General features: G+C 43.0%; 57 protein-coding genes (2 of these 57 running past the window's edge). 47 read left to right on the plus strand and 10 right to left on the minus strand.

The features are described from left to right. Positions 1 to 473, minus strand: partial view of an alkyl hydroperoxide reductase subunit C gene (ahpC, locus tag QPK24_RS08645; RefSeq protein ID WP_285747887.1) — the 5' portion only. The gene continues 91 nt to the left of window position 1, outside the view; only the first 473 of its 564 coding nucleotides appear in the window; it begins with the start codon at positions 471 to 473; its stop codon lies beyond the left edge, outside the window. A 798-nt stretch (positions 474 to 1,271) separates the two neighbouring features. Here ahpC and rsmD point away from each other — a divergent pair. Continuing rightward, positions 1,272 to 1,892 (plus strand): 16S rRNA (guanine(966)-N(2))-methyltransferase RsmD, encoded by a 621-nt coding sequence (gene rsmD / locus QPK24_RS08650; protein WP_285747888.1) that lies wholly within the window; start codon positions 1,272 to 1,274, stop codon positions 1,890 to 1,892. Next, the gene (gene coaD / locus QPK24_RS08655; RefSeq protein WP_160036480.1) at positions 1,885 to 2,403 is read left to right on the plus strand and encodes a pantetheine-phosphate adenylyltransferase; all 519 of its coding nucleotides are present in this window, start codon (positions 1,885 to 1,887) and stop codon (positions 2,401 to 2,403) included. The genes rsmD and coaD overlap by 8 nt, the downstream gene beginning before the upstream one ends. Here the strand turns inward: coaD and QPK24_RS08660 are convergent. Further along, on the minus strand, positions 2,378 to 3,628 hold the full coding sequence (locus tag QPK24_RS08660; RefSeq protein WP_285747891.1) for a nucleoside recognition domain-containing protein: 1,251 nt from the start codon (positions 3,626 to 3,628) through the stop codon (positions 2,378 to 2,380). The two genes, coaD and QPK24_RS08660, sit on opposite strands and share 26 nt — an antisense overlap. A gap of 213 nt (positions 3,629 to 3,841) precedes the next feature. Here QPK24_RS08660 and QPK24_RS08665 point away from each other — a divergent pair, with 213 nt between their 5' ends. Further along, positions 3,842 to 4,879 (plus strand): SepM family pheromone-processing serine protease, encoded by a 1,038-nt coding sequence (locus tag QPK24_RS08665; protein WP_285747893.1) that lies wholly within the window; start codon positions 3,842 to 3,844, stop codon positions 4,877 to 4,879. A 153-nt stretch (positions 4,880 to 5,032) separates the two neighbouring features. On the opposite strand, the gene QPK24_RS08670 is transcribed toward QPK24_RS08665, so the two are convergent. Beyond that, a complete protein-coding gene (locus QPK24_RS08670; RefSeq protein WP_407082965.1) occupies positions 5,033 to 6,289 on the minus strand; it encodes a nucleotidyltransferase in 1,257 nt (418 codons plus the stop codon). Positions 6,290 to 6,688: 399 nt separating this feature from the next. On the opposite strand from QPK24_RS08670, the gene QPK24_RS08675 reads away from it, so the two are divergent. From QPK24_RS08675 to ftsY, 12 genes are all read left to right on the plus strand, one after another. Then, entirely contained in the window at positions 6,689 to 7,195 is a 507-nt protein-coding gene (locus QPK24_RS08675; protein ID WP_285747895.1) for a YceD family protein, read from the plus strand. A gap of 364 nt (positions 7,196 to 7,559) precedes the next feature. Next, complete coding sequence (gene rpmF / locus QPK24_RS08680; protein WP_160036476.1) at positions 7,560 to 7,733, plus strand: 50S ribosomal protein L32; 174 nt, start codon at positions 7,560 to 7,562, stop codon at positions 7,731 to 7,733. Positions 7,734 to 8,077: 344 nt separating this feature from the next. After that, positions 8,078 to 8,674: a transcription factor FapR gene (fapR, locus tag QPK24_RS08685; RefSeq protein WP_201450751.1), complete on the plus strand. Its 597-nt coding sequence runs from the start codon at positions 8,078 to 8,080 to the stop codon at positions 8,672 to 8,674. Further along, positions 8,658 to 9,647 (plus strand): phosphate acyltransferase PlsX, encoded by a 990-nt coding sequence (gene plsX, locus QPK24_RS08690; RefSeq protein WP_285747898.1) that lies wholly within the window; start codon positions 8,658 to 8,660, stop codon positions 9,645 to 9,647. The genes fapR and plsX overlap by 17 nt, the downstream gene beginning before the upstream one ends. A 5-nt stretch (positions 9,648 to 9,652) precedes the next feature. After that, positions 9,653 to 10,648: a beta-ketoacyl-ACP synthase III gene (locus tag QPK24_RS08695; RefSeq protein ID WP_407082966.1), complete on the plus strand. Its 996-nt coding sequence runs from the start codon at positions 9,653 to 9,655 to the stop codon at positions 10,646 to 10,648. A gap of 84 nt (positions 10,649 to 10,732) precedes the next feature. Then, positions 10,733 to 11,674, plus strand: a complete 942-nt coding sequence (fabD, locus tag QPK24_RS08700; RefSeq protein WP_285747900.1) for an ACP S-malonyltransferase — start codon at positions 10,733 to 10,735, stop codon at positions 11,672 to 11,674. 44 nt (positions 11,675 to 11,718) lie between these two features. Further along, complete coding sequence (gene fabG, locus QPK24_RS08705; RefSeq protein ID WP_285747902.1) at positions 11,719 to 12,468, plus strand: 3-oxoacyl-[acyl-carrier-protein] reductase; 750 nt, start codon at positions 11,719 to 11,721, stop codon at positions 12,466 to 12,468. Between the two features lie 120 nt (positions 12,469 to 12,588). Next, positions 12,589 to 12,822 carry an acyl carrier protein gene (gene acpP, locus QPK24_RS08710; protein ID WP_160036471.1) on the plus strand — a complete coding sequence of 78 codons (234 nt, stop codon included), beginning with the start codon at positions 12,589 to 12,591 and terminating at the stop codon, positions 12,820 to 12,822. Between the two features lie 204 nt (positions 12,823 to 13,026). Further along, positions 13,027 to 14,265, plus strand: a complete 1,239-nt coding sequence (gene fabF / locus QPK24_RS08715) for a beta-ketoacyl-ACP synthase II (RefSeq protein WP_285747905.1) — start codon at positions 13,027 to 13,029, stop codon at positions 14,263 to 14,265. A 13-nt stretch (positions 14,266 to 14,278) separates the two neighbouring features. Next, positions 14,279 to 14,971 (plus strand): ribonuclease III, encoded by a 693-nt coding sequence (rnc, locus tag QPK24_RS08720; RefSeq protein ID WP_160036469.1) that lies wholly within the window; start codon positions 14,279 to 14,281, stop codon positions 14,969 to 14,971. Positions 14,972 to 15,250: 279 nt separating this feature from the next. After that, positions 15,251 to 18,820 carry a chromosome segregation protein SMC gene (gene smc / locus QPK24_RS08725; RefSeq protein WP_285747908.1) on the plus strand — a complete coding sequence of 1,190 codons (3,570 nt, stop codon included), beginning with the start codon at positions 15,251 to 15,253 and terminating at the stop codon, positions 18,818 to 18,820. Between the two features lie 33 nt (positions 18,821 to 18,853). Then, positions 18,854 to 19,858 (plus strand): signal recognition particle-docking protein FtsY, encoded by a 1,005-nt coding sequence (ftsY, locus tag QPK24_RS08730; RefSeq protein WP_285747910.1) that lies wholly within the window; start codon positions 18,854 to 18,856, stop codon positions 19,856 to 19,858. A 245-nt stretch (positions 19,859 to 20,103) separates the two neighbouring features. On the opposite strand, the gene QPK24_RS08735 is transcribed toward ftsY, so the two are convergent. The 5 genes from QPK24_RS08735 to QPK24_RS08755 all read right to left on the minus strand — a co-directional run bounded on the left by QPK24_RS08735 (position 20,104) and on the right by QPK24_RS08755 (position 24,007). Next, positions 20,104 to 20,307, minus strand: coding sequence for a hypothetical protein (locus tag QPK24_RS08735; RefSeq protein ID WP_160036466.1), 204 nt, complete (start codon positions 20,305 to 20,307; stop codon positions 20,104 to 20,106). Positions 20,308 to 20,371: 64 nt separating this feature from the next. Further along, entirely contained in the window at positions 20,372 to 20,695 is a 324-nt protein-coding gene (locus QPK24_RS08740; RefSeq protein ID WP_285747912.1) for a hypothetical protein, read from the minus strand. Positions 20,696 to 20,719: 24 nt separating this feature from the next. Continuing rightward, a complete protein-coding gene (locus QPK24_RS08745; RefSeq protein ID WP_285747914.1) occupies positions 20,720 to 21,730 on the minus strand; it encodes a polysaccharide pyruvyl transferase family protein in 1,011 nt (336 codons plus the stop codon). Next, complete coding sequence (locus QPK24_RS08750; protein WP_285747916.1) at positions 21,727 to 23,025, minus strand: glycosyltransferase family 2 protein; 1,299 nt, start codon at positions 23,023 to 23,025, stop codon at positions 21,727 to 21,729. Before QPK24_RS08750 ends, QPK24_RS08745 begins: the two co-directional genes overlap by 4 nt. Further along, complete coding sequence (locus QPK24_RS08755) at positions 22,982 to 24,007, minus strand: glycosyltransferase (protein ID WP_285747918.1); 1,026 nt, start codon at positions 24,005 to 24,007, stop codon at positions 22,982 to 22,984. Before QPK24_RS08755 ends, QPK24_RS08750 begins: the two co-directional genes overlap by 44 nt. 329 nt (positions 24,008 to 24,336) lie before the next feature. Between QPK24_RS08755 and wecB the strand changes: the two genes are divergently transcribed. The 8 genes from wecB (at position 24,337) to trmD (ending at position 30,105) form a co-directional block, all read left to right on the plus strand. Then, positions 24,337 to 25,452, plus strand: a complete 1,116-nt coding sequence (gene wecB / locus QPK24_RS08760; RefSeq protein ID WP_285747920.1) for a non-hydrolyzing UDP-N-acetylglucosamine 2-epimerase — start codon at positions 24,337 to 24,339, stop codon at positions 25,450 to 25,452. Between the two features lie 77 nt (positions 25,453 to 25,529). Further along, positions 25,530 to 26,177, plus strand: a complete 648-nt coding sequence (gene trhA, locus QPK24_RS08765; protein WP_285747921.1) for a PAQR family membrane homeostasis protein TrhA — start codon at positions 25,530 to 25,532, stop codon at positions 26,175 to 26,177. Positions 26,178 to 26,375: 198 nt separating this feature from the next. Further along, positions 26,376 to 26,732, plus strand: a complete 357-nt coding sequence (locus QPK24_RS08770; protein WP_285747923.1) for a putative DNA-binding protein — start codon at positions 26,376 to 26,378, stop codon at positions 26,730 to 26,732. 41 nt (positions 26,733 to 26,773) lie between these two features. Next, positions 26,774 to 28,153 carry a signal recognition particle protein gene (gene ffh / locus QPK24_RS08775; RefSeq protein ID WP_160036458.1) on the plus strand — a complete coding sequence of 460 codons (1,380 nt, stop codon included), beginning with the start codon at positions 26,774 to 26,776 and terminating at the stop codon, positions 28,151 to 28,153. A 46-nt stretch (positions 28,154 to 28,199) separates the two neighbouring features. After that, on the plus strand, positions 28,200 to 28,472 hold the full coding sequence (gene rpsP, locus QPK24_RS08780; protein WP_160036457.1) for a 30S ribosomal protein S16: 273 nt from the start codon (positions 28,200 to 28,202) through the stop codon (positions 28,470 to 28,472). 23 nt (positions 28,473 to 28,495) lie between these two features. Continuing rightward, complete coding sequence (locus QPK24_RS08785; protein ID WP_047909748.1) at positions 28,496 to 28,726, plus strand: KH domain-containing protein; 231 nt, start codon at positions 28,496 to 28,498, stop codon at positions 28,724 to 28,726. A gap of 87 nt (positions 28,727 to 28,813) precedes the next feature. Continuing rightward, positions 28,814 to 29,323 carry a ribosome maturation factor RimM gene (gene rimM / locus QPK24_RS08790; protein ID WP_285747930.1) on the plus strand — a complete coding sequence of 170 codons (510 nt, stop codon included), beginning with the start codon at positions 28,814 to 28,816 and terminating at the stop codon, positions 29,321 to 29,323. After that, positions 29,323 to 30,105 (plus strand): tRNA (guanosine(37)-N1)-methyltransferase TrmD, encoded by a 783-nt coding sequence (gene trmD / locus QPK24_RS08795; RefSeq protein ID WP_285747932.1) that lies wholly within the window; start codon positions 29,323 to 29,325, stop codon positions 30,103 to 30,105. The genes rimM and trmD overlap by 1 nt, the downstream gene beginning before the upstream one ends. Positions 30,106 to 30,254: 149 nt before the next feature. On the opposite strand, the gene QPK24_RS08800 is transcribed toward trmD, so the two are convergent. After that, positions 30,255 to 31,199 (minus strand): polysaccharide deacetylase family protein, encoded by a 945-nt coding sequence (locus QPK24_RS08800; RefSeq protein ID WP_285747934.1) that lies wholly within the window; start codon positions 31,197 to 31,199, stop codon positions 30,255 to 30,257. A 278-nt stretch (positions 31,200 to 31,477) separates the two neighbouring features. Here QPK24_RS08800 and rplS point away from each other — a divergent pair, with 278 nt between their 5' ends. The 10 genes from rplS to QPK24_RS08850 all read left to right on the plus strand — a co-directional run bounded on the left by rplS (position 31,478) and on the right by QPK24_RS08850 (position 40,049). Beyond that, positions 31,478 to 31,819 carry a 50S ribosomal protein L19 gene (gene rplS / locus QPK24_RS08805; RefSeq protein ID WP_211745967.1) on the plus strand — a complete coding sequence of 114 codons (342 nt, stop codon included), beginning with the start codon at positions 31,478 to 31,480 and terminating at the stop codon, positions 31,817 to 31,819. A 232-nt stretch (positions 31,820 to 32,051) separates the two neighbouring features. Further along, positions 32,052 to 32,672: a signal peptidase I gene (lepB, locus tag QPK24_RS08810; protein WP_285747939.1), complete on the plus strand. Its 621-nt coding sequence runs from the start codon at positions 32,052 to 32,054 to the stop codon at positions 32,670 to 32,672. Positions 32,673 to 32,733: 61 nt separating this feature from the next. Next, positions 32,734 to 33,600, plus strand: coding sequence for a ribosome biogenesis GTPase YlqF (gene ylqF / locus QPK24_RS08815; protein WP_160036451.1), 867 nt, complete (start codon positions 32,734 to 32,736; stop codon positions 33,598 to 33,600). A 179-nt stretch (positions 33,601 to 33,779) separates the two neighbouring features. Beyond that, positions 33,780 to 34,457: a ribonuclease HII gene (locus QPK24_RS08820; protein WP_407082967.1), complete on the plus strand. Its 678-nt coding sequence runs from the start codon at positions 33,780 to 33,782 to the stop codon at positions 34,455 to 34,457. Positions 34,458 to 34,625: 168 nt separating this feature from the next. Next, a complete protein-coding gene (locus QPK24_RS08825) occupies positions 34,626 to 36,722 on the plus strand; it encodes a hypothetical protein (protein WP_285747941.1) in 2,097 nt (698 codons plus the stop codon). Beyond that, positions 36,719 to 37,036 (plus strand): EscU/YscU/HrcU family type III secretion system export apparatus switch protein, encoded by a 318-nt coding sequence (locus tag QPK24_RS08830; RefSeq protein WP_285747943.1) that lies wholly within the window; start codon positions 36,719 to 36,721, stop codon positions 37,034 to 37,036. The genes QPK24_RS08825 and QPK24_RS08830 overlap by 4 nt, the downstream gene beginning before the upstream one ends. After that, on the plus strand, positions 37,033 to 37,455 hold the full coding sequence (locus tag QPK24_RS08835; RefSeq protein ID WP_285747945.1) for a YraN family protein: 423 nt from the start codon (positions 37,033 to 37,035) through the stop codon (positions 37,453 to 37,455). The genes QPK24_RS08830 and QPK24_RS08835 overlap by 4 nt, the downstream gene beginning before the upstream one ends. A 352-nt stretch (positions 37,456 to 37,807) precedes the next feature. Continuing rightward, on the plus strand, positions 37,808 to 38,371 hold the full coding sequence (locus tag QPK24_RS08840) for a nitroreductase family protein (RefSeq protein WP_285747947.1): 564 nt from the start codon (positions 37,808 to 37,810) through the stop codon (positions 38,369 to 38,371). A 358-nt stretch (positions 38,372 to 38,729) separates the two neighbouring features. Beyond that, positions 38,730 to 39,617: a hypothetical protein gene (locus tag QPK24_RS08845; protein WP_285747949.1), complete on the plus strand. Its 888-nt coding sequence runs from the start codon at positions 38,730 to 38,732 to the stop codon at positions 39,615 to 39,617. Between the two features lie 180 nt (positions 39,618 to 39,797). Further along, positions 39,798 to 40,049, plus strand: a complete 252-nt coding sequence (locus QPK24_RS08850; protein WP_160036445.1) for a YolD-like family protein — start codon at positions 39,798 to 39,800, stop codon at positions 40,047 to 40,049. Between the two features lie 129 nt (positions 40,050 to 40,178). On the opposite strand, the gene QPK24_RS08855 is transcribed toward QPK24_RS08850, so the two are convergent. Beyond that, a complete protein-coding gene (locus tag QPK24_RS08855; protein ID WP_285747952.1) occupies positions 40,179 to 41,792 on the minus strand; it encodes a YifB family Mg chelatase-like AAA ATPase in 1,614 nt (537 codons plus the stop codon). 829 nt (positions 41,793 to 42,621) lie between these two features. Here QPK24_RS08855 and QPK24_RS08860 point away from each other — a divergent pair. The 14 genes from QPK24_RS08860 to QPK24_RS08925 form a co-directional block, all read left to right on the plus strand. After that, the gene (locus tag QPK24_RS08860; protein WP_285747954.1) at positions 42,622 to 43,086 is read left to right on the plus strand and encodes a MarR family winged helix-turn-helix transcriptional regulator; all 465 of its coding nucleotides are present in this window, start codon (positions 42,622 to 42,624) and stop codon (positions 43,084 to 43,086) included. A 268-nt stretch (positions 43,087 to 43,354) separates the two neighbouring features. Then, entirely contained in the window at positions 43,355 to 44,515 is a 1,161-nt protein-coding gene (sucC, locus tag QPK24_RS08865) for an ADP-forming succinate--CoA ligase subunit beta (protein WP_285747955.1), read from the plus strand. 60 nt (positions 44,516 to 44,575) lie between these two features. Continuing rightward, the gene (gene sucD, locus QPK24_RS08870; RefSeq protein ID WP_285747957.1) at positions 44,576 to 45,505 is read left to right on the plus strand and encodes a succinate--CoA ligase subunit alpha; all 930 of its coding nucleotides are present in this window, start codon (positions 44,576 to 44,578) and stop codon (positions 45,503 to 45,505) included. A gap of 210 nt (positions 45,506 to 45,715) precedes the next feature. Next, positions 45,716 to 46,846, plus strand: coding sequence for a DNA-processing protein DprA (dprA, locus tag QPK24_RS08875; protein WP_285747959.1), 1,131 nt, complete (start codon positions 45,716 to 45,718; stop codon positions 46,844 to 46,846). A 75-nt stretch (positions 46,847 to 46,921) separates the two neighbouring features. Continuing rightward, positions 46,922 to 49,024, plus strand: a complete 2,103-nt coding sequence (gene topA / locus QPK24_RS08880; RefSeq protein ID WP_285747961.1) for a type I DNA topoisomerase — start codon at positions 46,922 to 46,924, stop codon at positions 49,022 to 49,024. Positions 49,025 to 49,121: 97 nt separating this feature from the next. Next, positions 49,122 to 50,456, plus strand: coding sequence for an FADH(2)-oxidizing methylenetetrahydrofolate--tRNA-(uracil(54)-C(5))-methyltransferase TrmFO (trmFO, locus tag QPK24_RS08885; protein WP_285749209.1), 1,335 nt, complete (start codon positions 49,122 to 49,124; stop codon positions 50,454 to 50,456). An 82-nt stretch (positions 50,457 to 50,538) separates the two neighbouring features. Beyond that, positions 50,539 to 51,081, plus strand: coding sequence for an ATP-dependent protease subunit HslV (hslV, locus tag QPK24_RS08890; protein WP_213532546.1), 543 nt, complete (start codon positions 50,539 to 50,541; stop codon positions 51,079 to 51,081). Positions 51,082 to 51,165: 84 nt separating this feature from the next. Continuing rightward, complete coding sequence (gene hslU / locus QPK24_RS08895) at positions 51,166 to 52,563, plus strand: ATP-dependent protease ATPase subunit HslU (RefSeq protein WP_285747963.1); 1,398 nt, start codon at positions 51,166 to 51,168, stop codon at positions 52,561 to 52,563. Positions 52,564 to 53,060: 497 nt separating this feature from the next. Then, on the plus strand, positions 53,061 to 53,471 hold the full coding sequence (gene flgB / locus QPK24_RS08900; protein ID WP_285749212.1) for a flagellar basal body rod protein FlgB: 411 nt from the start codon (positions 53,061 to 53,063) through the stop codon (positions 53,469 to 53,471). Next, the gene (gene flgC, locus QPK24_RS08905; RefSeq protein ID WP_285747965.1) at positions 53,471 to 53,920 is read left to right on the plus strand and encodes a flagellar basal body rod protein FlgC; all 450 of its coding nucleotides are present in this window, start codon (positions 53,471 to 53,473) and stop codon (positions 53,918 to 53,920) included. The genes flgB and flgC overlap by 1 nt, the downstream gene beginning before the upstream one ends. Before the next feature lie 44 nt (positions 53,921 to 53,964). Beyond that, positions 53,965 to 54,270: a flagellar hook-basal body complex protein FliE gene (gene fliE, locus QPK24_RS08910; protein WP_285747967.1), complete on the plus strand. Its 306-nt coding sequence runs from the start codon at positions 53,965 to 53,967 to the stop codon at positions 54,268 to 54,270. A 39-nt stretch (positions 54,271 to 54,309) separates the two neighbouring features. Next, complete coding sequence (gene fliF, locus QPK24_RS08915) at positions 54,310 to 55,887, plus strand: flagellar basal-body MS-ring/collar protein FliF (RefSeq protein WP_285747969.1); 1,578 nt, start codon at positions 54,310 to 54,312, stop codon at positions 55,885 to 55,887. A gap of 2 nt (positions 55,888 to 55,889) precedes the next feature. Then, positions 55,890 to 56,915, plus strand: a complete 1,026-nt coding sequence (gene fliG, locus QPK24_RS08920) for a flagellar motor switch protein FliG (RefSeq protein WP_407082968.1) — start codon at positions 55,890 to 55,892, stop codon at positions 56,913 to 56,915. Further along, positions 56,908 to 57,671, plus strand: the 5' portion of a protein-coding gene (locus QPK24_RS08925; RefSeq protein ID WP_285747973.1) for a FliH/SctL family protein. Its footprint extends 91 nt past the window's final position; 764 of the gene's 855 nt are visible here — the first part of the coding sequence; the start codon lies at positions 56,908 to 56,910; its stop codon lies beyond the right edge, outside the window. Before fliG ends, QPK24_RS08925 begins: the two co-directional genes overlap by 8 nt.

Here is a 57,671-nt window from a genome sequence, read left to right on the forward strand (position 1 = left end):
ACATATTGTGCTGCTTTGATTTTGTTAACAAGTGTACTTGCGTCACGGCCAATACCGCCAGCATTAATTTCTACGGTTTGGATAACACCATCTGGATCGATGATGAAAGTACCGCGGTCAGCAAGACCAGCTTCTTCGTCTAGTACATCAAAGATACGGGAGATTTTTTGGGAAGGGTCACCGATCATGATGTATTCGATTTTACCGATAGTTTCGGAATGATCGTGCCAAGCTTTATGTGTAAAGTGAGTATCAGTAGATACAGAGTATACTTCTACGCCAAGATCTTTCAGTGTAGCATATTGATTTTGAAGATCTTCAAGTTCAGTTGGGCATACGAAAGTGAAGTCAGCAGGGTAGAAGCATACAACGCTCCATTGACCTTTAAAGTTTTGTTCAGTTACTTCGATAAATTCACCTTTTTGAAAAGCGTTAGCTTTAAATTCTTGGACTTCTTTTCCGATTAGAGACATATTCATGTTCCTCCTAATAGTGGTATGTTTGTTATTGCAGAATTCATATTTAATTAGTATGGAGATAAAACTCAAAACTAATTAAATAATAATAATTCTAATCTGATAATTATTATCATATAACCTTATCATTCTGTCAAGAATAATTCTCAATTAGATTTAAACTTTTATCTCATAGACGTTTTATTTTAATAAACTCTACTCTGCCCAGTGAAGTGTTGTTTCATTAAAGGGACATCTGCGAAGAAAAGAGGAGTATCTTCAGTATCTTCATCTATAAGCTTACAGAGAATAGAATCAATATTCAAATGCACGGTGCTTTGTTGTGTACAGTTTTTATATGGGGAATTCCTTTGAAGTCAGGCTAATACTTGCAATCCAATTGTTAAATTTAGAGTGGAAATGATGAGTGAGAAGAATCTATTTAAAGGAGCAGAGAATATCAGAGAAGAAACTAGTAATTTTCCTTCTTCTATTATAGAGGTCAGAAAAGTATATTTAAAGTGATTGTTTTCCTTTACAAAATAATTTTGGGCGCCTCTTTCGAGACGCCCAAATCATGGGAGAGGAGAAACCGGATGAAGAGCTTATGGGGAAACGTAAGTCTTCTCCGCGGTTGTCTACGGCACTTGTGATGCCGATAATTACATCATGACCGCTCTCACGTAAGTTTATACATGACCGGGCCAATTCTTTTTGCAAAATTGATTTAGGCATTTTCACATCTATTATAGATTGTGGTACGATATCGGTATAATAAAGGCACATATTAAGACAGAAACAGGGTGACATAAAAAGGTGAGAGTGATATCAGGCACAGCAAAAGGAAGACCGCTTAAAGCAGTTCCCGGAACAGGGACACGCCCGACAACCGATAAGGTGAAGGAAGCGGTCTTTAGTATGATTGGACCTTATTTTGAAGGTGGAAATGTGCTCGATCTGTTCGCTGGCAGCGGCGGACTTGGCATAGAGGCACTTAGCAGAGGGATGGAAAAGGGGATATTTATCGACCTTGAACCCAAAAGTATTGAAGTTATTCGAGCTAACTTGAAGGCTACCAAGCTTGAGAGTAAGGCAGAAGTGTATCGTAATGAGGCTGGCAGAGCTTTGAAACTGCTCGCAAAACGTGCTTACAAGTTTGATGTTGTTTTTCTAGATCCGCCTTACCGGATGAAAAATGCAGATGAACTCATGCTGGCGATGCAGGAGAACGATATGTTATCTGAAGATGCAATTGTAGTTGTTGAATATGATGCAGATCATGAGTATGAAGAAAACTTTGGACATTTTGCCCAAACTCGAAAAACTACCTATGGTGATACAGCTATATCGGTATACCATTATTCTCCCAGCACTGAAGCAGTGGAGGAAGATACAAGTCATAATGAAACAAGTCAGGAGATACAAGTCGATGAATAAAGAAGTACACTCAGGCGAGAGAGTAGCCGTCTATCCGGGTAGTTTTGATCCCGTAACGATGGGGCATCTCGATATCATTACAAGAGCTTCCAAACAGTTTGATCGTCTGGTGGTTGCTGTTTTGAACAATAAAAGCAAGAATCCTCTATTTTCGGTAGAGGAGCGTGTTGAATTACTGGAGATGGTTACGAAGGATCTGCCCAATGTAGAAGTGGATAGTTTTCGTGATCTTACTGCGAGCTATGTACGCGTTAAAGGGGCCGATGTTATTGTGCGCGGAATTCGGTCGGTAACGGATTTTGAATACGAATTGCAGCTCGCGTCCTTGAATAAGAAATTGAATAAGGACGCCGAGACTATTTTTATGATGACCGATCCGATTTATTCCTATCTTAGTTCCAGTGTGGTTAAGGAAATTGCAAGCTTTAATGGAGATGTAACAGACCTAGTGTCCAAAGAAGTGGAAGAAGCGCTTAGACGTAAAGTTAATGAGAAAAAGGCCCTCGAGTAGACTTCCATCCGGCAATCCATTTGGATAACAAAATGAACGTTGTTAGCAGCAAAATGAGAAGTAGCCCGAACCATCCTGCATACTGAAAACCGTTTATTACAGGTTCTGAGATGCTGTTTACTGCGGTGGAAGCGTCATTGAACACGGTTTTAGTGGAGACAAGCCACATTTTAATGGGTGTCCACAGGATCAGGACAAGAATATAGGAAATACATGCATGTAATATTCGTCCAAAAGTAAAGATAGATGTGCTGATTCCGTATGGCTTCAAGAGAGCTGAGACTTGCCAGTGTGAACTGAGCCCTCCCCAGCCGATCGCCGCTGCAAGTAGCCCGAACTGGATTGGCTGCGAGATGATATCAGTGGAACGAAGAGCATAAGCCCCAAGGTGTATTTCGAAAAAAGAAGACCAGAGATAATCCGGCAAAAATGGAGTGATGTATTTTCCAATCAACCTTATTAGGACAGAAAATACGATCATTGAGCCGCCTGTCATCATTAATACTTGAACGGCATGACTTACTGTATCTCCGAGCAGTTTCCCAAAACTTCGGCCGTCTTTTTTTCTAGTCATAGCAGCGGTTTGATACATGGAGTAGAGAAGACCTTTTTTTGGAACGGCTGATTCGTGTAAGTGCGGGTTCGTATTACTTACCGATACGGCATCATTCTTGTCAGCAAATCTCGCGAGAATGAATCCGGAAAGGATACCAGCTGCCCAGTGAACCAGGATGAGCACGTAACCGACAACGGGATTTTGATAAAAAGCGGCACCAATGACAACGAGAAGTGTCATAGGATTGGTAAAATGCGTGAGCGCAGCAAGCCGGGAGGCTTCTTTTGACGTGATTAACTTTTGTTCATACAGCTGTACTGCAGTATCGGCTCCGGAAGGGAAACCAGCACTCATGCCCATGGCTAGTCCCATACCGGTTGCTCCCGGCATTCGGAAACCTTTTTTCATTAAGGGGTCGATAAGTACACCCAGTCCGTGGGTAAAACCGTAAGCAGTCAGCATCTGGGACAGCATTAGGAAGGGCAGCAAGGCAGGAAACACCATTTTCCACCAGATATCAAGTCCTTGTATAGAGGCTTCAAACGCCTCTTCGGGTGTAGAAATAATAGCGACTACGAGGAAAAGAGCACCTATACCCAGCAGTACTGTGATGAGATAGGGAGGAATCAAGGAGCGCATACCTGCACTTGTTTTCTTATTAAGGTTCAATGAACGATCACCTCTATAGGTAAGATAAAGACCGACCCTGTAAAAAAAGGCGCGGTTTTTTTTAAGGTTTTAAGGTTGAATGGTAGTGGTGCAACATGTTCTTGTTAGCTTCTGCTTGATGTTCTGTGGATGAATATGTTGTCCTATACATGTATATGTAGAATACAAAGAACAAGAACAAGCTGTCTGTAAGTAAGGAGGAGGTGAACGTTCATGAGTGATATGCGTAGAAAAAGCGGAATGCGAACGACGCTATATATCGCCCTACTTGCCATTGTGGTTTATGTTTTGGTGTATATGCCTACGCCGTATATCATTACTCAGCCGGGTTCGGCAGAGGCAGTAAAACCCATGGTCGAAGTAAAAAATGGGGATGAACAAGAAGAGGGCGAATTTCTCATGACCACCGTATCGGCGAGTTACGCGAATTTGTCACTCCTCTTTTTATCTGTGTTTAATAATCATGCGGAGATTGGAAAGAAAGCAGAGCGTCTCCACGGAAAATCAAAAGATGAATATTCGGCGGAGCAGGTTTTCTATATGAGTGATTCTCAATCTTCTGCTATGGAAGCTGCATATGAGCAGGCTGGCATTCAGTATAGTATTGTACCTGAGCATATATTTGTGTTTGGTCTGTCCAAAGATCCTGCGCCTCAAGGGGATATTGAGGCCGGAGATAAAATACTGTCTGTAAATGGGGTGCCTACTCCTGATCATACGGTTCTGTCAAAGGAACTGGAGGGTAAAAAAGCGGGAGACTCCATTGAAATGCAGTTAAATCGGAATGGAGAGACCATCACGAGAGAAGTTACGCTAGTACCGATTAAAGATACGAATACGGGGAAGACAAGAGCCGGTCTTGGCGTGATGATCGGAACCATTCAGAAGGTAAAGTCCGAAGATCCGGCCCACCAGATCGTATTTAAGGATACCCGGGTAGGCGGTCCTTCTGCAGGACTTATGTTTACGCTGGAAATTTATAATCAGCTTACTCCAGGGGATTTGACTAAAGGCCACATTATTGCGGGAACAGGAACGATCACGAAAGAAGGCATCGTTGGACCCATCGGCGGTGTAGTTCATAAAATTGTAGCTGCGGACCGAGAAAACGCGGAAATTTTCTTTGTACCTAGAGATAATTATGAGGATGCAAAGAAAAAGGCAGATTCCATCAAAACAGAAATGAAACTCGTTCCTGTGGACACGGTAGAGGATGCCCTTGAATATATCGATACGCTTTCCGAAAAATAAAACTTTTTTCATCACATCTCAGGATGGTGATGAAAATTACACGTAAAAAAATAGGGCACATAACTTGAGGTCGGAGACTTCACGTTATATGCCTTATTTTTATTGAATGATCAATTATAGATGATCATATGTTTTAGCTGCATAGATTTCATATCATTTTTCTACAATCCGTACAGGGGATTCGTAAAAATCACGATACAATAGCCTTGGGTCCGGCTTAGGCATGCCCATTCCATAGACAGCTGTAGCCTGCTGATCCCATGTTAATTGATCATGCTCGAAGGCAGACGTTTTAATAACGATCGGCAGTGTTGCTTTTTTGCGCATTTCTTTTAACAAGGCTTGTCCTTTATCCGTAAAACCAAGAACCCGAATATAATGAGGTCCTTGGCGAAGAATATCCGGTGTCATTTTCTCCTTCTCATGATGTAGAAGAATATGAGTCAGCATGCGCTGAAGTTTTGTTTTTGTATACCTTTTCGTTTTGACCGCTTCTAGGAGAGCATGGATGGAGAGCTCCGGAAGCTGAGGGAGCATTTTCAGTAAACGATGCTCGAGGCCCTCAGTGACCTCGCCAAAGCGCGCTAGTTCCTTCGGGCTCTTCGTCACGAGCTGGGTAAAAAGCGCGTCACGGTAGCGCTCCAGATCCACAGGAGCGCGTCCATTCTGCCATTCGCGCTGCAGAATGGCTAGTACCTCCGCCGGCACATAAGGTGCCGCGGCGGCAAGGCCGTCCTCGCCGAGCAGAAGCCGGCGCACGGCTGTTGCACTTGCGATGCTGCCGGTGCTCGGCATCGCATCGTGGTACCCGGCGCCGGTACGCTGCGCCGTGAAGGGCCTGATCGCGCTGCCTAAACGGCGCAGCGCGATAAGATAGTGCAGCCCAAGTGTATTATTGGGCTGCTTCAGCAAGGCCAGTGCCCCCGCAGGATCACTGCCGGGGGCAAGAGCTGCCGCAGCCGCTGCATAGGCTGCGGGATAGCTTGCACCGCTGGCAAGCTGCTGCTGGAGGAGGGAAGCCAGAGCCTGCGGCTCACTGGCTAAGAGGTCCGCCAGCTCCACCAGCGGTGCAAGCTCACCTGATTCGCTGCCAAAGCAGAGCGAATCAACAACGCCTGTATGGTGCAAGGTGGCCACCGCACCATAGGCAAACCATTCCGCCGGCTGTACTGCATAGGCAGCCGGCAGTTCAAGCACGAGATCGACGCCGAGCGTAAGCGCCATCTCCGTTCGTGCCCATTTGCTGACGATCGCGGGTTCGCCGCGCTGCAAAAAATGCCCGCTCATGACGGCAACCACTGCGCTCGACTGTGTGAGCTTTTTCGATTCCTCTAGATGATATACGTGACCGTTATGCATGGGGTTATATTCTACAATCAGTCCTACCGCGGAATTCACGATATTGTTCAACCTCCCGGATTTGCTTAAGACCTGCTTTATTTGTTATCTTAGTTAAATCAATTTCATAATACCTTTCGTTGCTTTAATCGGGAGTATATATGGATCAAAATGGATCTATTTTTCTATATATAGTCCCAATTTTATCGTTTTGAATGAGTTATGAAATGGATTATAGCAGGATATTATTTTGAATTAGCCGTTACGGTAACTGTTTTTATACGAACAGCTTATTCTCCAATACAGGGTGTAAAGTTTAAAGTGTTGACAAACCTCTTTGAAAATCGTTATAATGATTTTTGTTTGTTAGACCCTTTTCTCAACATACTTATGTCTGTATTGCAACACACTAAGATAGTATACAGTAATAGGGCTGATTGAAAAAATGGTTTATCGTCTGGAGTGATTATAATGCAAATGTCATTTCGCAAGATGGCAGCAAGTACGGAACCTGTAAAGGTATCGGAACAACTTGATCTTAGTCATCTTATTCGAAACAACAAGGAAATCACAGCCGTTTCTCCTTTGCAGGCAGAACTAACACTAACTGCATTACCGGGAGACGTTGTGGATGTTCAAGGTCCGTTAACGGCCGAAGTGGATATGCTCTGCTCTCGTTGTCTAGGTAACGTACATGAACATTTAGATATGAAATTCGCCGAACAGTTCAAACAAGGAACAGAGCCGGAAGATGCGGATGAAGAAGATGATACCTTGTATGTGGACGAGGATATCGTGAATCTTGATCCATTTATGGAAGAATATTTCTTGCTGCATCTACCGTTTGCGCCGCTGTGTAAGCCCGATTGCAAAGGGCTGTGTCCTACATGCGGTACCGACTTGAACCAAAGCAGTTGTGACTGCGACAATACTGTTGTGGATCCACGGCTTGCTGGGCTTAAGGATTTCTTTAAATGATATTAATTATTTGATGCACCGCTTAGCGTGCATGAGTAATTGATAGTAGATATTAATCATTTGGTGCATCGCATTGCGTGCATGAATGATTGATAGTAGATATTAATCATTCGGTGTACCGCTTAGCGCGCATGAATGATTGATAGTAGATATTAATTATTTGGTGCATCACTTAGTGTGCGTGAATAATTAATAGTAACATTAATTGTTTGGTGTATCGCTTAGCGTACATAAATAATTAATGGTTGATATCAATAACTAGTTGCATCACAATAGGAATGCATGGATTATTGAATTTTTTTTGCTGAATACATGACATCTGTGCTATTATGCAACAGTTGATTTTGATAAGGAGGTGGGAATTGTGGCAGTACCTCAACGGAGAACATCCAAAACTCGTCGTGACAAACGTCGTACTCACTTTAAATTGGCAGTGCCAGGTATGGTGAAATGTGAACAATGCGGAGAAATGAAGCTTGCTCATCACGTATGCAAAGTGTGCGGAACGTACAAATCTAGAGAGATCATCTCTCAATAATAGCTTTGCTGCGAAATAGTACTCTATCCCAGGATAGAGTACTATTTTTTTGTTAGTAATAAAGCAGTACTTTCTTTTTGCGCCAGCTTCCTTTATACTAAGCTTTAGTACCAGGTTCTAACCTTGGTTAGATTGTGATCTAGAAATGGTTTTTAATCATTGCCTTTAGGTAGGAGATACCTGATTGACGAATGAATAACAGAGAATATAATGTTTTGAATATATAGATGGTTTGGCTATGCTTTACATAGACTAGACGCGGATTAGTTTCACATATACAAGGTGATGATTTAGCCTTGAGATTATAAATTTCGGAAGTAAGGGGGAGCTTGGTCATAGAACGCATACCGAAAAGACAGAGGCAACAGCAACTTGCACAGATGATTGAGGACAATCCTTTTATCACGGATCAAGAGTTAACCAGACTGCTGAAGGTAAGTATTCAAACGATTCGTCTTGATCGTATGGAACTTGGCATTCCAGAACTGCGTGAGCGGATGAAGCTGATGGCTGAAAGGTCATATGATCAAGTTCGCTCCCTTCCGTTACATGAAGTCATCGGAGATATTGTTGATCTTCAGCTTGATAAAAGTGGTATTTCCATTTTTGAAATTAAAGATGAACATGTATTCTCTAGAACGGGGATTGCGCGTGGACACTATGTGTTTGCGCAGGCCAATTCACTTGCTGTAGCGGTCATTAACGATGAGATTGCACTCACTGCCTCCGCAGATATTCGGTTTGTAAGACCGGTTCATTTAGGAGAAAAGTGTATTGCTAAAGCATATGTTCGTTCGATGCCTGAACAGAAGGGAAAGGCAAAAGTAGAAGTGTTCGCTTATGTCGGAGAGGAAATGGTGTTTCAAGGAAACTTCGTCATTTACCGATCTGCAAGACAAGATAGCGAAGAGGGAGGTAATCATCATGAGGATCGTCATTGATGCAATGGGAGGCGACAATGCACCGGCTGCAAGTGTAGAAGGTGCCCTTCTTGCCGCTAAGGAATGGAAAGATACCGAGATTGTACTTGTCGGAGACGAAACAGCAATTGCGCCTTATCTTGGGAATGAACGACCGCAGAACTTGACTGTTCAGCATGCATCGGAAGTGATTACATCCGATGACGAACCTGTTAGAGCTGTTCGCCGCAAGAAAGACGCCTCGATGGTCGTTGCAGGACGCATGCTTCGTGAAGGCAGTGCAGATGCGATGATCTCAGCTGGAAATACAGGTGCACTGATGACAACAGGGCTGCTCGTAGTAGGCAGAATGCATGGGATTGAGAGACCTGCCCTTGCTCCTATGATTCCAACCATCGATGATAAGGGAATGCTTGCGCTTGATCTCGGTGCGAATATGGATGCGAAACCAGAGCATCTTGCGCAGTACGCACTTATGGGAAGCATCTACCGTCAGAAAGTTCAAGGCATTGAGCGCCCGAGAGTGGGCCTTCTGAATGTCGGTACTGAACCGGGAAAAGGGAATGAACTGACGAAAGTTGCCTATCCTCTTTTGGAGAAGCTGCCGATTCATTTTATTGGAAATGTAGAAGCAAGAGATATTCTTATGGGAACATGTGATGTACTCGTCTGTGACGGTTTTGCAGGTAATATACTGCTGAAATCAGTAGAAGGCGCAGCGGGTGCTATTTTTGCTCTCTTGAAAGAACAGTTTACTTCTTCACTGAAGACAAAACTGGCAGCAGCCATGCTTATGCCGGAACTGCGCAGTCTAAAAGGAAAACTCGATTACAAAGAACATGGCGGTGCTCCTTTACTTGGACTTAGCCGTCTTGTTGTCAAGAGTCATGGATCAGCAGATGCAAATGCGATTAAGAATGCGGTTCGGCAGGCTAGAATCGCCATTGAGAATCAGCTGGTTGAAAGTATATCTAAGGAAATTACAGGGAAGTGAGTGACATGATGAATACACATTTACGTCCAGTCGGTGTCATCGGTACAGGTAAATATGTACCTGAACGTATTTTGACAAATCAGGATATGGAAAAAATGATGGATACCAATGACGAATGGATCGTTTCTCGTACTGGGATTCGGGAACGTCATATTGCAGCGCCTGAGCAAGCTACGTCTGATCTAGCTTTTGAAGCCGCGAAAGCAGCAGCTGCATCTGCAGGCATTAAGCATGAAGACATCGAACTTATCATTGTTGCAACGGTAACACCAGACAGTGCATTTCCATCCACGGCTTGTATTCTGCAAGATAAACTTGGTGCAAAAGGAGCGGCAGCTTTTGATCTGTCCGCTGCGTGTTCCGGATTTGTATATGGTCTCGCAACAGCAACAAGTATGATCCAAACGGGAATGTACAACAATGCACTCATAATAGGTGCGGATTGCCTTTCGAGAATTACAGATTATACAGACCGTAACACAAGTGTTCTTTTTGGAGACGGTGCTGGTGCTGTCATCCTGGGCGAAGTACCGGAAGGCCGCGGATTTAAGTCGTTTGACCTGGGAGCTGAAGGAGCAGGCGGTCCGCTTCTGAACTTGCAAGCAGGTGGTTCTAGGTTGCCAGCTTCAGAAGAGACGGTTGCGAATAAACAGCATTATATCTACATGAACGGAAGAGAAGTCTTCAAATTTGCGGTTCGTGTTATGGGAACAGCTACAATTGATGTACTAGCAAAAGCAGGACTTGGAAAAGAAGATGTAGATCTCTTCATTCCACATCAAGCTAATATCCGTATTATTCAATCTGCCATGCAGCGTCTTGAGCTTCCAGAGGAGAAGGTAGTTATTAATGTGGACAAGTATGCGAATACTTCTGCAGCATCCATACCTCTCGCACTCGTTGAAGCAGCGGAAGAAGGCCGAATGAAACCGGGCGATAAAGTGCTGATGGTTGGTTTTGGCGGCGGATTGACATGGGGAGCTTCGGTTCTCGTTTGGTAATCTAGTGACATAATTTCGTAATTATCATTTATTTATATTATTCTTTAACTCTAGTAATTGGTCGAAAGGAGTTTTGAATCTAGTATGGGCAAAATTGCTTTTGTATTTCCAGGACAAGGTTCTCAGTCTGTAGGAATGGCAAAAGATGCATACGATCAGGTAGAAGCATCCCAAGCTATTTTTAAACAAGCAGATGAAGCACTTGGATTTTCACTGAGCACGTTAGTGTTCGAAGGTCCAGATACGGATTTGAAACAAACAAAAAACACCCAGCCTGCACTATTGACAGCAAGTATTGCTCTTTTTGAAGCATTAAGGGAAAAAGACATTACCGCCGATTATATGGCAGGTCACAGTCTTGGTGAATATAGCGCGCTTGTTGCATCAGGCGTTATTTCGTTTCAAGATGCAGTATCCATTGTTCGTGCAAGAGGAACATTTATGGAGGAAGCAGTACCTGGAGGCCGTGGTGCCATGGCAGCGGTCCTTGGTGCAGAAAGAGAAGCTCTGGCTGAGCTCTGTGCTGCAATTTCTTCACAAGGGGAGGACTACTTGGTTGAACTGGCGAATCTTAATTCACCAGGACAAATTGTGGTCTCCGGCTTACAGGATGGTGTAAATGAAGTTGTTCAGCGTGTAAAAGAAGCAGGAGGAAAAAGAGCAATTCCTCTTGTTGTCAGCGGACCTTTCCACACCTCTCTAATGAAAGGTGCGGCCGAGAAGCTGCAAGAACGCTTAGCTCAAGTTACACTGCATGATGCAGCTGTTCCTGTTATTGCGAATGTCACTGCTGAACCGGTGACAGACGCAGAGAAGATTAAGAATCTTTTAGTTGAACAAGTCTATTCCTCTGTTAAATGGGAAGATACGGTCTTATACCTCGTAGAACAAGGCGTGGATACATTTATCGAGATTGGCCCTGGTAATGTGTTAACAGGTCTAATTAAGAAAGTAGACAAGTCCTTGAAGCTTTATAATGTGAACAATTTGGAAAGCCTGAATGTATTGGCTGCTGAACTTTCTTAAACATCTAACTTCGATGATACTTGAGGAAAGGAGGTACACAAGAGATGTCTATATCACTCAAAGGTCAAGTTGCTCTTGTTACAGGTGCGTCTAGAGGGATTGGACGCAGTATCGCCCTTGCCTTAGCTGATGCGGGCTGTCATGTTGCTGTGAATTATGCAGGTAACGAGGCTGCTGCTGCAGAAGTGGTGAAGCTGATTGAAGCAAAAGGGGTTCAGGCGTTCGCGGTGAAAGCGAATGTCGGAATTACCGCAGAAGCTGACCAAATGGTGAAGCAGGTCATCGAACAATGGGGAAAAATTGATATTCTGGTTAACAATGCGGGAATAACAAGGGATAACCTCATTATGCGAATGAAAGAGGAAGAATTCGACCAAGTTATTGAGACGAATCTGAAAGGCGTGTTCAATTGTCTAAAAGCGGTAACTCGCCCGATGATGAAACAACGATATGGCCGAATTATTAATATATCTTCTGTTGTCGGCGTGTTAGGGAATGCAGGTCAGGCCAATTATGTGGCTGCGAAAGCAGGGGTTATTGGTCTTACCAAATCTTCAAGCAGAGAATTAGCTTCTCGTGGAATTACGGTAAACTGTGTTGCACCTGGTTTTATTCAAACCGAAATGACACAGGAGTTATCTTCTGATATTGTAGAGGGCATGATGACAAATATTCCGCTTGGCAGATTGGGTCAGCCAGAGGAAATTGCTGGGGTAGTTACATTCCTTGCATCCGAGGCGGCTTCCTATATGACAGGGCAAACACTGCATGTTGATGGCGGAATGTATATGTAACCTGCCTAATCCTTCTAGTCATAGAAATCTATCTATAAGAAGCTATGAAGAGAGACATGTAGGGTCTATGGCATTTTACTAGTTATTCTCGTATAATACGAAAGAGGAGGTGAACCGGAAATGTCCGACGTATTGGAACGCGTAAAACGCATCGTAATTGATCGTTTAGGCGCTGATGAAGCTGAAGTAACGTTAGAAGCATCATTCAAAGATGATTTGGGTGCTGACTCTCTAGACGTTGTTGAATTGGTTATGGAACTCGAAGATGAGTTTGATATGGAGATCTCTGATGAAGATGCAGAGAAAATTACGACCGTAGGTGAAGTTGTAAACTACATACAATCACATACCTAAGTCACCCTGGAAGTCCCGCGCTTGCGCCTATCGCATAGGCGGGACTTCTTCTCCTAATTGCACCATAAGGCTTAAGGCCAACAAGAAGCCCATTTTATAGGTGTTTGTTATTAGACACATGTATAAAATGGGTTTCATTACATTAAAATCTGTTAACTAGCGTAACGCTCGCCGTTATGCAGTCGATATAGAGGTGAATTTGATTTGAGTCGTAGAGTTGTAGTGACAGGTATGGGTGTCATGACCCCAATCGGGAAAAATCTTGATGAATTATGGAACAGCTTGATGGAAGGCAAATCAGGAGTTTCCCTAGTAGAAGCTTTTGACGTGACCGACTATAACACCAAGATTGCTGCATCCATTAAAGATTTTAATCCCGAAGATTATATGGAGCGGAAAGATGCTCGTAAAATGGACCGTTTTGTCCAGTTCGCAGTTGCTGCCGGCTCGATGGCTTTGAATGATAGCGGACTTCAAATTGGTGAGAATATTGATGCTGAGGCTATTGGAGTTTCTGTAGGCTCCGGTATTGGCGGTCTTGGAACTTGGGAAGATCAGCATAACATTCTTCTTGAAAAAGGACCCAAGCGAGTGAGCCCTTTCTTCATTCCGATGATGATCGCAAATATGGCTTCTGGACAATTGTCTATTTCACTCGGTGCAAAAGGACCGAATACAACACAAGTAACGGCATGTGCAACAGGAAGTCATTCCATTGGCGATTCAATGCGCATGATTCAGCGTGGTGACGCAGAAGCGATGATCTGCGGCGGTGCAGAAGCAACCATTCGTCCAACAGGGATGGCAGGGTTTAACTCGATGCGTGCGATGTCTACACGCAATGATGAGCCGGAAAAAGCAAGCCGTCCATTTGATATCGATCGTGATGGTTTTGTAATGGGTGAAGGAGCCGGAATTCTTATTTTGGAATCACTGGATCATGCTCTTGCTCGCGGTGCTCACATTTATGGTGAAGTGGTAGGATACGGTTTGTCAGCTGACGCAAAACATATGACAGATCCCGATCCAGACGGCGGTGCACGCAGCATGAAGATGGCGATGAAGGATGCTGGAATTCAGCCAGATCAGGTCGATTACATTAATGCACACGGAACATCAACACCAGTTGGTGATAAATCCGAGACACAGGGAATTAAGATTGCGCTGGGAGACCATGCCTATAAAGTCGCAGTGAGTTCCACAAAATCAATGACAGGTCATATGCTTGGCGCTGCTGGCGGTGTAGAAGCGATCATTTGTGCCCTAGCCCTGAAGAACCAAACAATTCCTCCAACGATTAACTTGGACAACCCGGATCCGGAATGTGATCTTGATTATGTACCAAATCATCCGCGTGAGGCGAAACTTAATTATGTGCTTTCCAACTCCTTTGGATTTGGCGGTCACAACGCAACTGTAATTCTTAAAAAATATGAATCATAAGGGGTCAGTTCGATTGAATGCAGATCTGAAACAATTAGAGCGCAAACTTCAAATCGAGTTTAACAACCGTCCGTTGTTAAAACAGGCCTTTACCCATGCTTCGTATGTGAATGAACATAGATTCAGTCACAGTCAGGATAACGAAAGACTCGAATTCCTGGGAGATGCTGTACTGGAACTTACGGTATCGGAGTTTTTGTATAATGAACATCCGAACCGTCCAGAAGGCGAATTGACAAAGATGAGGGCAGCTCTTGTAAGAGAGCCCTCACTCGTCAAATTTGCTGAAGCATTGGATTTTGGCAAGTACGTTTTTTTGGGTAAAGGAGAAGAACTTACAGGGGGAAGAACCCGTCCAGCACTTTTAGCCGATGTATTTGAATCGTTTATTGGTGCCCTGTATCTTGATCAAGGTTTAGAGACGGTCAAGAAGTTTTTAGATAAACATATATTTGCCGGTCTTGTAATTGAAGGAGAACTCGCTCTTACCGATTTCAAGACAGAGCTTCAAGAACTTACGCAACATCATAATATGGGTGTACTTGAATATCGGATTGTGGAAGAGAGAGGACCTGCTCATGAGCGGGAGTTTGTCTCAGAGGTATATATGGGTAGCCAGAGACTCGGCCGAGGTTCGGGCCGATCGAAAAAGGAAGCAGAGCAAAAAGCAGCTCAGCTTGCACTAAACACATTGAAACTTCCTTAAAGATGGTTTGCTTATACGTGAACCTGAATTTTGACAAACGAAGAGCAAAGAGCAGCCCGCTTAAGTATGGAGTATCTTGCTGAACATGGGGGATGGACTGCTTTTTGCTCTTCTTTTTGTTGAATGAAGTTTGGATCAGCTTATAGAGGGATGGATGCAGCTTAATATGTGTTCCTTCTTAGGGAAGGCATGGACTTCATAGGATGTTTCACCTAAAATAAAGAACGGATGTACATACCCGTTTATGGACCGTGGTAAGGCATGGAGGTGTCAAGATAGATGTATTTAAAACGTATAGAGCTATCCGGCTTTAAATCGTTTGCTGATCGTACGGAGATGGAGTTTGTTCAGGGTATAACCTCAGTAGTTGGCCCGAACGGAAGCGGGAAGAGTAATATTTCTGACGGCATTCGCTGGGTACTGGGTGAACAGAGCGCTAAGTCCCTCCGCGGGGGCAAGATGGAAGATATTATATTTGCCGGAAGTGATACGCGAAAAGCAGTTAATTTTGCTGAAGTTTCTTTAACATTGGATAATGAAGATCAGGCACTCGCACTCGATTTTGGTGAAGTTACGGTAACTCGCCGTGTTCATCGAAGCGGGGACAGTGAGTATTTTATAAACAAACAACCATGCAGGTTGAAAGATATAACAGAGCTGTTCATGGATACAGGGATCGGGAAAGAAGCCTATTCCATTATCGGCCAAGGTCGTATCGAGGAAATTCTGAGTACACGTTCTGAAGACCGCCGTGGAATTTTTGAAGAGGCTTCAGGTATTGTGAAATACAAGTCTCGCAAAAAAGATGCAGTCCGCAAGCTGGATGATACGGAGCAGAATTTACTGCGTATTCACGACCTTGTGACAGAACTTGAAGATCAGATTGGTCCCCTCAGGGAACAGTCACAAAAAGCACTTCATTATAAAGAATTGAAAAATGAACTAAAGGAAAAAGAACTTTCCTTGTACGTATATCAAATTGAGCAAATTCATTCCTCATGGAGTGAGGCTAATGAACGTCTAGTTTCACTCAAAGAAAAACAGATGGAATTATCGGCGATTGTATCAAATCACGATGCCATTCTTGAACAGGACCGTACAGAGCTTCGTGAGGTCGAAGAGGCGGTTGAACGGCTTCAAGGAGAATTGCTTCACTATAGTGAAGCTACAGAGAAAAGTGAAGGATATCGTGAACTGCTAAAAGAGAGATTAAAAAACCTGTTAGCTAATAAAGAACAGTTGCTAAGCTCTCTGAGTGGAAGTGAAGAGCGTTATGTGGAACGTGAACAGGAGCTTGACAACTTCAGAGCCAAACTATCAACGCTTGAGCAAGAACTTGCTGAACTGCGGGAGACGTTATCTGCAGAGGAAGCGAAGCTTGTTGGTGTAACGGGCGGAATCAGTCAGGAACAAGAAGAAAACCTAAAAGGTAACCTTCTCGAACTGATGAATCAGATGGCGCAGGCCCGTAATGAGATTCGTTATGCGGATCAGCAGAAAGAATCAATTGAGCGTCGTTTAAACCGCGCTGATGAAGAATCAGATAAGTGGGAAGAAAAAAGAGATGAACTGCAAAAACGGAAGAGCCTGCTTGAGCAGAACATCCAAAAGTTACAGAAGGAAATCACTTCACTACGTACAGGATATATTTCAGAGAGTGAACGATATCATTCTCTTCAAAAACAGTATTCTGAAAGCCAGTCGACCATAAGAAAATGGGAACAAAAACGTGAAGCGCAGGTCTCAAGACGCGATACGATGAAGGAAATGCAGGATGATTTTGATGGCTTTATGACCGGTGTCAAAGAGGTGCTTAAAGCTTCTCGTAAAAACGTCTTGCAAGGGGTTCACGGCGCGGTCGCAGAACTCATCAAAGTACCGGAAAAAATCGAACTTGCTGTTGAAACGGCGATGGGAGCTTCACTGCAGCATGTGGTCATGGAAAATGAAGCTGTATCCCGCCAAGCGATTGCTTTCCTAAAACAGCGTCAGCTTGGTAGAGCTACCTTCTTGCCGCTGGATGTGATACGTCCGAGAACGATTGGCGCAGCTGATCGTGCAGTCATAGAGGCGTTAGATGGGTTTGTCGGGATCGGTGCAAATCTTGTTGAATATCATGCCAAGTATGAAGCCATTGTGGGCAGTTTACTCGGTAATGTCATCATTGCAGAACGCTTGGAAGATGCAAACCGTATTGCGGCGAAATGCCAGTATCGTTACCGTGTGGTTACTTTAGATGGAGACGTGGTGAATGCAGGCGGTTCGATGACGGGAGGAAGTCAGCACCGCAAAAATAGCAGCCTGCTGTCTCGTAAACGCCAGCTCGAACAGCTGGACCTAGATATTCAGGAAACGGAGAATCAAATCAGCAAACTCCTGCGTAATCTGGAAGAGATTAAAGAACAAACGGAACAATGTCAGGTTAGCCTCGACACCCTCCGTCAAAATGGAGATGATAAGCGGTCTGAGGAACAACAAGCATCACTGGAGTTAAAACAGCTCGAGCATGAACTGGGTCATGTTCTTACTCAGGTTGAGGCTGCGGGCCAAGAGAAAACAGGGTTTGCAGATGAAATAAAAGAACTAGAGCAGACACGCGCTAAGGCAGCTGAGAACTTATCTAGGCTGGAAGATGAGGAGAAAGCAACGCATCAGGCGATTCATGCGGCAGAATTCGCTCGTAAGGCGAATGAATCTGCCAAGGAAGAACTTCAAAACTCGCTTACCATCTTAAAAGTGAAGGAAGGTAAGCTGGACCAGGAAAGATTCTCCCTTGAAGAGCAGGTACGCCGTCTTGAACGGGAGTATCAAAATGTGGATAAAGAACGGTATCGGAATCGTACGCTGCTAGCTTCGGTAGAAGCTGACCTCAAAACGAACGAAGAGGAAAGTATTAAGCAGACAGAAGCACTCAATCAGTACAAACTGAAAAAAGAGGAAGCTTCAAAAGAACTTGATTTCAAACGTGCTTCTCGCAGTCAGCTTATCAAAAAGCTGGAAGAGGAAGAGAATGAGACAAGAGAACAGCGCCAGAGGCTCAAGACTTGCGAAGATGAGCTGAGAACAACCGAAATTAGTGTCAATCGTTTGGATGTTGAGCTGGACAATATTTTGAAAAAGCTGAATGATGATTACGAGCTTACGTATGAGCTGGCTAAACAGAGCTATGATATTCCTGAAGATATTGAAGGAAGCAAGGCTGATGTACAGCAGCTGAAACGAAATATCCAGGCGCTTGGTGAAGTGAATCTTGGTGCCATTGAGGAATATGAACGTGTGAATGAACGTTATACTTTCCTTAGTGAACAGAAAGAGGATCTAACACAGGCGAAGACGACACTCTATCAAGTCATTAAAGAGATGGATGATGAGATGTCGAGACGATTTAAAACAACGTTTGATGCGATTAAACGGGAATTTGGAACGGTATTCTCCAAGCTGTTTGGCGGGGGACGTGCAGATCTCGTCTTGATTGATCCGGATAAACTGCTGACGACTGGGATTGATATTGTTGCTCAGCCTCCGGGTAAAAAACTTCAAAATCTTCAGCTTCTATCTGGAGGAGAGCGAGCACTGACCGCGATGGCTTTATTGTTTGCTATTTTGCATGTGCGTCCTGTTCCTTTCTGTGTACTGGATGAAGTAGAAGCTGCACTAGACGAAGCAAACGTGGTTCGTTTTGCTCAGTACCTGCGTGAATTCTCTGAACAGACGCAGTTTATCGTCGTCACTCACCGGAAAGGTACGATGGAAGAAGCCGATGTCCTGTACGGGGTAACGATGGAAGAAGGCGGAGTATCTAAGCTTGTCTCTGTCAAATTAGAAGATGAAGAAGCGGTTATCGCATAACTACAGCACGTATTTTTGAGGTGGAGGGAACGTATGAGTTTCTTTAAAAAATTAAAAGAGAGTATTTCAACCAAAACAGAAACGGTCACGAATAAATTTAAAGACGGCCTGGAGAAAACACGAAAAGGCTTTGTTGAAAAGGTATCAGACCTTGTGATCCGCCGCAAAAAAATCGATGAAGAATTTTATGAAGAACTGGAAGAGATTCTAATCGGTGCGGATGTAGGAGTTAACACGGTGATGGACCTGATCGATGATCTGAGAGTAGAAGTGAAGAAACGCAAGATCGAAGATGCTGCGGAACTTCAACCTGTTCTTTCTGAGAAACTGACAGCTCTGCTTCGGTCTGAACAAGACAATGCGCTGAACATGAACAAAGATGGAATTACCGTTATTCTCTTTGTAGGGGTTAATGGTGTTGGTAAAACAACGACGATTGGTAAACTTGCACACCGTTTCAAACAGGAAGGCAAAAAAGTAATGCTCGCTGCAGGGGATACGTTCCGTGCAGGTGCGATTGAACAGCTGGAAGTTTGGGGAGAACGTGCCGGAGTAGAAGTGGTCAAACAACAAGCCGGATCAGACCCTGCTGCAGTTATGTACGACGCAGTTAAAGCAGCAAAACAGCGGAATGTGGATGTACTCTTGTGTGATACTGCGGGACGTCTTCAGAATAAATCAAACCTGATGGAAGAGCTCAACAAAATCTTCCGTGTCATTCAGCGCGAAATCCCAGGTGCTCCGCATGAAGTACTTATGGTGCTTGATGCAACAACGGGGCAAAATGCGCTGAGTCAGGCTAAATTGTTTGGAGAGAAGAGCGGGGTAACCGGACTTGTCCTAACGAAGCTGGATGGTACAGCAAAAGGCGGTATCGTTATTGCTATTCGCCAGGAGATGGATATTCCTGTGAAACTGGTCGGTCTTGGAGAGAAAGCGGATGATCTGCAGCCATTTGATTCGGATCAGTTTGTTCACGCCCTATTTGCAGGACTTATTCAAGAAGAGAATGAAAATGATAAAGAAAAAGAAGAGTAGAATCTGTATATAGCAAAATTCTACTTCTCATACCAAAAAAGATCGGACTCTAATGAAGGAGCCGATCTGGAGACTGCAGACAAACTAGCTTAAACTAGTTTGCCTGCAGTCTTTTTATTTTATATAGCTGCGGTAGCTGCGGAACTGCAATCCCTTATCAATCTGAACAGCAATTCCATTATGATCTCGGTCTTATTAGTCATATCTATCTTTCATCGTTTGATTAGATAACTTGTACGAGTAAGCTAGGCAGCAAGAATGCGGATGAGTTCCACCGATGAGAGGGGTACAAATGCAAGATCTCCGGGAGGTCCATAAATAATAGGAGGAACGCGGAGGATCAGCGTCGTTTCATCGACAGATACCAAGATACCATCTAAATAATCATTCGATGTTAGGATTTCAACTTCACTCCCTAAGAAGCCGCGAACCATATCTCTGAAATTCATTAATCATTCTCCTTTACAATTACAATTTTGAATTGCTTCTTTGTATCTCATTCGATATTCATGCTTATTGGGCTACAGATATGTTGTTATAAGGAATAATAACGATATCCCCCGTGTTTTCACGGATTTCGACGGCATCGACTCCTGCGGCAAGCACGGTACCGATCACCGTAATGCTTGTCGTACTAATACTGATATTGCGACCTGTCTGGGATTCAAAAAAAGTTTGCAATTCTAGATTTACGGTAAGCCCGGAGCGAACCTCAGATTCGAGCTGAGATAACCGGTCCTGGAGTAAATCGGCTTTTGCTGTTAATTCCTCTACTCGTTTATTGAGTCGCTGGATCTGTGCCGCAAACCGGCGGCAATTACAAAATAAAAAACACATGAATTTAGCCTCCTTGATTCATTATTAACTTTTTATGGTTTGCTCAAGATCTTGAACAAGCTGCTTCAGTTCTGCTGTGCTTTCTTGTTCTGCCCTGCGGATCAGCGGTAAATTGTCCTGTACTTCGGCGGGACCCTCTTTAAGAAAACGCTCGATCAAAGGATCTAGCGAAGTGAACGGCACAGAATAATCACAATAATAATGTTCCAAATGAAAACGGCTCAGCAAATGTTTGACTTTGCCCATTTTGCTCATAGAGAGAACCGGTACACCTGCCCGCAGGGCAACTAATGCAGGATGAAGTTTATAACTAATTAAATAATCCATAGACTGGATGATGTTGTAGGTGAGGTCAATTTCAAGCAGAAGAGATATCGTCTGGATGGATGCTTTGGGATCGGATTCTTTGATCGTTTGTTCAAGTCTTTTACATGTGTCGTAATCAGAAAAGCGGTTATTGGGGTGGTTGACCACAGGGATAAGAACAATATGATAATTTTGGCGACTTAGTCTGAGAAGCAGACGGGTCATTTCTTCAAAAGGAAATGCAGGGTAAGAGAAGAGGCAAACTCCGATGGTTTTTTTAGATGAAAAACGCTGTATTGGAAATGGATGCTCCTGGTATGCAAATACGATATCCTGGGCTACCTCTGGACGATCATGAAATCTCCCAATTCCGGCAAGCTCTGCTGATTTGTTATCCCGAAAAACAGCTCTTTTTGCATGTCGAATATATTCGCGGTGTCTATCGATCTCTTCCTGAGGCCATGTTTCGGGCGGATACGTATCGACAATACCTACTCCATAGAGCCACATTGGATGTTGCTGCAACACTTTAGGGAAATAATAATTACTGAATTTATAGGGGGTAATGAGGTCTCCACCGCCAATGATGACAGCATCCACCTCACGAGGGTCAATATAACCATTCCAAGGAAATAGATGGTGTCTGTAAAAGGCTTGTTGTAACGTTCTTAAAAATAGATCATCACCGAAATTACCCATACCGTAGTAACCGCTCGCTGCGATTCTCATGTGGTTTCACCTCCTTTATCATGAAGAGAACGGTTTTGTCTCCATGCTTTATAGTGGTGCAGATGCTGCTGACTGACGCTACTTGTATGAACCAATCTGTGGTAAACAACCTCTTCTGTTTTAGCAAATTCATATTTAGTAAGCAGCTTTCTACAGACTTCTATATCTTCAAAGACTCTGCCATAAAGTCCGCCGTATTCCGTCCATCCTCTTACGGATCTCAGATGTTCAGTGCGATAGATTCTAGGTACGGGTGGGTAAGCATGGGTATCTGTCTCGAGTATTCCTTCAAAGGTAGATTGTCCTCGCAAGCTAATATGGCCATCTCTGCTTCTTCTCCATACAAGGCTTGTACCCGTACCAAGGGCAGCGCAGGGATTCTGTTCCATCAGAAGAACGAGCGAATGAAGAGCATCAGGAGGGAGCCAGTCATCTGCATCAAGTTCTAGAACATACGTACCGGCACTTTCACGAAGCAGGTCATTGAGTACAAAGGCTTTTCCTCGGTTTGCAGCATAGCGAAGTATCCGGATCCGAGGATCGTGATCCATTGCAGATGCTTTCTCAGCCGTTTTATCTGTGGAACCATCGTCACCGATCAAGAGTTCGAAGTTAGGACAACTCTGTGCTAGGACGGAGCGAATGGACCAGCTGATAGTAGATTCCATGTTGTGTACACTAAGCAGAATGCTCACAAGTGGAAAAGAGGATTGATAATTGTTTTTATGAACATGACGCTGCTCAACAGATATTGGGACAGTCCGCTGTATAACCGGAAGTATGGAGTCATGAGAGGGGTCTATTTTATATGCAGGGGACAGAGGCATGTTCGTAAACGTATGATGTTGATTTTGCAGATTTAGGTATAGACATGCGGATTTTGTGTGACATAACTGTTGCAGTTCCCAGGCTAACCAGTGGGCAGAAGGCAGGGGGGCGAGTGTTAGATTAAAGGACGGAGTAAATAGATCTTTTCGAAAGAAGAAATATTCAGGTCTGCCTGGTACAACAGTATAAACGAAACACTGAACCTTACTGGGGAGGTGTATAAGTTGATGACGCAGCTGAAACTCTTCCGTAGTGGAGAGATGGAATCCTTGATTAGACCATAACAGCCATTCTGCACAGGGATGATGTTCAAGTTCTTTACGGAGCTCTAGGAATAACTTGTCAGCACGGTATTCGGACTGTGACATGAGTGTAAAGTAATGAAGTCCCGTCATTTTGTAGAAAAAGCTAGATGCTGCACGCTTACTCATATATTCCTTTGGCAGCGAGGGTTTGACGGATGACAAGATCAGCTGCTTCCCCTCTTTGTGTCCAGCGGTTGTCTCTGGCATATGCAATCCGGGCTAATCTCGCGGCAGGGTCTTCTCGTTCGTTCAGCATCTTGCCTAATTTAGTGATGAAATCTTCATGTGTGGTCGCGGTCTTGACATGAGGTTCCATGTGAATACACTCTGGGAGTGCGGTAGACAACACTTTTACGCCAGTTGCCATATATTCGTAAGCTTTTACAGGATTCGTTGCGAGAGTAATGGGATGATATAGGAAAGGGATCACTGCAACGTCGATATGCTGCAAATACCCCTTTAATTCATGATGGGGTTTTTCACCTAAAATGTGTACGTTGGGGAGAGACTTATATCCTGGTATATCTCCATAAGGAGCACCAATGGATACAAACTGTACATCAGGATACCTCTCTGCGGACTTAGCAAAAAGTTCATGATCCACCCAATAAGCCCATGCTCCTATATAAGCAACAACAGGTCCGCTCGGAAGATCATGGGGTCTAGGGGCGGAGTCTGCATCAAACATGCTTGAATCGGCACCATTCGGGATAAGGGTAATGGGCTTTTCCGGGTATGCAAGTGACAAGCGCGTTTTAATAGTTTCCGCAGTAGCCACTAAATGATCTGATGATTCTACCATGCGATGCTCGTACCTCGCCCAGTGTGGAAATTCATCACAGCAATCATAAATGACCGCATCCGGATCATATAAAGCAATCAGCCTTGTTCTTTGTTTCGCCCAGGTGGTCCATACGACAACAGGGTGATCTTTTCGCAGCTTGGCTAAATGTCTTTTTACAAAAGCGTGATGATCCGTAAACAGATGAACACCGGGTTCGATCTCGGTGAGCCTGCTTGTCATCGGAGCCAAGTTTTCAAAAAACACATGATGTCCTCTTGCCCCAAGTTCTGTCATCAGCTGTTGAGGACGCTGTTTCATAAAAGTCCAGTTCATCGTTTTGGGATAAATAATAATCGCCATGTAATCGCAATACCTCCTTTGCAAACTCTATATCAGCTTATTCATCACTAGTTTAATAGAAACGGCAGATGACCCAGATTTAAGCGCGGAAAATTTGATATAACGGATAATCTATTAGATGATCTGTCCGTTTCGCTAGATTGCTGACTTACATATAAAAGGATAAGGGACGGGGATACGGTGTTCTTCTGGTTGAGATTTTAGGATGCCAGTTTGCTATTCCTGTACGTTCTAAAATGAATATGAAGCATCCTGAAAATTTCACAACGAAATTTTCTTCCCTTATCTGGGGTATAGCAGATCATCATTTTATAGGGGGATTTGATTACATGGAACAGAGTTCAGTGCGTGTTCTCATTGTTTTTGGAACTAGACCTGAGGCGATTAAGATGGCACCACTTATTAAAACCTTACAGAAAACATCCGGGATTAACCCGGTGGTTTGTGTTACTGGGCAACACCAAGAAATGCTGGACCAAGTACTGAATGATTTTGATATAAAGCCAGACATTATACTCAACGTGATGAGAAATGCGCAAACGCTGGCTTCCCTTACTGCACATTTAGTACAAGTCCTAGAACCGGTTATGAAGGAAGCTTATGATCTGGTGCTTGTTCACGGCGATACATCAACCGCCTTTGCAGCGGCTCTAACCGCCTACTATGCAAAAATACCGATAGGTCATGTGGAAGCAGGGCTGCGTACGTATGACAAATATGCCCCCTATCCTGAAGAGATGAACCGGGAATGGATAGGAAGGATGACAGATATTCATTTTGCCCCGACTCCTTTGTCTGCACGGCAGCTGGCCCGCGAGAATCGAAAACAGCATGTCTATGTAACCGGTAATACGTCTATTGATGCGCTGAGATGGACGCTTAAAAAAAATTACCATCATCCGCTTTTGGATCAGATTCAGCCGGGAAGCCGAATGATATTCATGACCATGCACCGACGCGAGAACTGGGGCTTGCCGATGGAACAAGTATTTAGAGCACTTAGGGAAATCGTAAGCAGTGATAAGACGATCGAGCTTGTATTCCCAGTCCATCCGAACCCGCTTGTTAAGAATCTGGCTTATGAAATGTTAGGAGGGGAGGAGAGAATCCATCTTACGAACCCCTTGGATGTAATAGATATGCATAATCTGATGAGCCGTTCTTATCTCATACTCACAGACTCAGGAGGAATTCAGGAAGAAGCTCCCACTTTAGGAAAGCCGGTATTAGTGCTGCGAGAGAAAACAGAAAGACCAGAGGGGGTCAAAGCAGGGACACTGCGGTGTATTGGAACGGATTATGAAGGAGTAAAGAAAGAGACGCAAGTTTTGCTCCGTAATGAAAAGAAATATAAGAAAATGGCAGCAGCGAGAAACCCATATGGCGATGGTTATGCCTCAGACCGGATAGCGGAGATTATTCTTAAGTATTTTATGAAACAATAAATGGGAAAGATGAACGGTGCGGGAAATCGTAGTATACTATAAGGATAGGTAACACGGTTTTGGAAAGGAATGATGGAATGGCTAACACTTACACTTATACCCGCCGGGAAGAGGTAGTAAATGCCGTAACACACGGAATTGGGGCTGTACTCAGCGTGGCAGCACTCGTGCTGCTTATTGCGGCAGCAAGCATAAACGGAACAACATGGCATGTCGTCAGTTTTACGATTTATGGAATTTCGATGCTGCTTTTGTATTTTAATTCAACAATGGTACATGCATTAAAAGAGGGAAAAGCCAAAGATCTATTTGAGATTTTTGACCATTCTTCTATTTACTTGTTTATTGCGGGGACGTATACTCCGTTTTTGCTGGTTGCGATACGCGGTACACTGGGCTGGACGCTTTTTGGGATCATCTGGGGAGTTGCTCTTTTCGGTGTCGCATTTAAAGCCTTTTTCACAAAAAAATTTCTCTTTATGTCCACTTTGTTTTATCTCGCAATGGGGTGGCTGATTGTACTTGCCTGGGGGCCGCTTGTAGCAACAGTCCCTTATAACGGTATTGTGTTACTGGTTGCAGGCGGGCTGATGTACACGCTCGGAACCCTGTTTTATGTATGGAGGGGATTTCCTTTTCATCATGCGATCTGGCATTTGTTTGTTCTTGCAGGAAGTGTTCTTCATTTCTTTGCTATTTTTCTCTATCTGACACCGCTTAGATAATCAGCTTCAAATAGTAATAAAAGAATAATTTTCTGTAAATGAACAACTGGAATGGAAGATAATTTACAGCGATTTGCATGAAAAAAGATTTATTAGAAGATGACAAGGATTTTTGCTTGACATCTTCTTTTCTTTTATGTAAGATAAAGAACGTTAATGAGTGTAAAGTGTTTTTCCTTGACGAAGGGAGTGTCCCGTATGAGTCAGGAGAATCGGCTCGAGAAGACGAACCGAATCAACTTGCTGTTTGCTTTTTATGAAACATTGCTTACCGAGAAACAACAAACTTTTCTCAAATATTATTTTCACGATGATTTCTCATTAGGAGAGATTGCAGCTGAATTTGAGATTAGCAGGCAAGCAGTATATGAGCATATTAAACGAGCAGAACAAGTACTGGAAATGTATGAGAACAAGCTCGGGTTACTTGATAAGCACGAACGGCGTCTATCGGATTTGGTAGAGCTGAAAGGACTTATTGCTTCAAGTGATCTCGACAGTGAACAGAAGGATCGAATGAATACAATTGTGAACCACCTAGAGGTTCTGGAATAGGGAAGTTTCCCATAAGTAATGGACTTGAAGGAGGTGTGTTTATGGCATTTGAAGGATTAACAGCGAGATTACAGAACGTGTTCGGCAAGCTTCGAGGAAAAGGTAAGGTGTCCGAAGAAGATGTGAATGATGCAATGCGCGAGGTGCGCCTTGCTTTGCTTGAAGCGGACGTTAACTTTAAGGTCGTGAAGCAGTTTATTACGAAGGTCAAAGAAAAAGCAGTCGGTAAAGAAGTGATGGATAGCTTCACACCCGGCATGGTAATCATTGATATCGTGAATAAAGAGCTGACTGAGCTGATGGGCGGAAGCCAATCCAAGCTTGCCAAAGCAAATAAACCACCAACTGTTATTATGATGGTGGGTTTGCAGGGTGCCGGTAAGACAACGACTTCCGGTAAACTGGCCAAACTGCTTCAGAAGCAGAATGCAAAACCTTTGCTCGTTGCTGCTGATATCTATCGTCCTGCTGCCATTAAGCAGTTACAAGTACTTGGAGAACAGATTAAGGCTCCTGTATTCACACTCGGCGATCAGACAAGCCCAGTGGAAATTGCGAAGCAAGGTTTACAGCATGCGAAAGATAACAATCATGACTATGTCATTATTGATACAGCCGGTCGTCTTCATGTTGATGAAGAACTGATGGCAGAACTGCATCAGATCCACAGTCATGTTAATCCAGACGAGGTACTCCTCGTTGTCGATGCAATGACAGGTCAGGATGCAGTGAACGTAGCAGAACATTTTAATACTCAGCTTTCCCTCAGCGGGGTTGTTCTGACTAAGCTTGATGGCGATACTCGTGGTGGTGCTGCGCTGTCTGTTAAAGCAGTAACAGGTTGCCCGATCAAGTTCATCACGCTTGGTGAGAAACTTGATGCCTTGGAGCCGTTCCATCCAGAACGGATGTCTTCCCGAATTCTTGGTATGGGCGACATGCTCTCTCTAATTGAGAAAGCACAGTCTAACATTGATGCTGAGAAGGCAAAAGAGATGGAACAAAAGATGCGTACCGCATCCTTCACATTTGAAGACTTCTTGGAACAGATGGATCAGATTAAGAAGCTGGGACCTATTGATCAGCTCATGGATATGATTCCTGGGATGGGCAAGATGAAACAGACCAAAGATCTGAAAGTCGACGACAAGCAAATGGGAAGAATTGAAGCCATTGTGTTCTCGATGACCAAGGAAGAGAAACAAAATCCGGAAATCATTAATCAAAGCAGACGCAAGCGGATTGCAGCTGGCAGTGGAACAACCGTAGCCGAAGTAAACCGACTCATTAAGCAGTTTGATGAGATGCGCCGTGTAATGAAGCAGTTTAGTGACATGATGGGTCCTAAAGGCAACAAAAAAGCGATGAAGCAACTCAAGAGCCTTACAGGTGGTAAAGGAATGAAATTTCCTTTCCGGTAAGTTCTCATGATGATAAATTAAATTTCATTGAAGGAGGTGAATTTTCATGGCAGTACGTATTCGTCTGAAACGCATGGGTGCTCATAAAGCTCCTTTCTACCGTATCGTGGTATCGGATTCCCGTTCCCCGCGTGATGGTCGTTTTATCGAAGAAATCGGTTATTACAATCCGATTGAACAACCAGCAGTGGTTAAAATCGATGAAGATAAAGCTTTGGCATGGCTTCAAAACGGTGCACAAGCATCTGATACAGTTCGCAACTTGCTTAGCAAAGCGGGTGTAATGAAGAAATTCCATGAGTCTAAACTACAGAAATAAGGTGCTGATAACGGAGGGTATCTATGGAACAATTAGTCGGCGTTATTGCGAAGGCTTTGGTAGATCATCCGGAAGATGTGTCGGTCCGGACGCTTGAAAAGGATCGCCTGGTAGTCTATGAACTGACCGTACATCCTGAAGATGTTGGGAAAGTGATTGGTAAACAGGGGAGGATTGCGAAAGCACTCCGTACGGTCGTCACATCGGCAGCAGTTAAGATGGATAAACGGGTTACCGTTGATATCATATCTTAAAGATATACGAAAGGGGGTTAGGATGCATTTCCTAGCCCTTTTTCGTACATGCTTATAGAATCGTATAATCGATATACAGGAGGAATTATGGCACAATTTTTTAATGTAGGTAAGATCGTAAACACACATGGAATTAAAGGTGAACTAAAAGTATTGCCGTTAACAGACTTTCCAGAAGAACGTTTTGCAAAAGGCAGTAAACTTGTTATAGATACGACGAAACAGATCATTCCTGTTGTTGTGGAATCAGCAAGATTCCATAAAAATATGTATGTCGTTCAATTTGAAGGATTCAATAATATTAATGAAGTTGAGCAATATAAAGGATCCATGCTCAAGGTTTCTGAAGAATATCAAACAGAACTTTCGGATGACGAATTTTATTTCCATCAAATTGTCGGCTGTACTGTCATCACAGATGAAGGTGAAGAACTTGGGACGGTGAAAGAAATTCTTACACCCGGTGCCAATGACGTATGGGTCGTCAAAATGAATAACGGAAAAGAAGTTCTGCTTCCATATATTGATGATGTTGTACTTCATGTAGATATCACAAACAAAAAGATCACGGTTCATTTGATGGAAGGGCTTATTTAATGAAGGTAGATGTATTAACACTGTTCCCTGAGATGTTTCCTGGTGTGTTTGAGACGAGTATTCTCGGAAAAGCACAAGAAAAAGGCATTGTATCTTTACAAGCGATCAATTTTCGTGAGTATTCAGGCAATAAACATGGACAGGTAGATGATACGCCCTATGGCGGCGGTGGGGGAATGGTTCTTAAACCAGAACCTATTTTTAATGCAGTCGAAAGTATCACAGGTACAGATTTAGAGAATGGCGCGATAGACCCTTCTAAGAAACCTCCTCGCATTATTCTGATGTGCCCGCAAGGCGAGACATTCACTCAGAAAAAAGCAGAGGAACTCTCCAAAGAAGATCACTTGATCTTTATTTGTGGTCATTATGAAGGTTATGATGAACGAATCCGTGAGCATCTCGTTACAGACGAGATCTCTACAGGAGATTATGTACTTACTGGCGGAGAACTTCCGGCCATGGTGGTAATCGATAGTGTGGTTAGACTCCTTCCTGGGGTTCTGGGTAACGAAACGAGTGCGATCACGGACTCATTTAGCACAGGCCTCTTAGAATATCCTCACTACACGAGACCAGCGGAGTACAGAGGTCATAAAGTGCCGGACGTCCTCTTATCTGGTCATCATCGTAATATTGACCTATGGCGTAGACAGCAGTCGCTTTGGCGGACATATACGCGCCGTCCAGACCTGCTTGAACATACTGAGATGACGAAGAAAGAAAAGATCTGGCTCGAGCAGCAGATTCGTGAGCATGAACGAAATAACGAAGCTGAATAAGCGGGTACTGCGGAGAACTATGATTACGATAAACTAACATACCAGTTTATGGATCGATAGAGATATGTCCTTAGTTCGAGCATTATCTACTAAAATACAAAAAGAAAGGCTGCACCCATGCGTATGTGCTGGGGGCAGCCTTCTTTATGTCATTCTAAACTTTCATCCGGTGGATGGAGAAGGACAGATAAATCGGTACCTGTGGTTACAGTTAATCGATTCAGCTTCATTGGATTATCTCCGGGTTTAACAAAACCTTGTCTTACCGAGAATGCCATACGGTAACCTTCTTCACGCAAATAATACATCATTTGTGTACTTTTATTCCCATAAGGATATGCAAAATAAGGGGTATCAATGCCGAATTCTTTCATTTGCTTCATATCTTGTTTCAGCAGTTTGGTGTCAAGACCTGCCGCGTACGTGGAACCGCATTTTTCAAAGCCTTTATAGTGGAGATTATAGGTGTGACTGTGGAACTCAAATACATCCTTGCTTTCTTCCATTTGTGCTTTTGTTAAAAAACTTTTGCGAGCAGGATCAAATGGTTCATTATTTTCTTGTGTTTTACTTCCAATGACAAAGATGGCAGCGTTGAAATTATATTTTTTCAAAATAGGATAGGCATAAATTAGATTATTCTCATATCCATCATCAAAAGTAATGACAACTGATTTTTTAGGCAGTGTTATTTCACCATTAACGTATTGTTCGAGCTCTTGCAGAGTAGGAGTATAATATCCTTCTTGGTGAAGATAATCCATTCCCTTTTCAAAATCTTCTACATTCATAACTGATTTATTGCCTGGTTCTTTATTTAGCGACTTAGGAACAAGATAATGATACATAAGTACAGGGACTTGTTCAGCCTGCTGCTCCGTTATATTGTCTGCGTAGGCCGTATTTATAATATTCTCAGATAACGGACGGTGGGACAATATAAATGACTTGTTCTTAACCATTTGCCATGAGGTACATACCTTGTGACTAAATGCATTCGTTGGATTCGCAACAAGTGCTGCATACACTATAATCATGGCGACCAGGACAATAGCGAGCCGGGGGCTCCATTTTTTCAAAAACTTGCGGTTCATACAGTTCTCCTTTTAAAATCAGTAAAGGAATGAAGATTCCTTTTGATTATCATATCATCTTCTCTCTATCCTAAACGAGAAGGAACGTTAGAAAGTTACAAGGTTCTTACAATATAATATTATTAAAATAATAGAGCAGGACACTTGCAATATATTAGTAGTGCATGTTATAATTATTCTGTTGTGTGGAATACGGTGGTCCTCTGTGGATGATGATGGATAACGTTGAGAGTATCCGGAAGATACATGAACACCTGTACGGAAGGAGGGAGTCATAGATGAATATCGTCCAAGCGATTACACAAGAACAACTTCGTACTGATTTGCCAAACTTTCGTCCTGGTGACACTGTAAAAGTGCACGTTAAGGTTATCGAGGGAACACGCGAACGTATCCAGTTGTTTGAAGGTGTAGTAATCAAACGCCGTGGTGGTGGAATCAGTGAGACTTTTACAGTTCGTAAAATTTCTTACGGTGTAGGTGTGGAAAGAACTTTCCCGCTTCATTCCCCAAAAATCGATAAACTCGAAGTGGCTCGCCGTGGTAAAGTGCGTCGTGCGAAGCTTTATTATCTTCGTGAACTTCGCGGTAAAGCAGCGAGAATTAAAGAAATTCGTTAATATAACGAATAACGGAAAGGGCTTGGAAACAAGCCCTTTTTGCTTTTTTTACTTTATCTTTGTTGAAATAGAAAGTTGTAACCTGTACTTATTTCTCTTACAATAGCTTGAGGGACTCTTAAGTAGATGATGTTTCCTTGGTCAGAATAGGCAACCTATTGATAAGGAAAAGGAATCATACATAAATTCGTTAAATGCGTCATTTGATGACATGGAAGGATGAGAACGAGCTATGGAGCAGGATGTACAAAATGGACGAGTGAATCCACCACAAGATGGAGATTCTAAATCAAAGAAAGTGAAAAATGAAGTATGGGAATGGACCAAAGCGATTGCGATTGCTTTAGTACTGGTTTTCATTATTCGCTTCTTCTTGTTTAAACCATTTATTGTGGATGGCCCTTCAATGAAACCTAATTTTCATACGGGTGAAAGAGTCATTGTGAATCAGATCTTGTATGATATTAGAGAGCCGAAACGTGGAGAAGTGGTAGTATTTCACGTTCCTTCCGAAAACCGTGATTTTATTAAACGGGTTATTGCGGTAGGCGGGGATACGGTTGAAGTTAATGGAGATGAAGTAAAAGTAAATGGGCAAGTGATCGATGAGCCTTATTTAAAAGAAGCGATTGAAGAAGCTCAGGCAGATGGCGGTCAGTATAATACGTATAACTTCCCAAATGAATTTTTCCCGGATGGAAAAGTGCCTGAAGGCATGATTTTTGCGATGGGTGATAACCGTAGTAACAGTACGGATAGCCGTATGATTGGTTATGTTCCGCTCGAAGATGTGGTAGGTAGAGCAGATGTAATCTTCTGGCCGATAAAAGATATTGAGTGGATTAACCACTAAAAATGATTCTGATTGATGTATAGGTTTATCAGAAATGCTGTGTAAAAGAAGGTGAATGAACTTGACTATACAATGGTTTCCCGGACATATGACAAGAGCACGTCGTCAAATTCAGGATAAACTGAAACTGATTGACGTAGTAATTGAGCTGATTGATGCACGTTTGCCGATCTCCAGCCGAAATCCCATGATTGATGAGATTTTGCAAGGCAAACCTCGGATGATTTTGCTGAATAAAGCAGATCTGGCCGATCCGGAAGTAACAGAAGAGTGGATTAAGTATTTCAAAGAGGAAGGGCATACGACCCTTGCGATTGATGCGAATACAGGTACGGGTGTAAAAGACATTCCGGCAACTGCCAAGCTTTTGTTCAAAGATAAGATCGACAGACAGATTGCAAAAGGGATCAATCCTCGTCCTATACGGGCTTTAATTGTAGGTATTCCTAACGTTGGAAAATCGACACTGATTAACCGAATGGCAGGCCGTAACATTGCAGCAACCGGAGACAAACCTGGTGTGACGAAGGCGCAGCAATGGATTAAGGTAGCGAACAGAGAGATCGAATTGCTTGATACCCCAGGTATTCTGTGGCCTAAATTTGAGGATCAAAATGTTGGATATCGTCTTGCCGTAACGGGAGCGATTAAAGAAGAAATTCTGAATATCGAAGATATCGCATTTTTTGCTATCAAATATCTCGTTCAGTTCTACTGGCCGGCAATGAAGGAACGCTACGGACTCGAAGAACCGCCTAAGGATATCGATAACCCGGATGAGATTGTTGCCATTATGGAAGCAATTGGACGTAAACGCGGTGCGATTATCAGTGGTGGACGAGTAGATCTTGAGAAAGCTTCCTCTATCTTGTTAAGAGAACTGAGAGCGGGCAAGCTTGGACGTTTCAGTCTGGAAGCTCCATACTAAGCCATTTTACGAAATCAGCTGTGAATATAGTAGGTAGGAAAGGTCTCTGCTTTTAGGCAGGGACTTTTTTTATGCCAGATTTTCAATAACAGATCGCTGCATTAGAGAAGGTTCTCGTATAAGGTTACATATGCTATGATAATAAATACGGAGTAACACCGCGAAGGGGAAGATATGTTTTGAAGAATCAGGAGATTGACATGTTAGATTATGAGCAAGAAGAGAATAAAACGATAGATATGCTGCGCTATGAACGAGAAGCATGGGAAAGTGGAGCCGAATATATTGCAGGAATTGATGAAGTAGGAAGAGGCTGTTTGTTTGGAGATGTAGTTGCTGCTGCAGTCATTCTCCCCAAAGGGCTTGTCCTTGATGGAGTGAATGACTCTAAGAAACTATCGGACAAAAAACGTGACTTGCTCTATGACATCATTATGAAAGAAGCGCTGGCTGTCGGCGTAGGGATCTGTGATGTCGAAACGATTGATCGGATCAACATCAGACAAGCTTCCAGACTAGCTATGAAAAAAGCAGTTGAACAACTCGTTGTGGCGCCAGATCACTTACTGGTAGATGCGGAAACGGTGGATCTTCCGATACCTCAATTATCGATCATTAAAGGGGATGCCAACAGTCAGTCCATTGGCGCAGCTTCGATTATTGCTAAAGTGACAAGAGACCGGATGTGTAAGGAAGTATGGGATGAAATGTATCCGGAATACGGGATTGCCGTACATAAGGGATATGCAACGAAATTTCATAGAGAGCAGCTGCTGGCTTTAGGGGCCACCCCTATGCATCGGCGAAGCTTTCTTGGCAAAATTTTGGGTGAACAGGAACAGCCGACGTTATTTTAATGTAACTCAGGTTTTGTTTCTGTCTGTAGTAGAAGGTAACTTTGGTTTATACCGGGGTTATCTTTTTTTAATAGCACTTAACTTCAGTGTGACCATGGGATAACCGATAATAAGGATAAAGTAACACAGCGAGACAGGGCAGAATGCAATGAAAGGGGAATTATTCCCATGAATATAGGACAAACCTTACGAGGACTGTTAGGCGATTCAAAGGCAGCGGGAGGTTCAAAGTCACTTGAATTAAAAGAAGGACAGGTGGTTCGGGCGAGCGTTGTACAGGTATCCGCAGACCAGAAAGAAGCGGTCCTCCAGATTAAAGGAGTTCAAATACGAGCTGCACTGGATACACCTATGAAAGCCGGAGATACCGCCATACTCCAGGTAGGTTCTCCGAATAAAGACGGCATGCTCGTGATGAAGCCGTATGAAGGAACACTTGCATCTGCTTCACCCGGCACCATGACCGATCTCTTAAGTTCGCTTAAGCTGACGGACACAAAAGAAAACAGGCAGCTGCTGATTGCGATGCAGCAAAGCGGTATTCAGCTTACGAAAGAAAATGTGACCAATGTGCAAAGCGCGATGACGGCGAAACCTGAAAATATAAAATTAGGCGAATGGGTGAACTCGGTAAGTCTTGCTATGCAGCGAGGACTTCCCGTTACCGGAACGAGTGTTCAAAGTCTCCATATGGCTTTGTATGGTCCTTCGCTGGATCAACTTATGGGTGAACTGGATGGTATGCTGCAAAAATTGATGGCAGACTCGCCATGGAAGGGCAGTTCTGCTAAAACGACGGGGATCGTAGACGGGAACCGGACCCCATCCCCAGGTTCTGAGATACCGCTGCGTCCTGAAACGAAAGCAGAGAATGGTAGTGGGAATGTTAGTATGACGGAAGGTAAACGAGGAATGGTGTCCTCTGCCGAGTATGGTGTTACGGGTCTTCGTGCTGAAAATGCTGCAGGAAGCGCGGCAACACCGCTAACGAATGGAGATCCTGATTCTAAAGCTGGAGAAATGGGCGCAAAGAATACGAGTAATCTAAGTTCTGCTGCTACAGAGGAACAGGGCGCAAGTGAAGTGGAAGGAATGACGAGCTCTAAAGTAAATACCCATGACAGCGGATTAAAGGGAAGCGGAAATATACAGAGTATGGGTATCAAAACAGAGGGTAGCGAGGAACAGAATCAGGCCCCTAAAAATGCAGCTGCAAGTGAGGGGAATGATCAGGTTCATGGCGGTGAAAATGCAAGTAAGAAAAATTCAAGTGGAGACCCAATCGTAAAAGATACGAAGTTTGTATCCCTGTCAGCGCCGAGTGAAAGAGAGCCATTCGTAAACAGGTCTGCAAACGCAGGAACTGCAGATCAGGGAGAGGCAGAGCTGATTCCTGCTCGCTCAGCAGCTGTGCCGCCTGGGCCTGAACTGGCGCGGCGCGTAACAAACCTGCTGCAGGAACTGCAGGCAGCGCCGCAAATCCAGCTGGCCGGTGAGAACTCGGCCAGCAAAGCTGCTGCGGTGCCAGGCACGCCGCAGCAGGGGCAGGGTGCTGATGTACAGCCAGCACCCGGGCACACGCCTGCCGCCGCGAGTGATGACTCGTGGGTGGGGCGTGTGCTGAAGCTGCTCGGTGCGGAGCACGAGCAGCAGACCCTGCGCGGGACATTGCCTTCTCCCGCGCAGAGTGGGGTGGCCGCAGCAGAGCAAGCGGACACACTGAAGGGCCTGCTGCTGCAAGCAGAGGCAAGTGTAGAACTTCCGCCGGCTGTGAAAGAGACGGCTGGGCAGCTTGTACACTTGCTTACAGGGCATCAGCTGCTAATGAATACGGACCGGACAGCTCCTTTTGCCCAGATGAATTGGTTCATCCCGCTAACAGGAGCAGACGGACAGTTGACGGCAAATGTACAAATCGAGTCTCGGCGCGGGCCCAGAGGCGAACTGGATGCATCCCATTGTCGGATTTGGTTTGATCTGAATATGAAGCAGCTTGGCCCCACATTAATAGACATGCAGGTGGTTGGTAAAGTGATCAGCCTGCATATTCGTACAGATAATGAGCTTTCCGCTCGTATTTTTGAAGAAGGACATGATCAGATTGGATCACTCCTCGAGAACACAGGGTACCAACTGTCCGTATTTCGTTCAGAAGTAGCAACCAGAGAATCCTTTACGAGCGGTAACGAATCAGGACCCCCACCAAAACATCTGCTAGATACCTATGTACCTGACTCTTATAAAGGGGTGGATCTGCGAATATGAAAGAGGACACCTCGCAAAAACAAGAACAGAAAAAGGCAGTAGCTTTAAAATATACACCGGGAGAAGCAGAAGCGCCGATCGTCGTGGCTAAAGGCAACGGGACTTTGGCAGATTCGATACTAGAAAAAGCAAAAGAACATGGGGTACCGATTCAGGAAGATGCAGCTTTAGTCGAAGTTCTCTCCAAGCTTGATTTGGATACCCAAATCCCTCCTGAACTCTATCAGCTGGTTGCCGAAGTGCTGACATTTGTCTACCAGACTGAACAAAAAGCAAAAAATATACTCATCCCGAGTAGAGAGGAATTGCGATGAATAACGGACAAGTTCCTAATGGAGCAAACTTTCGCAGTGAAGTACCCAAAGATACACGGAAAGCCAAAGGAAAAGCGGGAGAAGAAGCGGCAGCTAGGTTTTTAATAGAGGCAGGTTACCGAATCGTGGAAACCAACTGGAGATGCCGAAGCGGTGAGATTGATATTATCGCTGTACTTGAGGATATGTATATTTTTGTGGAAGTTCGAAGTCGAACCGGTTCGCATCAGTATGGAACGGCTCTTGAGTCTGTGAATCATCGTAAAATAAATCAGGTGCGGCAGACTGCCGCCGTGTATCTTCAAGATCGCCATCTTGGCAATAGACAGATACGCTTTGATGTGATGGGTGTTTTACTTCCTACCGTGAATTGGTCCGAGGGGCCGATAGAGATTAAACATATTGAGAATGCTTTCTAATATACTAGATTCCACTTCTTTTGTGAGTGAAGTAATGTAGAGTAAAGTAATGTAGAGTAAAGTAATGTAAAGTAAAATAATGTAAAGTGAAGTGTCGTAGAGTGATGTAACGAAAATTGATGTAATGTAAAGTAATGTAATGTGAAAAAGCGGTATCAAAGACGTATAACTTGAATGTCCAGACCCTGGGGGGAAACAACCGAATGGGTGCTGGACTTTTTCCATTGTGAGGAATTGACTTTACAACCTTTACCAAGGTATGCTAGGGGCAGTGCTTTAATTGATAAACATTCTCATTATCTATGTAACGAGTGAAAAAATACTTTGAGTTTTTCTTGAGGAGGAAATCGGAATGAGTGATACACCTGTACAAGCAGCAGCAAAGAACTTAGACATAAAGGAAGTTATCCGTGGACGCCGTACAATTAAGAAATTTCAGGAACAACCCGTACCTGTAGAAAAGATTACAGAGTTTTTGGACACAGCTGTATGGGCGCCAAACCATAAGCTTCGTGAGCCGTGGAGATTTTTACTATTCCGGGAAGAGGGTCGTCAAAAGTTATCGGAGGCCATCGCTGCTGAGATGGGGGAAGACAACAAGTTTGTAACTACGGTCCTGAATGTGCCGACGATTATGCTTGTTGTTATGAAAGAAGATCCGAGACAAGCGATCTTTGATGAAGATTTTGCAGCAACAAGTGCGCTTGTGCAGAACTTTATGTTAGCAGCCTGGGCTGAAGAGGTTGGAACATTCTGGGTGACAAAACCGTTCTTGTACGGGCCTAAGTTTAGAGAAACACTTGGCATTGTTCCAGGTGAGAAGATTGTAGGTATGCTCTATATCGGCTATCCTGATGTCGTTCCTAAACCGCAAGAACGTACATCAGCATCTGAAAAATTAACGATATTTAAATAAACGCTAACTATATCAAATTCATAATACCTTTAGTTGCTTTAATTACGATATAGGTCAAATGCTTTTGTCTAAATATAGTTACAAATTCATCATTTAAATGAGTCATGTAATTGATTCGGCTCGTGGTTAATCATCGAATTCAGCTATTTAACGAAGAAGAAGTTCCCTATGACAGCGATCAGTTCGTAGGGAACTTCTTTTTGGTTTGTTTATTCTTACTGCTTTTTAAAAATTGGTTTTACACAAGAAAAATGCGAACATTTGTGCTATAATTGAGATTGGTTAAGAGTGGTGGAATTCATTTAATAGATATAATCTTCGTTCTTTAGATCGATACTCCGATACGAGGTGGCATACTTTGAGCTTAACTTCGCTTATTCATACAAATAAGGACTTTCAAGAAATCATCCGTAAAGTTACACCGAAAGCAGCAGATTTTAAATCTTATTCTACGGAAGTTCCTCCTTTTAAGAAAAAATCGATACTTGCAGATTCTAATTTTACGAGCTATGTATCTGGACTCGTTAGGGTGTCTTTTCAATATATGATCAGTGCTATTTTGGCTAGGAAAAATCAAGATTCTCCTGATAAAGCCTTCAATCCGCTTGCAAGAAAAGGGTACGAAGTGATTCATGAATTCTTTTCCGATGTACCTGCGATCGATGAACTGACTCATCTTTTTGAGAGTTTCACTGAGGTTTGGGATTCATTTATAAGAGGAGAAGCGGTTTCGGAAGAAAAATTTATCCACGGAGCCTTTATGTGCAGTAAGCTCGATACGATCTACCGGCTTGGTGTACATGCGACTTTTACCAGTCCAACTGAATTTGTTCAGCAGTTTATCCATCCTCCTATGCCTGATGGAGAGAGCGACCTAAAGCTTCTATGGCAGATCTTTGAAGAACGTTTTCCTTATGAGCAAAGGACAGAAATTAAGTATTTTCCTTCCTTTGATGAGAAGCGAAGACGAGTGGGCGGAGCTTCGGCTGATTTTATGATTGGAGATACGCTGTATGATATCAAAACGACTAAAAAACACGGATATAACTGGAAAGAAGCTGCAGAACTAGTGACTTATTATTTACTGAATCGATTAGAAGGGGAGCCTTATAAAATACAAAAGCTCGCTTTTTACAAAGCAAGATTTGGAGTTATAGAGTATGTGGAAATCGGCGATTTATTGAGAAAGTATGATATGGAAGAAGCTTTGAATGATCTTAGTAAATTTCATCGAAGATGGAAATAGACTTTAGAACGTACAAGGATGTGAGGAAACTGTGGGGATTTGATTAAAAAGTTATCCTGCAGAACGGATATGCGATATAATGGACCTTTACAAAGACAATATCTTAAATGAGTATTTTACAAAATAACTGAATTTAATAATAACTCAAAATATAGCATGAATTGATCGGAGGACATCATCATGGCAAAATCGAAAGTACCTAAGCGGCCAACAAGAGATGAATTTGTACTAGAAGAATTAGGGAATCAGTTGTCAGAAGCCTATCAGGAAGAATCCACAATTGAAGTGACGGTATGGGCATGGGAAGAAAAAGTACGAGGGCAGATCGTGACGATGGATTCACGTACAGGCAAGGTACATATTCAGTCTGAAGAAGGGCTGTATAAAGTCCCCTTCATGGATATAATGAGAATGGATTACCCTAGAGATTAATAGCCAAAAGATAAAGCAAACCCGATCCTCGAAAGAAGATGGGTTTGTTTTTGATATTTATTTTTCATTTCGTATTTTTTGAATTCATATTTTTGATTCTTATGTTTAAACCTCAGAAAATTCTTTTCTTTATTCATATTCCTGCATCGCCACAGATCTCACATCTAAGTTCCGATACTGAATGGCTTCTGCTACATGGAGTGTTGTAATCTGCTCTTCTACTGCTAGATCTGCAATCGTACGAGCCATCTTGAGAATCCGATCATAAGATCTCATGCTAAGCCCAAGAGCATCAATGGTCTGATGAAGCATGTCCTCGGCAGGCTTATCCAGAACAGCAGTCCGACGAAGTAAACTGCCCGATAGCTCACTGTTCCATGAGATCGGCAGACCCTTATACCGCTCTTCCTGAATTTTCTGTGCAGCCAGCACCTGTGCTTGGAGATCTGCAGAGGAGGATGTAATCTTTACCTCAAGGCCTTCTTTGGGCCGGGGGACTTCGACTTGTAAATCAATCCGGTCCAGCAGCGGTCCAGATATTTTGGCACGATAGGCGGCTATTTTATGAGGTGTACAAGTACATCGCTGCTGCTTAGGATCATTGCCAGCATATCCGCACGGACAAGGATTCATGGAGGCGGCGAGCATAAAATGAGCAGGGAATGTAAAAGCAGCCCGGGCTCTGCTAAGTGTTACATGTCGATCCTCTAGCGGTTGTCTTAGTACTTCAAGGACTTGACGGTTAAACTCAGGAAGTTCATCCAGGAACAAAATTCCTCGGTGAGCAAGACTGACTTCTCCAGGTTTTGGTATTGTTCCTCCTCCGATCAGGCCGGCGGCTGAAATCGTATGATGTGGAGAGCGAAACGGACGAACAGTTGCTAGTCTACTCAGTCCATTTTTTAATTTGCCTGAAGCGCTTAGAACTTTGGTGACTTCAAGTGCTTCTTGATCGGTAAGCGGAGGGAGTATGGTCGGCAGACGTTTGATGAGCATCGTTTTTCCCGTGCCTGGAGGACCTACCAGCATAATGTTGTGCATTCCAGCGGCAGCAATTGTGAGTGCTCTTTTCACATGCTGTTGTCCTAGAACATCAATATAGTCTTCCATAAGATAAGAACCTTCTTCAGAAGATTCTTTACGTGATGCATATGTATTTGTAGAAAGATGAGCGTAGTCTTCGAGCTGTATTCTTCCTTGCTGTATTTTCCCCTTGGATTTAGATGAATCCGCGTCTCCAGACACGGAGGGGACCAAATCTCTTAAATGCCGAAGACCATAGACTTCAATTCCTTGGATAACCGAACCTTCGGTTACATTCTCTATGGGAACGACAACAGAATCAAAGCCTTGCCGGCGAGCAAGGTCTACCATACTAAGGATACCGGGTACAGGTCTAAGACTTCCATCGAGTGCTAATTCGCCTAAAAATAAAGTTTTCTTATTTGCAGGAAGGATAAGCTGCTCACTAGTTGTTAATACGGCCAGAGCAATGGCGAGATCAAAAGATGACCCTTCTTTACGTAGGTCGGCAGGTGCGAGATTAATGGTAATCCGCTGCAAGGGATACTGAAAACCACAGTTTTTGATCGCAGCTCGGACACGTTCTACTGCTTCACGTATTGCAGAGTCAGGAAGTCCGATAATCGAAGTTTGAGGTAACCCGTTAGACAAATCTGTTTCTACTTCAATGAGTACCCCATCGATCCCGTATAAACAAGCTCCAAATAATTTTCCGTACATATGAAAAAACACCTCGTTTTCAGTTTATCCCACTCAAGGTGAATGGGTAATTAAACATGAAAAAAGGTGCTTCCTTATTTTCAAAATGAACATGTATATTTCAATGGATTTCAATAGAACTTATGTGTGAACTTTTAGTCTGTAATTTTTAAGCTAAATAACTTAACTTCAAAAATAAATTTAGGGTTCTACTAAAACGACGTTAGAAGGTTATTATACTCAAATGGAATCATTTACTAGCAAGTTCATTGTAAACAATGATACTTTTCGATGTCAATCTTAATTATAGAAGAATACTCGGATGTTTTAAATGAACGTCTCGGACACACATTTACAGACCTTTATATGTAATTCCCACTAGCACCACTGATTGATGTTGTTTTTCTGCATGTGTTGATTGAAGATCAAGGACAAGATTTATTCTATTTTACTAATTTCTTTTTCTTTAATTTCTGTTTTACTAACTTCTACACTTGGTATTACATGCCCTGCTGCGATCTTTACGAATGACAACCGTATTTTCCTTTGCCTTATAGATTACTATTTCATTTTTTTTATTCTGTGTCTTATCTGCTCTATAATGATGGGATAACAGAAGTGAAGTAATATTACTAATTCAATCCTCAGCTTCTAGAAGGCATATTGTGTTACATATATGTTTCATGCAATCTAATTTTCCGTAATAAATTTAGGGTGCGACTAAATGATTGGAAATTAAATATGGTATTTTAGATTTGCTATGATAAAATAAGATACAAAGATTGGGTTGTATATGTATTTTGCATCAGAATCCAACATGATTTGAATGCCAGGGAGCAGGTGGATATTAATGAAAATTCATGAAGAGTTAAAGCTGGAGAACCAGCTTTGTTTTGCTATATATGCTTGTTCTAGAGAGATAACAAAGCTTTACCAGCCATATCTAGACAAGATCGGTGTCACCTATTCCCAGTATTTAGTGCTCATGGTGTTGTGGGAGCGAGAGGAATGTACAGTGAAGGAGATTGGCGAAGCGCTGTATCTCGATTCCGGCACCCTTACTCCGCTGCTTAAACGTATGCAGACCGCAGGGCTGATTAACAGAGAGCGTTCTGCACATGATGAAAGAAAAGTACTTATTTCGCTGACCGAAAAAGGGAAATTGCTCCAAGATGAAGCGGTTCATATCCCGAATGCGATGCGGAATCAAGCTTGTCTTGATGATGATCAGTTTAGATCTTTATTAAATCAATTCACAGATCTATTAACACAGGTTCACGAAAATAATGTCGAGGACAAACAAAAGAAGAACTAAGATAAAAATAGGCTGATAAGAACGAGCTTTATAATTCATCTGAAAAAAGGAGGAACCTTCTACTACTCAAGAGAATGAGCGTAGAAGGTTTTTCCATTTTTACCCAAACATTCTTTATTTGGAATGATATCGATATCAAAATACACTCAGTTTGATACCAATTTTTAAGGTAAGCGTTTTAAAAACGTGTTACAATGATGTGGGTTTATAAGGAAATATGACTAATTAGCCCGCCTTGTTGCAGTCATGTTGATAGGAGGATTCGAGAATGAATATCCATGAATATCAAGGAAAAGAAGTACTTAAACAGTACGGAGTTGCCGTTCCAAACGGAAAAGTAGCTTATACAGTTGAAGAAGCGGTTGAAGCCGCTGCGTCGCTGGGAAGCCCGGTGACTGTAGTGAAAGCACAGATCCACGCAGGTGGACGTGGTAAAGCAGGCGGCGTAAAAGTAGCCAAAACTATGGATGAAGTACGTGAATATGCCTCTGAAATTCTTGGGAAAGTGCTTGTAACGCACCAAACAGGACCAGAAGGCAAAGAAGTGAAAAGACTTCTTATTGAAGAAGGTTGCGATATTCGTAAAGAGTATTATGTGGGAGTGGTCGTGGACCGTGCAACAGGACGAGTCGTTCTGATGGCTTCTGAAGAAGGCGGTACTGAGATTGAAGAAGTAGCAGAAGCTACACCAGAGAAGATTTTCAAAGAAATCGTCGATCCGGCTGTTGGACTTCAAGTATTCCAAGCCCGGAGACTTGCGTATGCAATCAACATTCCTAATGAGCTCGTAAACAAAGCAACGAAATTTATGCTTGCTCTCTACGAAGCTTTCGTGGATAAAGATTGTTCGATTGCAGAGATCAACCCGCTTGTAGTAACAGGCGATGGTAATGTAATGGCACTGGATGCGAAATTGAACTTTGATTCAAATGCTCTTTATCGTCATAAAGATATTCAAGCACTTCGCGATCTGGATGAAGAAGATGAGAAAGAAATTGAAGCTTCCAAGTTTGATCTGAGCTACATAGCACTTGATGGGAACATCGGCTGTATGGTTAACGGAGCAGGTCTTGCGATGGCAACGATGGACATTATTAAATATTACGGTGGGGACCCCGCTAACTTCCTTGATGTAGGGGGCGGTGCTACAACCGAAAAAGTAACAGAAGCTTTTAAAATCATTTTGTCAGATGCAAAAGTAGAAGGTATTTTTGTAAATATCTTCGGCGGCATTATGCGTTGTGACGTAATTGCGGACGGGGTAGTGGAAGCTGCAAAACAGCTCGGTCTTACGAAACCGCTCGTTGTCAGATTAGAAGGTACGAATGTTGATCTTGGCAAAAAGATTTTGTCAGAATCCGGCCTTAATATCGTAGCAGCGGATTCGATGGCAGACGGTGCACAAAAAATTGTTGCCCTCGTGAAATAATTCATTCCTTTTCGGGGATACCCGAACACTTGAAAATAACCGTAGGGGATGTGAACGATCGTGAGTATTTTGGTAAATAAAGATACAAAAGTGATTACGCAAGGTATCACGGGTGCGACTGCGAAGTTTCATGCAAAAGGTGCGCTGGACTATGGCACGCAAATGGTAGGCGGTGTGACCCCGGGTAAAGGCGGCACGACTGTCGACATTGAACTCGAAAATGGCAGTGTAGTTAAGCTTCCCGTGTATAACACTGTAAATGAAGCCAAAGAAGCAACAGGCGCAACAGCAAGTGTTATTTATGTACCGCCTGCTTTTGCTGCAGATTCTATTATGGAAGCTGTAGACGCTGAACTTGATCTTGTGATCTGTATTACCGAAGGAATTCCGGTACTCGACATGATCAAAGTAAAACGTTATATGGAAGGCAAGGATACGGTTCTGATCGGTCCGAACTGCCCAGGCGTTATTACTCCAGGCGAATGTAAGATCGGTATTATGCCGGGCTACATTCATATGCCAGGTCATGTAGGAGTTGTATCTCGCAGCGGTACGCTGACGTACGAAGCGGTTCATCAGCTTACAACACGTGGTATCGGTCAATCATCTGCCGTGGGAATTGGCGGAGACCCTGTTAAAGGTTCCGAATTCATTGATATTTTATCTCGCTTTAATGATGATCCTGATACACATGCAGTCATTATGATTGGTGAAATTGGGGGTACTGCTGAGGAAGAAGCAGCAGAGTGGATTCGCGATCATATGACAAAACCTGTCGTCGGTTTCATCGGCGGGGTTACAGCACCTCCAGGAAAACGGATGGGTCATGCGGGCGCTATTATCTCTGGCGGTAAAGGTACTGCGAAAGAGAAGATTGCCAAACTCGAATCTTGCGGCATTCGGGTATCTCCGACTCCATCTGAAATGGGCTCTACGCTCGTAAGTGTGCTGGAAGATCGCGGAATTCTTAACCTTTGTACGACTCATTAATATCATTTTGCAGTCTAATAAGCCTCGTTAAGAAGAGTTGTTAAAATTTTTTTCTTCTATATAATAGGGCGAATTATAATAGGGGCACACCCGAATCTAGTTTCAATCTAAAAGGTAAGCAACCTTTTTGTCGAATATATCGACAGAAGGGTTGCTTTTTGTATTTTAATTACGGTTTTCTTTTCGTTAGTCAAAGAAAGGGTGGAGAGTATGGAAGACAGACATATTTTATTTGGACTTCAAGAGATGGATGGGATCGGTCGTAAAACGATTAGAAAATGGATGACGAGTGGAAATTTATTATCGGACATGCTAAAATACGAAACTCAGGACTGGATTCAGTCAGGACTCTCGGCAGCAAGAGCTGCTGTGATGAAAGAATGCTTCCATGAATCATTTATTTATGAGAAACTTGAGCTGCTTCATAAGGAACGTATCGAAATTGTAACCTATTACGATAAAGAGTATCCTATATTATTGAAGGAAACGGCGGACCCGCCTTGGGTTCTATACATAAAAGGCAATGCAAGTTTGCTTCATAAGCCGTCTATAGCGATGGTGGGAACCCGAGTTCCTACAGGTTACGGGAAAAAAGTAGGTGAGGTGTTCGCTTCACAGCTGTGCAAGGCAGGATATACGATTGTCAGCGGTCTTGCACGCGGAATAGATAGTGTATGTCACGAAGCTGCTATCCGTGCAGATGGTTTAACGATTGCGGTCCTTGGTGCGGGGCTGTCACATATTTATCCTGCCGAAAACCATGCTTTAGCGAGCCGGATTGCTTCTAGCGGATTGTTAGTATCCGAATATCCCTTGCACCAAAAACCAAGACCTGGTCTTTTTCCTGAGCGAAACCGAATTATTGCGGGGCTCAGTTTAGGTACACTTGTGGTGGAAGCTGATTTACGCAGCGGATCGTTAATTACGGCTGATGCTGCACTAGAAGCAGGTCGCGATGTATTTGCAATTCCTGGGCCCATTACCTCTCCTAAAAGCCAGGGCGCACTTAATTTAATTAAACAAGGGGCTCTGCTAGTCACTAAAGTAGAAGATATTACAGATGAATATATACATGTAATGAATTCTGCTAGAGAAGACAAGTCTGAACAATCCGGGGTTCATCCTGAACCGCTTTTATCCGCAGCACATCAGGAGCTGATTCCAGAGCTTACGGAAGAAGAAAGAAAAGTAGTTGATTTACTTGAAGCAGGCCCTATGACATTAGATGATTTTGTGGATAGGCTTCATCTTGATTTTGGACATTTGCATTCAGTTCTGTTATCTTTAATCATAAAAAAGCAGATTATACAATTACCTGGAGCTATATATAAGTTAATATAGATCCCTTTGGCGTGATTAGATGTGTGATTTCGTCATAGGGGCATGCAGGCTATATTTTGAGAGGAGGATGAACCTATGGCGGATTCACTCGTCATCGTGGAGTCTCCTTCGAAAGCCAAAACGATAGGGAAGTATCTCGGAAGTAAGTATATCGTTAAGGCTTCGATGGGGCATATCCGCGATTTGCCAAAAAGTCAGATTGGCGTAGAAGTGGAAAATGATTTTAACCCTAAATATATTACCATCCGCGGAAAAGGTTCTGTACTGAAAGAACTAAAGGATGCTTCGAAAAAAGTGAAAAAAGTTTATCTGGCGGCTGACCCCGATCGTGAGGGGGAAGCGATTGCCTGGCATTTGGCTCATGCACTTGACCTGGATCAGACAGAAAGCTGCCGGGTTGTTTTTAATGAGATTACGAAACAAGCGGTAAAAGATGCTTTTAAAACACCGCGAAAAATAAATATGGACCTTGTGAATGCACAGCAAGCAAGACGTATTCTTGATCGGCTGGTAGGATACAAGATCAGTCCTATCCTCTGGAAAAAAGTAAAAAAAGGATTGTCTGCAGGACGTGTTCAATCCGTTGCAGTTAAGATCATTCTTGACCGTGAGAATGAAATCGATGATTTTATTCCGGAAGAATACTGGAGCATTACTGCAAAACTAAGTGCAGACGGCAGCCCGATGGAAGCGAAGTTCCATAAGTGGAACGGAACCAAAACGGAACTGACCAACGAAGAACAAGTGAATTCAATACTAAAGCAAATTGAGAATGAAGATTTTACAGTAAAAGAAGTAAAAGAGAAGGAACGGACACGTAATCCGTCGGCTCCTTTTACAACAAGTTCGTTACAGCAGGAAGCGGCTCGTAAACTTAACTTCCGTGCTGCCAAGACGATGTCAGTCGCACAGCAATTATATGAGGGTGTAGATCTTGGTAAAGAAGGTACGGTAGGTTTAATCACCTATATGCGTACCGACTCCACTCGTATTGCGACATCGGCTCAGGAAGAAGCGAAAGAGTTCATTTCTCAAAAATATGGAGAAACTTTCGTGCCGGAAACGTTCCGTCAGTATTCCAAAAAAGCAGCTAACGCTCAAGAGGCGCACGAAGCGATTCGCCCAACCTCAGTACTAAGAGATCCAGATTCCGTGAAAGCATATACAAGCAGAGACCAATTTCGTTTGTATAAACTCATTTGGGAACGTTTCGTAGCAAGTCAGATGTCTTCAGCTATCCTAGATACTTTATCTGTAGATATTACAGCAGGGGATGCAACATTCCGAGCTACAGGATCAAAAGTCCGTTTCCCTGGATTTATGAAAGTGTACGTAGAAGGAAATGATGATGGTACGACAGAAGAAGATAAGCTATTGCCTCCGCTTCAATCTGGGGATGCCTTAGTTAAACAAGAAATTGAACCAAAACAGCACTTTACTCAGCCTCCACCGCGCTATACAGAGGCTCGTCTGGTCAAAACGCTTGAAGAACTTGGTATAGGACGTCCAAGTACGTATGCACCTACACTTGAAACGATTCAAAAACGGGGTTATGTAGCGATTGAAGAGAAGAAATTCATGCCTACGGAACTTGGTGAACTGATAATCGAGCAAATGGAGCAGTTCTTCCCCGAAATTCTGGATGTAGAGTTTACCGCACATATGGAAGAGGATCTTGACCACGTGGAAGAAGGTTCAGAGGACTGGGTGAAAGTACTTGCACAGTTTTATGGTTCCTTTGAGAAACGTCTTGAAGTGGCGGAAGAAGAGATGAAGGAAATCGAGATTGAAGATGAGGTTTCCGATGAAATTTGCGAAAAATGCGGGAAACCGCTTGTATATAAACTTGGTCGATTTGGGAAATTCTTAGCATGCTCTGGTTTTCCTGACTGTCGTAACACGAAGCCAATCATTAAAGACACCGGCATTGTTTGTCCAACCTGTAAGGAAGGACATGTCGTTGAGCGCAGAAGTAAAAAAGGCCGTATATTCTTTGGATGTGACCGTTACCCAGAATGTGATTTCGTGTCATGGGATAAGCCGTCTGTCAAACCTTGCCCAAGCTGCTCATCTCTCATGGTAGAGAAACGGAATAAGCAAGGAACGAAGCTGAAATGTACGGTATGTGATCATACGGAAATCATGGAAGAACCAGATGATGAGTCTGTTGAAATATAAAATACTAACAATGATATAGTGAAACCGGATAGACCGGACTGCTGTCAGCATGTCGAAATGAGGAAGAGATGCTGATCAGCAGCAGGGAGGATATATGATGAGTGATAGAGTAGAGCAAGTAACCGTTATTGGAGCAGGTCTCGCAGGAAGTGAAGCAGCATGGCAAATCGCCCAAAGAGGTGTGCCTGTGAAACTGTATGAGATGCGCCCTGTTGTTAAAACGCCTGCACACCATACAAATCAATTTGCTGAGCTGGTATGCAGTAATTCACTGCGGGCTAATGGCCTTACAAACGCGGTAGGTGTATTGAAAGAAGAAATGAGAATGATGGATTCGCTCGTAATTGGTTCCGCTGACCGTCATGCGGTACCTGCAGGCGGCGCACTGGCCGTGGACCGAGATGGTTTCTCCGGGGAAATTACACGTATGCTTCATGAACATCCGCTAGTAGAAGTGGTAAATGAAGAAATTCAGGAAATTCCTACAGAAGGAATCGTCGTTATTGCGACAGGACCTTTAACTTCACCGGCTCTATCTGCACAGATTAAAGAGCTTATGGGCGAGGAGTATTTTTACTTCTATGATGCGGCTGCACCTATCGTAGAAAAAGACTCTATTGATATGAGTAAAGTATATTTGGCTTCAAGGTATGATAAAGGGGAAGCTGCTTATCTCAATTGTCCAATGAATGAAGAAGAATTTAATCGTTTTTATGACGCGCTCATCTCTGCAGAAGTGGCTGAACTCAAAGAATTCGAAAAAGAAATCTACTTTGAAGGCTGTATGCCGATCGAAGTGATGATGAAGCGTGGTAAACAGACGGCATTGTTTGGTCCGATGAAACCCGTAGGTCTCGTGAATCCTCACACAGGCGAACTTCCTTATGCGGTCGTTCAATTGCGTCAGGATAATGCAGCGGGGACTTTATATAATCTAGTAGGGTTCCAAACACATCTGAAATGGGGAGAGCAAAAACGAGTATTCCAGATGATTCCGGGTCTTGAGAATGCCGAATTTGTCCGTTATGGTGTAATGCACCGGAATACATTTATCAATTCTCCAAAATTGCTTGAACCAACGTATCAATTCAAATCTCGCCCTAATCTGTTCTTTGCTGGACAAATGACAGGGGTTGAAGGTTATGTAGAGTCTGCAGCTTCCGGTCTGATTGCTGGTATGAATGCTGCAAACCTTGCACTAGGTCAAGATTTGTTTGTGCTTCCAAAAGAGAGTACACTAGGAAGTATGGCGCACTATATTACCACTGCCGATTTCAAACATTTCCAGCCGATGAATGCAAACTTTGGATTGCTTCCGAGTCTTGAACGTAAGATACGCAACAAGAAAGAAAAGAATGAAGCACTTGCGAATCGTGCTTTAGAAAGCATTCAACATTTTAAAGAAGAAAAAGGACTATCCACGGGAAAGTAAGGATAGGCTAGTACGTACGCCCGGCAAGTCTTTTTCTGACATGCCGGGCTTTTTTTAAACGAATGGAAGAGGAGGTTTCATGATGCAAACGACATTTCATGCGACGACGATATGTGCTGTACGTCATAACGGCAAAGCAGCGATTGCAGGTGATGGACAGGTAACAATGGGAGAATCGGTAGTTATGAAAAATACAGCGAAGAAAGTTCGCAGATTATACCGAGGACAAGTTGTAGCTGGCTTTGCAGGCTCTGTTGCTGATGCCATTACCCTATTTGAGAAATTTGAAGGTAAGCTTGAGGAACATCATGGGAATCTTCAGCGTGCAGCAGTGGAACTTGCGAAAGATTGGCGCCAGGATCGTGTGCTTCGTAAGTTAGAAGCGCTGATGATTGTAATGGACAAAACCGGAATGCTGCTAATCTCTGGCGGTGGAGAAATTATTGAACCAGATGATGATCTGCTTGCGATTGGTTCTGGCGGGAACTATGCTTTGTCTGCGGCAAGAGCCATGAAACGAAATGCAACACACCTCGAAGCCAAGGATATGGCTCGGGAAGCACTTCTTGTGGCTTCTGAAATTTGTGTCTATACAAACAGTAATATTATTGTGGAAGAACTGTAAACGGAATCAAAATTCTACTTTAATGAGTCATGGAATGGATTCACATTATTATAATAAAAGATAAATTTACCGGGAGGGAAGAAGATGTTAAATGAAGCTTTAACCCCTAGACAAATCGTAAGTGAACTAGACAAATATATTGTGGGACAAAAGCAAGCCAAGAAATCGGTTGCTGTTGCCCTGCGAAATCGATATCGCCGGAGTAGACTTCCTGAGCACGCTCAAGATGAAATTGTACCTAAAAACATACTTATGATTGGACCTACCGGTGTAGGTAAAACAGAAATTGCTAGACGGTTAGCGAAACTTGTAGGTGCTCCTTTTGTAAAAGTAGAGGCAACGAAATTTACCGAAGTCGGTTATGTTGGCCGTGATGTAGAATCTATGGTTAGAGATTTAATTGAGACAGCCATTCGCATCGTCAAGCTTGAAAAAACCGAAAAGGTCAAGGACAAAGCCGAAGAAAATGCGAATGAACGCATTGTACAAATCTTAGTTCCTTCCGCAAATAAATCTAAAAATCAGAAGAATCCCTTTGAGATGATTTTTGGTAATCATAATCAACAGACGGAGGAAGCAGATCCTGCACAAGAAGCCAGCATTTCTGAACGCAGACGCAAAGTGAAATTTGAACTGCTGTCCGGCCAGCTTGAGAATGATGTAATTGAGATTGACGTAGAGGATGCAGCCCCGAACATGTTTGATATGTTTGCTGGTCAAGGAAATGACCAGATGGGTATGAATATGCAGGAGATGTTTGGTAACTTCCTGCCAAAACGCACGAAAAAACGCAAGCTAAGCATAAAAGAGGCTCGTAAAGTTCTCATACAAGAAGAAGCGAGCAAACTGATTGATATGGACGATGTAACGCAAGAGTCCATCAGACGTGCTGAGCAATCGGGGATCATCTTTATTGATGAGATAGATAAAGTAGCCAGCCAGGGACGCGGATCAGGCCCTGACGTCTCTCGTGAGGGCGTCCAAAGGGATATTCTTCCTATAGTGGAAGGTTCGACTGTAATGACCAAATACGGCCCTGTGAAGACAGATTATATTTTGTTTATTGCAGCGGGTGCCTTCCATGTATCCAAACCGTCAGATCTGATTCCAGAGCTCCAAGGGCGTTTCCCAATTCGCGTGGAATTAAACAGCCTCACACTGGATGATTTTGTTTCTATTCTGACCGAACCTAAAAATGCACTGACCAAACAGTATACCGATCTGCTTCGGACAGAAGATATTGAAATTGAATTTTCAAATGAAGCGATTCGTGAGATCGCTAATATTGCAGAAGCTGTAAATCAAAGCACAGAGAATATCGGTGCGAGAAGACTTCATACCATTTTAGAGAAACTGCTAGAGGACCTTTCTTTTGAAGCACCTGAACTCACGCTTGATAAGATGGTGATCACACCTGAATACGTAAGAGAGAAATTAGGTGAGATTGCGAAAGATCGTGATCTTAGTCAGTACATTCTGTAAAATAAAAGCTCTTTAAAGGAAAACACCTTTAGAGAGCTTTTTTTATGCACGAATTTTCGTTTTAATGCAAAATATGTAGTGTGAAATCTTTAGTTAACAGTAAATAAGACGTTTTAATGACAATAAATGCGTTTAACTATATAATAGACTGGTTCAATATCTCCATTTTACCATGGTATGCTTGACTTTGAATATCTTAGAAATGAGAAAATAGGTTGAAAAAACCTATACTTTATAGGACTCTTTTTTCATTAGAATGAAGTTATTTTGTACTTTATACCCAAAAAGTCCTTATATATGAGAAAAGATAGGGCTTTTTTCTTATTGTAATAAATGCCCAAGTGAAAGAAACTTATGTTATATGACAAATAACTTCGTAATTCTACTAAAGACCTATGAAAAGAATTAATCAATGCCAGATTTGTCGAAAACGAGTCATCTGAGGTCTTATTTTATATAGAAGCCATTTTTAGGAATTTACAAGGGAGGTAAGTGTCATACATTTGTTGAACGACAGTAGTTTTAAGACGCTCCAAGCAGGAATTGATGCTGCAAACCTCAGGCAACGAGCGATTGCTAACAATATAGCCAATAGCGACACCCCTTATTTCAAACGGTCAGAAGTCAAATTTGAAGAACTTTTACAGGATGAAATGAAAGGGAATGTAAGTATATTAAGTGGAAAAACAACAAATGAGAAGCATATTCCTATAGGTCTTAACAGTAAAACCCCTGCTGCGCAAATTTCGACAGATCGCAATACAGTAATGAATAATAACGAAAACAACGTTGATGTCGATAAGGAAATGACCCTTTTGGCAGAGAATCAACTTCGTTACAATGCCTACATCCAGCAGGTCTCAGAACAAATTAAGATGATGCGTATTGCAACAGGAGGGAGCAGCTGATGAATATAAGTAACAGCTTTGATATTAGTTCTTCTGCATTAACCGCTCAGCGTCTTCGTATGGATGTGATCTCCTCAAACATTGCAAATGCAGAAACGACGAGAGCGAAGATAGAGAACGGGGAAGCAGTACCCTATAAACGAAAAATGGTTGTACTAGAAACTAGCAAGACAAGCTTTAAGAATATGCTCCAGACACAGATGGAAGGCAAAGGCATTCAGCAAGGCGTCATCGCAACTTCTATTAAGGAAGACACAGCGCCGCTCAAATCGGTATATAACCCAACACATCCGGATGCAAACGCCGAAGGGTACGTATATATGCCTAACGTTGATATAACGAAAGAAATGGTAGATTTAATTAGTGCATCAAGATCTTATGAGGCAAATGTAACTGCACTAAATGCTTCAAAAGCAATGGTGTCTAAAGCACTTGAGATCGGCAGATAGAGTTAGCAGACACTACATATTTTTGAATTTAGGAGGGACCACAGATGATACAAAATACGATGCTTCAAACATCGGCTTTACAATCTCCTTCAATGAGCGGAACACAAAATAAACCAACCCCAGCAGACACGATCAAACAATTCTCATCCTATTTAGATCAAGCAATTACGCAAGTGGCAGAGCAAGAGAAAACGTCTCATGACATGTCAACAGAATTTGTTAAAGGTAACGTGAATGTAGATCAGGTCATGATTGCTTCGGAACAAGCACTGCTCAGTTTGCAGTTAACGAATCAAATTCGAAATAAAGTGGTCGAAGCCTATCAGGAAATTATGCGGATTCAAATGTAATAGAGGTTAGATTAGCAAAGATTCGGATGAGGTGACGGAGTGAACGAGAGAATCGCCCAATATAGAGAGAAGATATCTCAGTATTGGAACAAATTTACCAAAAAACAAAGGATATTACTGATTTCTACGGTGGTGTTTCTCATCATTGCCGCCGCAGCACTTACAATTCAGTTCTCTAAAACGGAGTATGAAGTAGCGTTTACTGATCTTAGTGCAGAGGATTCAGCTGGGGTCATGAGCTATCTGGAGAGTGGAAATATTCCTTTTGAGTTAAATAAAGATGGGACAAGCATTTCAGTACCTAGTACGCAAGCAGCAAGAGTGAAAGTAGATGTCGGATCCCAAGGATTAGTTCAGAACGGGTCAATTGGTTATGACATCTTTGAGCAAAATGGTTCAATGATGGGCTCGACAGATAAAGAATTTGACGTCAAATATGCTAATGCTTTTAATGGTGAGATTGAACAAATGCTCCGGACGATGCAGGGCGTGCAAGATGCAAAAGTATTAGTTAATCTTCCTGAAAAAAGTTTATTTGCGGGCTCGGATAAAGAAACTGCTTCTGCTTCCGCAGTACTGACTTTTCAGCCCGGGTATCAAATGTCACAGAAGGCAGTAGACGGATATTTTAATTTAATGAAGACTGCGGTACCCAACTTACCCCTGGAAAATATCACTATTTCTACGAATCAGGGTGAAGAACTTCAACCAACCGAGCGTGGCGGAGGAAGTGGACTGGGTGAAATACAAGAGAACATGGCACTGCAGAAAAAATATGAGAGCGATGTTCAAAAGAGTGTAAAAGAATTTCTAACCGGTATTATCGGTAGTACGGATATTAATGTGCTTGTGACATCTAATCTGAACTTCGACAAAGTGAACGAAACTCAAAACCTAGTTACTCCGGTAGATGAAGAGAACATGAAAGGTATTGAGATCAGTGTTCAAGATATTCAGAGCAGTTACACAGGCGGTACGGCAGAAGATGGCGGTGTAGCAGGAACAGGAGAGGGCGATGTTGTAAACTACCCGGCTGCTGGTTCTGAGACTTCAAGCGGAGAAGAGAGTTCCACGACGATCAATTACGAGGTTAATCAAATCGCAAAGGAAATTGTCCAAAGTCCATACACTGTAAAAGATTTAACCATTAATGTAGCAGTTGAACCACCCCAAGGACAAGAAATTTTAGATGAGCCAACAAGAGATGCAATCGAAACAGTTTTAGTGAATATTGTGAGGGCGTCACTCGCAAATTCAGGAAGTACATATAACGACGCAGATTTAGAAAAGAAAGTCTCTGTACTAGCTAAACCAGCGCAAACAGCGAACGATCCACAGACAGGAATTCAGTTGTCTTCGGGTATGATATGGGGTCTCGTAGCAGGTGCTGTATTACTGCTGGCAGGCGGAGGATACATGATTTACCGAAATCGCCGTAAAAAAGAAGAGGAATATGAAGAAGATGATCTTCCGCTTCAGATTCCAACCGAATTTCCTTCTGTTAATTTAGAAACGGTTACGAATGAAAGTCAGGTACGTAAACAACTCGAGTCACTCGCGAAGAAGAAACCAGATGAATTTGTTGAACTGCTTCGAACGTGGCTTGCTGATGAATAGGGGTGAGAGACTTGGTTAAGGTATCAGGAAATGGATTAACGGGAAGGCAAAAGGCAGCAATCCTGCTTATAACTTTAGGACCAGAAGTTTCAGCCCAAATTTTCAAGCATCTGCGAGATGAAGAAATAGAACAGCTAACTCTAGAAATTGCCAATGTAAGAAAAGTAGAAGCTGGAGAAAAAGAACTCATTATGTCTGAGTTCCATCAAATTTGTTTGGCACAAGAATATATTTCACAAGGCGGTATTAATTACGCACGAGAGATTTTAGAAAAAGCACTGGGATCTCAAAAAGCACTAGAAGTGATTAATAGGCTAACCGCAAACCTTCAGGTCAGACCCTTTGATTTTGCTCGGAAAGCAGATCCGAATCAGATTCTTAACTTTATACAAAATGAAAGCCCGCAGACGATTGCGCTTGTCCTATCTTACTTGCAATTTGAACAAGCAGCCGTCATCCTTTCCTCTCTTCCGCAGGAGAAGCAAGCGGATGTGGCAAGGCGGGTTGCAGTAATGGACAGCACTTCACCAGAAGTAATCGCCCAAGTAGAAAGAATACTTGAACAGAAACTTTCTGCCACGGTTACGCATGATTACACGAATGCAGGCGGAATTGAGTCGATCGTTCAAATCCTAAATGGAGTTGACCGCGGAACCGAAAGAACGATACTGGATTCTCTGGAAATACAGGATCCTGAACTGGCAGAAGAAATCAAGAAACGGATGTTTGTCTTCGAGGATATTGTTAATGTCGATGATCGGTCGATTCAGCGAATTGTACGTGATATTGATAATGCAGATCTACAGCTTGCACTCAAGGTGGCGAGCGAAGAGGTTCGAAATGCCATCTTCAACAATATGTCTAAACGCATGGCGGAGACTTTTAAAGAAGAAATGGAATTCATGGGCCCTGTCAGACTGCGTGATGTAGAAGAAGCACAGACTCGTATCGTTGCCACAATTAGAAGACTGGAAGAGGCTGGTGAGATTATTATTGCTCGCGGCGGAGGAGATGATATCGTTGTCTAATCTGATTAAATCCTTTGAGTATGTACCCGTTGATACCCATAAGCAGGTGAAATCGGTTCATGAGTATGGTGAGAAATCAGGTATTGAAGCGAATTTTGATCATCATGAAAGAGTAGTGGTAGAAGAACAAAAGCCAACGGTTGATGAAGAGTCGATTCGGATGAAGCAGGAAATGCTCGAGAACGCGAAGGAGTTTGCAGAAAGGCAAGTGCGTGAAGCTGCAGAAGAAGCAGAGCGACTACTTCAGGAAGCCAAGGAACAAATTGCCTCTTGGTGGGAAGAAAAAAGACTTCAAGATGAACATCTGATGGATGCTCTTCGCTCAGAAGGATATCAGCAAGGTTATCATGAGGGTGAAGAAAAGGCAAAAGAAGAGCTTCTAACTTATATGGAAGAAAAAATGGCGGAAGCACAGATGGTGCTGAATGAAGTTTACGAAGCCAAAGAACAGATTATTCAGGAAGCAGAACCTTTTCTAGTTGAACTGAGCACGGCAATTGCAGAGAAAGTAATCGATCATCAGCTTTCATCAGACCCGAGTCTTATGATTGAACTGATTCGTAAGAACTTGGCAAGAAAAAGAGAACAAGGTGTTATCACATTATGTGTTTCTCCAAAGGAATTTTCATATGTTCAAGCTGCTAGAGAGGAATTGACTTATGCGATTGACTCTCAAGCGGAACTGAAAATATTGCCGGATGCTTCTGTTCGAGATAAAGGATGTGTGATTCGTTCTCCTTTCGGAAGTGTTGATGC

It is taken from the genome of Paenibacillus polygoni, assembly GCF_030263935.1.
In the GTDB taxonomy this organism is placed as follows: Bacteria; Bacillota; Bacilli; order Paenibacillales; family Paenibacillaceae; genus Paenibacillus; species Paenibacillus polygoni.

Bases quoted from the DNA above. Each gene is read 5' to 3' on its own strand.
- fabG (WP_285747902.1), top strand. From the start codon at position 11,719: ATGTCTATATCACTCAAAGGTCAAGTTGCTCTTGTTACAGGTGCGTCT.
- QPK24_RS08675 (WP_285747895.1), top strand. From the start codon at position 6,689: ATGCAAATGTCATTTCGCAAGATGGCAGCAAGTACGGAACCTGTAAAG.
- fliE (WP_285747967.1), top strand. From the start codon at position 53,965: ATGATACAAAATACGATGCTTCAAACATCGGCTTTACAATCTCCTTCA.
- QPK24_RS08825 (WP_285747941.1), top strand. From the start codon at position 34,626: ATGAATATAGGACAAACCTTACGAGGACTGTTAGGCGATTCAAAGGCA.
- topA (WP_285747961.1), top strand. From the start codon at position 46,922: ATGGCGGATTCACTCGTCATCGTGGAGTCTCCTTCGAAAGCCAAAACG.
- rpsP (WP_160036457.1), top strand. From the start codon at position 28,200: ATGGCAGTACGTATTCGTCTGAAACGCATGGGTGCTCATAAAGCTCCT.
- rimM (WP_285747930.1), top strand. From the start codon at position 28,814: ATGGCACAATTTTTTAATGTAGGTAAGATCGTAAACACACATGGAATT.
- hslU (WP_285747963.1), top strand. From the start codon at position 51,166: ATGTTAAATGAAGCTTTAACCCCTAGACAAATCGTAAGTGAACTAGAC.
- QPK24_RS08785 (WP_047909748.1), top strand. From the start codon at position 28,496: ATGGAACAATTAGTCGGCGTTATTGCGAAGGCTTTGGTAGATCATCCG.
- QPK24_RS08755 (WP_285747918.1), bottom strand. From the start codon at position 24,007: ATGGCGATTATTATTTATCCCAAAACGATGAACTGGACTTTTATGAAA.
- QPK24_RS08665 (WP_285747893.1), top strand. From the start codon at position 3,842: ATGAGTGATATGCGTAGAAAAAGCGGAATGCGAACGACGCTATATATC.
- QPK24_RS08830 (WP_285747943.1), top strand. From the start codon at position 36,719: ATGAAAGAGGACACCTCGCAAAAACAAGAACAGAAAAAGGCAGTAGCT.
- QPK24_RS08770 (WP_285747923.1), top strand. From the start codon at position 26,376: ATGAGTCAGGAGAATCGGCTCGAGAAGACGAACCGAATCAACTTGCTG.
- lepB (WP_285747939.1), top strand. From the start codon at position 32,052: ATGGAGCAGGATGTACAAAATGGACGAGTGAATCCACCACAAGATGGA.
- QPK24_RS08745 (WP_285747914.1), bottom strand. From the start codon at position 21,730: ATGAGAATCGCAGCGAGCGGTTACTACGGTATGGGTAATTTCGGTGAT.
- sucC (WP_285747955.1), top strand. From the start codon at position 43,355: ATGAATATCCATGAATATCAAGGAAAAGAAGTACTTAAACAGTACGGA.
- QPK24_RS08735 (WP_160036466.1), bottom strand. From the start codon at position 20,307: ATGAATTTCAGAGATATGGTTCGCGGCTTCTTAGGGAGTGAAGTTGAA.
- dprA (WP_285747959.1), top strand. From the start codon at position 45,716: ATGGAAGACAGACATATTTTATTTGGACTTCAAGAGATGGATGGGATC.
- flgC (WP_285747965.1), top strand. From the start codon at position 53,471: ATGAATATAAGTAACAGCTTTGATATTAGTTCTTCTGCATTAACCGCT.
- fabD (WP_285747900.1), top strand. From the start codon at position 10,733: ATGGGCAAAATTGCTTTTGTATTTCCAGGACAAGGTTCTCAGTCTGTA.
- hslV (WP_213532546.1), top strand. From the start codon at position 50,539: ATGCAAACGACATTTCATGCGACGACGATATGTGCTGTACGTCATAAC.
- smc (WP_285747908.1), top strand. From the start codon at position 15,251: ATGTATTTAAAACGTATAGAGCTATCCGGCTTTAAATCGTTTGCTGAT.
- plsX (WP_285747898.1), top strand. From the start codon at position 8,658: ATGAGGATCGTCATTGATGCAATGGGAGGCGACAATGCACCGGCTGCA.
- ffh (WP_160036458.1), top strand. From the start codon at position 26,774: ATGGCATTTGAAGGATTAACAGCGAGATTACAGAACGTGTTCGGCAAG.
- trmD (WP_285747932.1), top strand. From the start codon at position 29,323: ATGAAGGTAGATGTATTAACACTGTTCCCTGAGATGTTTCCTGGTGTG.
- QPK24_RS08695 (WP_407082966.1), top strand. From the start codon at position 9,653: ATGATGAATACACATTTACGTCCAGTCGGTGTCATCGGTACAGGTAAA.
- trmFO (WP_285749209.1), top strand. From the start codon at position 49,122: ATGAGTGATAGAGTAGAGCAAGTAACCGTTATTGGAGCAGGTCTCGCA.
- QPK24_RS08800 (WP_285747934.1), bottom strand. From the start codon at position 31,199: ATGAACCGCAAGTTTTTGAAAAAATGGAGCCCCCGGCTCGCTATTGTC.
- QPK24_RS08850 (WP_160036445.1), top strand. From the start codon at position 39,798: ATGGCAAAATCGAAAGTACCTAAGCGGCCAACAAGAGATGAATTTGTA.
- ftsY (WP_285747910.1), top strand. From the start codon at position 18,854: ATGAGTTTCTTTAAAAAATTAAAAGAGAGTATTTCAACCAAAACAGAA.
- acpP (WP_160036471.1), top strand. From the start codon at position 12,589: ATGTCCGACGTATTGGAACGCGTAAAACGCATCGTAATTGATCGTTTA.
- QPK24_RS08855 (WP_285747952.1), bottom strand. From the start codon at position 41,792: ATGTACGGAAAATTATTTGGAGCTTGTTTATACGGGATCGATGGGGTA.
- QPK24_RS08860 (WP_285747954.1), top strand. From the start codon at position 42,622: ATGAAAATTCATGAAGAGTTAAAGCTGGAGAACCAGCTTTGTTTTGCT.
- rplS (WP_211745967.1), top strand. From the start codon at position 31,478: ATGAATATCGTCCAAGCGATTACACAAGAACAACTTCGTACTGATTTG.
- QPK24_RS08840 (WP_285747947.1), top strand. From the start codon at position 37,808: ATGAGTGATACACCTGTACAAGCAGCAGCAAAGAACTTAGACATAAAG.
- trhA (WP_285747921.1), top strand. From the start codon at position 25,530: ATGGCTAACACTTACACTTATACCCGCCGGGAAGAGGTAGTAAATGCC.
- wecB (WP_285747920.1), top strand. From the start codon at position 24,337: ATGGAACAGAGTTCAGTGCGTGTTCTCATTGTTTTTGGAACTAGACCT.
- QPK24_RS08740 (WP_285747912.1), bottom strand. From the start codon at position 20,695: ATGTGTTTTTTATTTTGTAATTGCCGCCGGTTTGCGGCACAGATCCAG.
- QPK24_RS08835 (WP_285747945.1), top strand. From the start codon at position 37,033: ATGAATAACGGACAAGTTCCTAATGGAGCAAACTTTCGCAGTGAAGTA.
- coaD (WP_160036480.1), top strand. From the start codon at position 1,885: ATGAATAAAGAAGTACACTCAGGCGAGAGAGTAGCCGTCTATCCGGGT.